48 protein-coding genes, 1 pseudogene and 1 riboswitch (1 of these 50 only partly in view) are annotated in these 57,438 nt (G+C 73.0%); of the genes and pseudogenes, 12 read left to right on the top strand and 37 right to left on the bottom strand.

The features are described from left to right. Nucleotides 1-531 precede the first annotated feature (531 nt). Both FGW31_RS03420 and FGW31_RS34890 read right to left on the bottom strand, forming a co-directional pair. The gene (locus FGW31_RS03420) at nt 532-1,443 is read right to left on the bottom strand and encodes a hypothetical protein (protein WP_182674439.1); all 912 of its coding nucleotides are present in this window, start codon (nt 1,441-1,443) and stop codon (nt 532-534) included. After that, nucleotides 1,443-1,874 carry a hypothetical protein gene (locus FGW31_RS34890; protein WP_182674441.1) on the bottom strand — a complete coding sequence of 144 codons (432 nt, stop codon included), beginning with the start codon at nt 1,872-1,874 and terminating at the stop codon, nt 1,443-1,445. Before FGW31_RS34890 ends, FGW31_RS03420 begins: the two co-directional genes overlap by 1 nt. A gap of 187 nt (nt 1,875-2,061) precedes the next feature. Between FGW31_RS34890 and FGW31_RS03425 the strand changes: the two genes are divergently transcribed. The 4 genes from FGW31_RS03425 (at nt 2,062) to FGW31_RS35230 (ending at nt 9,672) form a co-directional block, all read left to right on the top strand. After that, on the top strand, nt 2,062-6,294 hold the full coding sequence (locus tag FGW31_RS03425) for a CHAT domain-containing protein (protein ID WP_142191820.1): 4,233 nt from the start codon (nt 2,062-2,064) through the stop codon (nt 6,292-6,294). 104 nt (nt 6,295-6,398) lie between these two features. After that, complete coding sequence (locus FGW31_RS03430) at nt 6,399-7,079, top strand: vWA domain-containing protein (RefSeq protein WP_142191821.1); 681 nt, start codon at nt 6,399-6,401, stop codon at nt 7,077-7,079. Further along, nucleotides 7,079-8,110 carry a protein phosphatase 2C domain-containing protein gene (locus FGW31_RS03435; RefSeq protein WP_142191822.1) on the top strand — a complete coding sequence of 344 codons (1,032 nt, stop codon included), beginning with the start codon at nt 7,079-7,081 and terminating at the stop codon, nt 8,108-8,110. The genes FGW31_RS03430 and FGW31_RS03435 overlap by 1 nt, the downstream gene beginning before the upstream one ends. Next, nucleotides 8,107-9,672 carry a DUF4189 domain-containing protein gene (locus FGW31_RS35230; protein ID WP_220450353.1) on the top strand — a complete coding sequence of 522 codons (1,566 nt, stop codon included), beginning with the start codon at nt 8,107-8,109 and terminating at the stop codon, nt 9,670-9,672. The genes FGW31_RS03435 and FGW31_RS35230 overlap by 4 nt, the downstream gene beginning before the upstream one ends. A 415-nt stretch (nt 9,673-10,087) precedes the next feature. On the opposite strand, the gene FGW31_RS03445 is transcribed toward FGW31_RS35230, so the two are convergent. Beyond that, nucleotides 10,088-11,062: an NAD(P)H-dependent flavin oxidoreductase gene (locus FGW31_RS03445; protein WP_233452368.1), complete on the bottom strand. Its 975-nt coding sequence runs from the start codon at nt 11,060-11,062 to the stop codon at nt 10,088-10,090. 264 nt (nt 11,063-11,326) lie between these two features. Here FGW31_RS03445 and FGW31_RS03450 point away from each other — a divergent pair, with 264 nt between their 5' ends. Further along, on the top strand, nt 11,327-12,046 hold the full coding sequence (locus FGW31_RS03450) for an alpha/beta fold hydrolase (RefSeq protein WP_233452370.1): 720 nt from the start codon (nt 11,327-11,329) through the stop codon (nt 12,044-12,046). 345 nt (nt 12,047-12,391) lie between these two features. Here FGW31_RS03450 and FGW31_RS03455 read toward each other — a convergent pair whose 3' ends face one another. The 5 genes from FGW31_RS03455 to FGW31_RS03475 all read right to left on the bottom strand — a co-directional run bounded on the left by FGW31_RS03455 (nt 12,392) and on the right by FGW31_RS03475 (nt 18,595). Next, nucleotides 12,392-13,588 carry an MBL fold metallo-hydrolase gene (locus tag FGW31_RS03455; protein ID WP_142191824.1) on the bottom strand — a complete coding sequence of 399 codons (1,197 nt, stop codon included), beginning with the start codon at nt 13,586-13,588 and terminating at the stop codon, nt 12,392-12,394. 66 nt (nt 13,589-13,654) lie between these two features. Next, the gene (locus tag FGW31_RS03460; protein ID WP_142191825.1) at nt 13,655-14,101 is read right to left on the bottom strand and encodes a GNAT family N-acetyltransferase; all 447 of its coding nucleotides are present in this window, start codon (nt 14,099-14,101) and stop codon (nt 13,655-13,657) included. 25 nt (nt 14,102-14,126) lie between these two features. Then, nucleotides 14,127-14,912, bottom strand: coding sequence for an SGNH/GDSL hydrolase family protein (locus tag FGW31_RS03465; protein ID WP_142191977.1), 786 nt, complete (start codon nt 14,910-14,912; stop codon nt 14,127-14,129). 203 nt (nt 14,913-15,115) lie between these two features. Next, on the bottom strand, nt 15,116-16,045 hold the full coding sequence (locus FGW31_RS03470) for a M23 family metallopeptidase (RefSeq protein ID WP_142191826.1): 930 nt from the start codon (nt 16,043-16,045) through the stop codon (nt 15,116-15,118). Between the two features lie 2 nt (nt 16,046-16,047). Beyond that, nucleotides 16,048-16,211, bottom strand: a riboswitch (cyclic di-AMP (ydaO/yuaA leader). A 284-nt stretch (nt 16,212-16,495) separates the two neighbouring features. Beyond that, nucleotides 16,496-18,595, bottom strand: a complete 2,100-nt coding sequence (locus FGW31_RS03475) for an alpha-galactosidase (RefSeq protein ID WP_142191827.1) — start codon at nt 18,593-18,595, stop codon at nt 16,496-16,498. 171 nt (nt 18,596-18,766) lie between these two features. On the opposite strand from FGW31_RS03475, the gene FGW31_RS03480 reads away from it, so the two are divergent. Next, a complete protein-coding gene (locus FGW31_RS03480) occupies nt 18,767-19,564 on the top strand; it encodes a tyrosine-protein phosphatase (protein WP_142191828.1) in 798 nt (265 codons plus the stop codon). Nucleotides 19,565-19,575: 11 nt separating this feature from the next. On the opposite strand, the gene FGW31_RS03485 is transcribed toward FGW31_RS03480, so the two are convergent. From FGW31_RS03485 to FGW31_RS03575, 20 genes and pseudogenes are all read right to left on the bottom strand, one after another. Then, nucleotides 19,576-19,704 carry a DUF6126 family protein gene (locus FGW31_RS03485; RefSeq protein ID WP_142191829.1) on the bottom strand — a complete coding sequence of 43 codons (129 nt, stop codon included), beginning with the start codon at nt 19,702-19,704 and terminating at the stop codon, nt 19,576-19,578. Beyond that, entirely contained in the window at nt 19,701-20,324 is a 624-nt protein-coding gene (locus FGW31_RS03490; protein ID WP_142191830.1) for a helix-turn-helix domain-containing protein, read from the bottom strand. The genes FGW31_RS03485 and FGW31_RS03490 overlap by 4 nt, the downstream gene beginning before the upstream one ends. Nucleotides 20,325-20,445: 121 nt before the next feature. Beyond that, entirely contained in the window at nt 20,446-21,861 is a 1,416-nt protein-coding gene (locus FGW31_RS03495) for an aspartate aminotransferase family protein (protein ID WP_142191831.1), read from the bottom strand. Continuing rightward, on the bottom strand, nt 21,858-23,771 hold the full coding sequence (dxs, locus tag FGW31_RS03500; protein WP_142191832.1) for a 1-deoxy-D-xylulose-5-phosphate synthase: 1,914 nt from the start codon (nt 23,769-23,771) through the stop codon (nt 21,858-21,860). The genes FGW31_RS03495 and dxs overlap by 4 nt, the downstream gene beginning before the upstream one ends. 29 nt (nt 23,772-23,800) lie before the next feature. Then, the gene (gene ispG / locus FGW31_RS03505; protein WP_142191833.1) at nt 23,801-24,958 is read right to left on the bottom strand and encodes a flavodoxin-dependent (E)-4-hydroxy-3-methylbut-2-enyl-diphosphate synthase; all 1,158 of its coding nucleotides are present in this window, start codon (nt 24,956-24,958) and stop codon (nt 23,801-23,803) included. A gap of 4 nt (nt 24,959-24,962) precedes the next feature. Then, complete coding sequence (gene hpnH, locus FGW31_RS03510) at nt 24,963-25,985, bottom strand: adenosyl-hopene transferase HpnH (RefSeq protein WP_142191834.1); 1,023 nt, start codon at nt 25,983-25,985, stop codon at nt 24,963-24,965. Nucleotides 25,986-25,990: 5 nt separating this feature from the next. Further along, a complete protein-coding gene (locus FGW31_RS03515) occupies nt 25,991-26,632 on the bottom strand; it encodes a 5'-methylthioadenosine/S-adenosylhomocysteine nucleosidase family protein (RefSeq protein WP_142191835.1) in 642 nt (213 codons plus the stop codon). Continuing rightward, a complete protein-coding gene (gene shc, locus FGW31_RS03520) occupies nt 26,632-28,692 on the bottom strand; it encodes a squalene--hopene cyclase (RefSeq protein WP_142191836.1) in 2,061 nt (686 codons plus the stop codon). Before shc ends, FGW31_RS03515 begins: the two co-directional genes overlap by 1 nt. 117 nt (nt 28,693-28,809) lie before the next feature. After that, nucleotides 28,810-29,874: a polyprenyl synthetase family protein gene (locus tag FGW31_RS03525; protein ID WP_161173802.1), complete on the bottom strand. Its 1,065-nt coding sequence runs from the start codon at nt 29,872-29,874 to the stop codon at nt 28,810-28,812. A gap of 64 nt (nt 29,875-29,938) precedes the next feature. Continuing rightward, a pseudogene (hpnE, locus tag FGW31_RS03530) lies at nt 29,939-31,489 on the bottom strand (hydroxysqualene dehydroxylase HpnE); the annotation flags it as partial. After that, on the bottom strand, nt 31,453-31,578 hold the full coding sequence (locus FGW31_RS36165; protein ID WP_370005834.1) for a DUF6380 family protein: 126 nt from the start codon (nt 31,576-31,578) through the stop codon (nt 31,453-31,455). The pseudogene hpnE and the gene FGW31_RS36165, both read right to left, overlap by 37 nt. Further along, nucleotides 31,578-32,528 (bottom strand): presqualene diphosphate synthase HpnD, encoded by a 951-nt coding sequence (hpnD, locus tag FGW31_RS03535; RefSeq protein WP_142191839.1) that lies wholly within the window; start codon nt 32,526-32,528, stop codon nt 31,578-31,580. Before hpnD ends, FGW31_RS36165 begins: the two co-directional genes overlap by 1 nt. Beyond that, complete coding sequence (hpnC, locus tag FGW31_RS03540) at nt 32,525-33,436, bottom strand: squalene synthase HpnC (protein ID WP_142191840.1); 912 nt, start codon at nt 33,434-33,436, stop codon at nt 32,525-32,527. The genes hpnD and hpnC overlap by 4 nt, the downstream gene beginning before the upstream one ends. A gap of 382 nt (nt 33,437-33,818) precedes the next feature. After that, entirely contained in the window at nt 33,819-34,598 is a 780-nt protein-coding gene (locus FGW31_RS03545) for an ABC transporter ATP-binding protein (RefSeq protein WP_142191841.1), read from the bottom strand. Next, nucleotides 34,591-35,526 carry an ABC transporter permease gene (locus FGW31_RS03550; RefSeq protein ID WP_142191842.1) on the bottom strand — a complete coding sequence of 312 codons (936 nt, stop codon included), beginning with the start codon at nt 35,524-35,526 and terminating at the stop codon, nt 34,591-34,593. Before FGW31_RS03550 ends, FGW31_RS03545 begins: the two co-directional genes overlap by 8 nt. 98 nt (nt 35,527-35,624) lie before the next feature. Beyond that, nucleotides 35,625-36,497, bottom strand: a complete 873-nt coding sequence (locus FGW31_RS03555) for a glycosyltransferase family 2 protein (RefSeq protein ID WP_142191978.1) — start codon at nt 36,495-36,497, stop codon at nt 35,625-35,627. Between the two features lie 8 nt (nt 36,498-36,505). Continuing rightward, nucleotides 36,506-37,249 (bottom strand): CDP-alcohol phosphatidyltransferase family protein, encoded by a 744-nt coding sequence (locus FGW31_RS03560; RefSeq protein ID WP_142191843.1) that lies wholly within the window; start codon nt 37,247-37,249, stop codon nt 36,506-36,508. A 13-nt stretch (nt 37,250-37,262) separates the two neighbouring features. Then, nucleotides 37,263-38,324 carry an iron-containing alcohol dehydrogenase family protein gene (locus FGW31_RS03565; RefSeq protein WP_142191844.1) on the bottom strand — a complete coding sequence of 354 codons (1,062 nt, stop codon included), beginning with the start codon at nt 38,322-38,324 and terminating at the stop codon, nt 37,263-37,265. Continuing rightward, on the bottom strand, nt 38,312-39,064 hold the full coding sequence (locus tag FGW31_RS03570) for a phosphocholine cytidylyltransferase family protein (protein WP_142191845.1): 753 nt from the start codon (nt 39,062-39,064) through the stop codon (nt 38,312-38,314). The genes FGW31_RS03565 and FGW31_RS03570 overlap by 13 nt, the downstream gene beginning before the upstream one ends. Next, nucleotides 39,061-40,899 (bottom strand): DUF5941 domain-containing protein, encoded by a 1,839-nt coding sequence (locus FGW31_RS03575; RefSeq protein WP_142191846.1) that lies wholly within the window; start codon nt 40,897-40,899, stop codon nt 39,061-39,063. Before FGW31_RS03575 ends, FGW31_RS03570 begins: the two co-directional genes overlap by 4 nt. A 380-nt stretch (nt 40,900-41,279) precedes the next feature. Between FGW31_RS03575 and FGW31_RS03580 the strand changes: the two genes are divergently transcribed. Further along, a complete protein-coding gene (locus tag FGW31_RS03580; RefSeq protein ID WP_142191847.1) occupies nt 41,280-42,218 on the top strand; it encodes a cation diffusion facilitator family transporter in 939 nt (312 codons plus the stop codon). Between the two features lie 341 nt (nt 42,219-42,559). Beyond that, nucleotides 42,560-43,153, top strand: coding sequence for an isopentenyl-diphosphate Delta-isomerase (idi, locus tag FGW31_RS03585; protein ID WP_142191848.1), 594 nt, complete (start codon nt 42,560-42,562; stop codon nt 43,151-43,153). A gap of 42 nt (nt 43,154-43,195) precedes the next feature. Here the strand turns inward: idi and FGW31_RS03590 are convergent, their stop codons facing one another. Further along, the gene (locus FGW31_RS03590) at nt 43,196-43,666 is read right to left on the bottom strand and encodes an ATP-binding protein (RefSeq protein ID WP_142191849.1); all 471 of its coding nucleotides are present in this window, start codon (nt 43,664-43,666) and stop codon (nt 43,196-43,198) included. A 138-nt stretch (nt 43,667-43,804) separates the two neighbouring features. Continuing rightward, a complete protein-coding gene (locus tag FGW31_RS03595; RefSeq protein WP_142191850.1) occupies nt 43,805-44,479 on the bottom strand; it encodes an HdeD family acid-resistance protein in 675 nt (224 codons plus the stop codon). A gap of 111 nt (nt 44,480-44,590) precedes the next feature. On the opposite strand from FGW31_RS03595, the gene FGW31_RS03600 reads away from it, so the two are divergent. After that, entirely contained in the window at nt 44,591-45,346 is a 756-nt protein-coding gene (locus FGW31_RS03600) for an enoyl-CoA hydratase/isomerase family protein (protein ID WP_142191851.1), read from the top strand. Here FGW31_RS03600 and FGW31_RS03605 read toward each other — a convergent pair. Together FGW31_RS03605 and FGW31_RS03610 are read right to left on the bottom strand one after the other, a co-directional pair. After that, nucleotides 45,333-45,968, bottom strand: a complete 636-nt coding sequence (locus FGW31_RS03605; RefSeq protein ID WP_142191852.1) for a DJ-1/PfpI family protein — start codon at nt 45,966-45,968, stop codon at nt 45,333-45,335. The genes FGW31_RS03600 and FGW31_RS03605 overlap by 14 nt on opposite strands. Before the next feature lie 10 nt (nt 45,969-45,978). After that, nucleotides 45,979-46,947, bottom strand: a complete 969-nt coding sequence (locus FGW31_RS03610) for a GlxA family transcriptional regulator (RefSeq protein WP_142191853.1) — start codon at nt 46,945-46,947, stop codon at nt 45,979-45,981. A 416-nt stretch (nt 46,948-47,363) separates the two neighbouring features. Between FGW31_RS03610 and FGW31_RS35910 the strand changes: the two genes are divergently transcribed. Then, entirely contained in the window at nt 47,364-47,495 is a 132-nt protein-coding gene (locus FGW31_RS35910; RefSeq protein WP_267905330.1) for an LPFR motif small protein, read from the top strand. Nucleotides 47,496-47,600: 105 nt separating this feature from the next. Beyond that, the gene (locus FGW31_RS03615) at nt 47,601-49,946 is read left to right on the top strand and encodes a Tex family protein (RefSeq protein WP_142191854.1); all 2,346 of its coding nucleotides are present in this window, start codon (nt 47,601-47,603) and stop codon (nt 49,944-49,946) included. Nucleotides 49,947-50,120: 174 nt separating this feature from the next. Here the strand turns inward: FGW31_RS03615 and FGW31_RS03620 are convergent, their stop codons facing one another. Both FGW31_RS03620 and FGW31_RS03625 read right to left on the bottom strand, forming a co-directional pair. Further along, nucleotides 50,121-51,764, bottom strand: coding sequence for an ABC-F family ATP-binding cassette domain-containing protein (locus FGW31_RS03620; RefSeq protein WP_142191855.1), 1,644 nt, complete (start codon nt 51,762-51,764; stop codon nt 50,121-50,123). A 72-nt stretch (nt 51,765-51,836) separates the two neighbouring features. After that, the gene (locus FGW31_RS03625) at nt 51,837-52,859 is read right to left on the bottom strand and encodes an oxidoreductase (RefSeq protein WP_142191856.1); all 1,023 of its coding nucleotides are present in this window, start codon (nt 52,857-52,859) and stop codon (nt 51,837-51,839) included. A 66-nt stretch (nt 52,860-52,925) separates the two neighbouring features. Here FGW31_RS03625 and FGW31_RS03630 point away from each other — a divergent pair, with 66 nt between their 5' ends. Next, the gene (locus FGW31_RS03630; RefSeq protein ID WP_142191857.1) at nt 52,926-53,879 is read left to right on the top strand and encodes an FAD-dependent oxidoreductase; all 954 of its coding nucleotides are present in this window, start codon (nt 52,926-52,928) and stop codon (nt 53,877-53,879) included. A 50-nt stretch (nt 53,880-53,929) separates the two neighbouring features. Here FGW31_RS03630 and FGW31_RS03635 read toward each other — a convergent pair whose 3' ends face one another. The 3 genes from FGW31_RS03635 to FGW31_RS03645 form a co-directional block, all read right to left on the bottom strand. Continuing rightward, a complete protein-coding gene (locus tag FGW31_RS03635) occupies nt 53,930-55,651 on the bottom strand; it encodes a BCCT family transporter (RefSeq protein WP_142191858.1) in 1,722 nt (573 codons plus the stop codon). An 80-nt stretch (nt 55,652-55,731) separates the two neighbouring features. Further along, nucleotides 55,732-57,003 (bottom strand): M14 family metallopeptidase, encoded by a 1,272-nt coding sequence (locus FGW31_RS03640; protein ID WP_142191859.1) that lies wholly within the window; start codon nt 57,001-57,003, stop codon nt 55,732-55,734. Beyond that, nucleotides 57,000-57,438 carry the end of a Xaa-Pro dipeptidyl-peptidase gene (locus FGW31_RS03645; protein WP_142191860.1) on the bottom strand. It continues 1,520 nt past the right edge of the window, so 439 of the gene's 1,959 nt are visible here — the last part of the coding sequence; the start codon falls outside the window, past its right edge — the gene reads right to left on this strand; its stop codon occupies nt 57,000-57,002. Before FGW31_RS03645 ends, FGW31_RS03640 begins: the two co-directional genes overlap by 4 nt.

Raw genomic sequence — 57,438 nt, forward strand, 5'->3', positions numbered from 1 at the left:
CCGGGCGCCGGGGTGGTGTGCCCCGTCCGCTCCCTCGTCCGCCTTGTGGCTGCACCTGCCGGTCCCCGCTCCCTGATCCCGTCCTCGTCGACGCGGCCCATGGCGCATCACGCCGTGCGGCGTGAGCCGCCGCGTCACCCGTCCGACACTCACCGTAGTCGCCACCGCATCACGTGCGGTGGGCAGTTGACAAACTCGTGCGGAGAGCATCCCGCTCTGGTAGGAGGCTTCGTACGACAGGCCGATAACCCGCCCGAGCGGCGGATCGAGATCGAGCAGAGAGCGATCGCGGCTGGTCAGAAGTGGTCAACCGAGAAGAGGCCGGTCGGGGCGGGCGCGCGGCCTTCCTGGCGCCCTCGTCTGCACCCCGTGCACCCGAGAGCGTTCCTAGTGAGGAGCGGGGACGCGTGGAGGCCGTCGCGACCTGCCATCGCCACGGCCAGAACATCACTCAACGTAGTCGTCGTGGGGAGTGATGCGGCTCCGGCCGCTCACGCTGCACCGAGCGCCGTGCGCCGTGCGAACCGTGGATCACCGTCCCGCGGCAGGGTGTTCCGGTCCAGCGAGGTGGTGCGCGACCGCGCGGCCCAGTTCGCTGGCCGAGACGTCCTCGCCGCCCCGTACTCCCAGTCGTTCCGCCAGGTCCGTCAGATGCAGGTCGACCGCCGTCTCCACGAGGGTGGCCAGCAGGCTCGCGGCGTCGCGGGCGCGGCCGACGGCCGTGGCGAGGACGGCGGCTCCGGCCAGCGCACCGGGCCACCACAGCACCGCAAGCGCCAGGTACAGCAGCGCCCAGCCGGCCAGGCGCGCGGCGGCGTCGTACGCCTGGCGGGCAGCGGTGACGTCGGCGCGCAGTGTCTCGGGCAGCAGGGCCCACAGCCGTGGCCAGGTCGGCTCCAGGTCGAGCGCGTAACGGCGGTGCACCCGGACCGCGACGCCGTGGAAGACGTCCCCGATCCGGGTGGGGCGCTCGGGCTCGTGCGGCTTCCGCCGTCGGGCCGTGTGCCGGGCGTACGCGAGCAGCAGCCGCCCGCCCCGGCGCCGGTGAGCGACGGCCCGTGCGATGGCGCGCCGGGCCCGCTCGACGCGGCGCCGCCGGACGCGCAGGCGCCACCGCACCATCCAGGACAGCGGCGGCCCGGCACCGGCGGCGCCCCACAGCCGTTGGAACGCGCCGCCGAGCGCGCCGGCCGTCAGGCCCGCGGCGCCTGCCGCCAGCAGGGCGGCGGCGACGGCCAGCAGAACGGCGGAGGCACTCCGGCCGACCCGGTCCCGGGCGATCTCGTCGAGCCACGTGGACAGCCGGCCGACGTCGAACGGATGCTCGTGCCCGAGCCGAACGGCGATGACCAGCGTCGCGATCCACAGCAGGCCGGCCAGGACGACCGTCTGCAACCAGCGTTCCGCGATCCGGGTGCCGATCCCGGTGAGCAGCGCGGACATCAGCGCGGCGGAAAGGCGTGCAGAGGCTCGTCGCCCGCCGCGCACGCGGGCGGGCCCGCCTCCTCCTCGGGGAACACCACCCGGCCGCAGCGACCCCACGGGCAGACCCAGGCGTCCACCGTGCCTGCCCCGCTGGCCGCCGCACCGTCCGTCGTCAGCGCGAACCCGGGAGGCAGCCGTCCGTTTCCGGGCCGGCCGTCGACCGGACCGCGTACGTCCAGGGGGGCCAGGCCATGACGGGCGCAGGCTTCCTCGATGGCGTCCAGCAGTTCTCCCAACCGCGCCGCGGAGGTGTCGGGGGCGGCGGACAGGAGGTCGAGGAGTTCCTCCAACTGCGGCCCCGCACCGGCGGCGGCGATCTCCGTCGTCATCGCCCGGTGCCGGGTGAGCTGGTCGCACAGCAGGCCCAGCCGGTCCCGTACGCCGTTCACGGTCCACCACCTCCGGAATTGTGCCGACGGGCAGTCAACTTCCGTCCTGTGCACGAGGATTGTCAAGGTACAGCCCACACCCAGCGGTACGCGGACAGAGGGGGATGCGATGCCCGACCGGGAGGAACTGCTCGCGGATCTCCGGCGCCGCGTCGGACGGGCTCGTGACACGGGGGACGACCGTGCGGTGCGTGCACCTGACGCCGCGAGAGCCGCCGCGGCCCTCGCCCCGGTCGTCGGGCCGGCCCTCGACCTCGACACCGCCGCCGTCCTCGGCTGGTACCACTGGCTGCGCTTCCGGCCCGACGACGAGGACGGCCCGGAGGACCTCGTGCAGGCGGTGCGCTTCCTGGCCCCGGTGCACGCCGTGGACCCCCGTGCGGTGCCCGTGGAGCTGGCCGCCGTGTACGCGGGCGACGAGCGCGACGGCACGGACGCCGAGTCGGCCTTGGAGTTCGGTCTCCTCCTGGCCCTCGCCCACGAGCGGGACAGCTCGCCCCCGCTGCTGCGCCGCGCCGTCCATCTCTTCCGTATCGCGGTCGCGGGCCCGTTGCCGGACCCCCTCGACCGGGCGATGGCGCTGAACAACCTCGGGCACGGTCTGCGGATGACCTACGAGACGAAGGGAGACCCGGCGGCCCTGGACGAGGCCGTCACGGTCGCCCGCGAGGCGGCACAGGTCACCGCGCATCCCGAGCACGCGATGTTCCTGAGCAACCTCGGACTCGCACTGTTGCGCCTGTTCACCCGCGACGGCGACCCGGCGGCACTGCAGGAAGCGGTCACCGTCTGCCGCCGAGCCGTCGTCGCCACCCGTCCCGGCCACCCCCAACTGGTGCGGTACCGCATGCATCTGGGCCTGCTGCGCGGCAGATGGGCCGAGTTGTACGACGACGCCGCCGCGGGCGCCGAGGCGATCTCGCTGTTCCGGCTCGCCGTGTCCGCGACACCCGCCCGTGACCCGGCCCGCAGCGCGCGTCTCCTGGCGTTCGCCACCGCGTTGGGCACGCAGTACGAGCGCACGGGCGACAGCGTGCACCTCGATGAGGCCGTCGCCGTCGGGCGGCAGGCCGTCGCCGTGACACCCGACGGGCATCCCCAGCGCTGCGATGCCTTACGGACCCTCGCCTGGTGCCTCACGGCGTCGGCCGTCCGGGAGCAGGACGCGACTCTGCTGCGGGAGGCGGTCGCCGCCGCGCGGGCCGGAGTGGCCGCCGCCGACCCGTCGCGCCGCGCCGAGTGCCTGAACCGGCTCGGCTGGTGCCTGCGGTCGCTGGCGGAGGCCGTGCCCGACGGGACCGACGCGAGCGAAGCGACCGCCGCCGCGGCGCAGGCCGTTGACGTCGCCCGTGAGGCCGTCGCCGCCGACCCGGACCGGGCGGACTTCCTGAACGGACTGAGCCATGCCCTGCTCGTCCTGTTCCAATACACCGGCGACGTGGGGACCTTGACCGAGGCGGCCGAGGTCGGCCGGGCCGCCGTCGCCGCCGCACCCCAGGGCGGCCCGGAACACGCCGGCCGTATGGGCAACCTGGTGTTCACCCTGTTCCGCCTGCACGACGCCGTCGGCGGGGACGACGTCCTGTGGGAAGCCGTCGCTCTCGGACGTCGGGCCGTCGCGGCGCTGCCCGAAGGGCACCGGAACCGGCCCCCGGCCCTGTCGCATCTGGGAACGATCCTGGTCCGGGCGTACGAGCACACCGGACGGACGGCCCTCGCGGAGGAGGCCGTCGGCTTCCACCGGCTGGCCGTCGCCGAGTCCGCCGACAGCTCCACCACGTACAAGTGGCTGATGAACCTGGGCATGGCACTTGCTTCGCTGGCGCACGGCACAGGCTCGCATGAAGCTGCCGAGGAAGCCGTCACCGTCCTGCGGAAGGCACTGGAGGGCCTTTCGGGCACCCACCCGGAGCGGGCCACGGCACTGAACAACCTCGCACAGGCCCTGTTCGGCCTGCACCCCTACGCCGACGATCCCTCCGTGGTGCTGCGTGACGCCGTCCGCACCGCGCGCGCCGCCGTCGCCGGTACGCCCGCCCGTCATCCGCACCGCGCCCTGCACCTGAACAGCCTCGGACTCGTCCTGCAGACCCTGGCCTGGCAGACGGCCGACTCCGCACCCGTGCAGGCGGCGGTCGCGGCCGGCCGGGAGGCGTGCGCCGCGGCTCCCCGACGCCACCCGCACCGGGCGATGTACCTGGGCAACCTCTGCGCCGCACTGCAGATGTCCTACGCCCGTACCGGGAAGGAGGAGGACATCGCGGAGGCGGTCGAGCGCTGCCGCGAGGGACTGGCCACGCTGCCCCGGGACCACCCGTACCGCGTCCGGCTGCTGCACAAGCTCGCCGAGGCGCTGGTGACGCGGGCCGTCTGGGACGACGATCCCGCCCTGTCGGAGGAGACGACCGCGGCCTGCCGGGATGCCGTCGCCGCCTCCGGTGACGACGAGTTGCCGTCCCTCCTGGGCCTGAGCCTGCTGGTCAGGGTGCTCCTGCTCACCGCCCTGCGGAACGACGACGACGCCCCGCTCCGCGAGGCCGTCACCCACACCCGTGAGATCGTCGAGCGCGTCGGCCCGGGCCAGCCGGCCCCCTCCGGCGCCCTCAACCAGCACGCCGCCGCGCTCTATCTGCTGTACGACCGGACCGGCGAGTACGGCCTGCTCGAGGAGGCGCTCGCCGCCGCGCGCACGGTGGGTGCGGACGAGTCCGCCGAGCCGGAACTGCGGATCCTCGCCCACCGTCTGCTGGCCGCACTGTCCGACTCCGTTGAGGCGCTGGCCTCGGCGGAGACGATCGTCACCCTGCTGCCGCAACTCGGCCGGGGCGCCCTGGACGCCGGCGACCGGGGACAGGTGCTCGGCGGTCTCGGTGCGATGGCGCCGGTGGTGGCCGGGGCCGCCATGTCGGCCGGGCGCCCCGGGCAGGCCGTGGAACTGCTGGAGCAGTCCCGAGGCGTGCTGACCGCCGAGTCCGTCGCCGCCGTCGGCGCCGACCTCGACCGGCTCCGGGCGGCCGCCCCCGAACTGGCCACGGCGTTCGTGAACGTGAGGAAGCGGATCGAGGCTCTCGACCGGCCCGCCCTCGCGGCCGAGGACTCACCGGTGACGCCCGAATCCCGGGCCGTCATCCGGCTGGAGACACAGACGGCGTGGCAGGCCCTGCTGCACCGGATCCGTGCGCTGGACGGCTTCGCGGGTTTCCTCATGCCCCCGCGGGCCGCCGTCCTCACGACGACGGCCGCCGAGGGCCCGGTGGTCTACGTCTACGCCACGCCGATGCGGTGCGACGCGCTGGTGCTGACCGGAGACCCCGATGACCCGGTGTCGGTGGTGCCCCTGCACGATCTGCGCGAATCCGAGGTCGTACGGCGGGTCAAGGCACTGGGTACCGCCGTCGACCGGTCCGTCGACCCGTCCCTGGATCCCACGGGGCGCCGCGCCGCCCAGTCCGAGGTGCTGGATGTCCTCGCCTGGCTCTGGGACACCGTCGCCGAACCGGTGCTCACCGCCCTGGGACACACCGCGCCACCGGCCCCCGGCGAACCCTGGCCACGGCTGTGGTGGTGCCCCGTCGGCAACCTGGCCCACCTGCCGCTGCACGCCGCCGGACACCACCGCGACCTCCTCGCGACCGACGGCTCACCGCACCGGCAGGCTCCGCGGACCGTGCTGGACCGGGTCGTCTCCTCCTACACCGCCACCGTCCGCGGCCTGGCCCGCGCCCGCGCGGCCCACCACGCGGACGGTGCCCCGGCTCCCGCCCGCGCCGCCGGTCACGACGACAGCGCTCCTGCCGCCGGCCGTGCCGCTCGCCACCGCAACCGGCCCGATGTCCGCACCGCCGTCGTCACCGTCCCCGACGCTCCGGGTGTCGGCGTCCTTCCCGGCGCCGCGACCGAGGCCGAACTGCTCGCCGAGCTGATTCCCGAGGCCACTGTGCTGGCCGACCCGACCCGCGCCGCCGTGCTCGCCGCGCTCCCGGACCACCCGGTCGTGCACTTCGCCTGCCACCACAAGCCCGCCCGGATCGACCCCTGGCAGGGGAAGTTGCTGCTCCACGACCACCAGCGGGACCCGCTGACCGTCTCCGACGTCTCCGCCCTGCGCCTGAACGGCGGGCTCGCCTACCTGTCCGCCTGCTCCACCACGCTGACCCGGCTCACCGACGAGGCGCTGCACCTCACGGGCGCGTTCCAGCTCGCCGGGTACCCGCACGTCGTGGGCACGCTGTGGCCCGTGGGCGACCGGCCCGCCCTGCACCTCGCCGCCGACTTCTACGGCCGTCTCACCCGGGGCGGCCGGAGTGCGCCCGACCTCACGCACACGGCCACGGCCCTGCATCACGCCGTACGCGCCCTGCGGGCCAAGTACCCCGTGACGCCCACCGCTTGGGCCGCACACACCCACACCGGCGCGTGATGGAGATTGTGCGAAGAAGTCAGACACTTCGCATGAATCATGTCCACGTACGGTGACATACAGGGGTACGAACGTGACCGAATGCGAAACGGGGGCGAATCCGCATGGCGGAACCACGGGGTGTACTGCTGCCTGCGTACGTACTGGCCGACGAGTCGGGGTCGATGGCTCCGTACCAGGAGGACCTGTCCGGCGGACTGGTCTCGCTCTGCGAGGGGCTGCGGGCGGAGCCGATGGTCTCCGCGAAGCTGCGGCTGACCGTGCTGGGATTCTCCGACGACGTACGCGTGCGCATGGAAATGGCCGACATGCGTTCCGCGACGAGACTGCCCGAGGTGGGGATCCGCGGCCTGACCGACTACCGGGCGGTCTTCGACGACCTGCTGCAGCGCATCCCCCACGACGTACGGCGGTTGCGCGCCGAGGGCTACAAGGTGCACCGTCCGGTGGTCTTCTTCCTCAGCGACGGGCAGCCCACCGACGGCGGTGCCTGGCGCCGTCCGCACGGCACGCTCACCGACAAGGCGCAGACACCCACCGCCCCGAACATCGTGGCGTGCGGCATCGGCGACGCGGATGCCTCCACCATGGTCGAGGTGGCGACGCGCAAGGAGTTCGCGTTCGTCGCCAAGTCCGGCACGGACATCGGACAGGCCGTCGCCGAGTTCTTCCACGCGCTCACCGCCAGCCTGGTCGCCTCGGGCCGTTCGCTGAACGCGGGCGACCCGCAGCTGGTGGTGAACCGTCCGGACCAGTTCACCATGGCGATCGACGAGGTCGGCTGATGCCGCTCCCCGGCCGTCACGTTCCCGGCGCGGGCCCGGGTGACGGCCTCGGCGGCTTCCCGTCCGGCGGTTTCGCCCCTGCCGGCCCCGGTCCCGGCATCCCCGCCCGGCCCACCGTTCCGCCCATCGTCCCGGCGGCCCCGCCGTGGCAGCGCCTCACCGTGGGCGAGCCCGGCCCCGAGTTCGAGGCGAGACCGCCGGTCGGGCCGTTCGCGTACGACTGTCCCGACACCGAGTGCGACGGCTGGTCGACTCCGCAGCTCACCGTGCGTTTCGCCTCCGTCCGGGGCGCCAAGCACCGCTACTACCGTCAGCCCCGCCAGGACGCCGCACGGGCCGCCGTGCACGAACCCACCGGCAGCACGGTGTTCGCCGTCGCCGACGGGGTGTCCAGCGCCTCGCACGCGGAACTGGGCGCCGCCGAGGCCTGCCGGGCGGCCGTACGGCGCATGCTGAGCCTGCTGTCCCGGCAGCCCGGCCCGCTCGACCTGCGCGAGGTCGCCCAGCACGCCGCCGCACGGCTGTGTGAGCTGGCCCGGCGGGACACGGGCGGTCGGGAGCCCGGACCGGGCGAGGTGGCGGACCGGTACGCAACGACGCTCGTCTTCGGTGTGGCGTACCCCGACTCCACGGGATGCGCGGTGGACATCGGCCGGATCGGCGACTCCGGGGCATGGTTGCTCGACCTCGCGGGCGGCACGTACCGGGCGCTGTTCGAGACGAAGACCGGCTCGGACAGCACCGTGGTGTCGAACGAGGTGCATCCGCTCCCCGAGGTGCCGGACCCGCTGCCGTACGCGGGGGTCCGCCCGGTGCCCGGTCAGGCCGTGCTGATCGGCACCGACGGCTTCGGCGACCCGCTCGGTGACGGCGACGGACCGGTCGGCGCGCTGTTCGCCCGGAACCTCGGCGCGGCCGAGCCGCCGTCGCCGCCGTGGCTCGCGCACCTCCTGGACTTCTCCAAGGAGACCTTCGACGACGACCGGACGCTCCTGGCGCTCTGGCCCCGCAGCGGGGCGGCGGCACCGTGACCACCGGCCGGCCACCCGTCGTCGACCACAGGACGCTCGTGCTGGGCCGTCGGCTCGGGCAGGGCGGGCAGGGCACCGTCCACCAGGTGACCAACCGGAGGGTCAGCACCTCACAGGGCGGCGGCTGGGACGCCGTCTACAAGGAGTACGCGCCGACCGTGCTCCCCCAACTGGACGTGCCCGTACTGGAACAGCTGGTGGCACTGCCGCTCGGGCTCACCGCCGCGCAGGGACGGTGGCTGTGCGAGCGAGCGGCCTGGCCCGCCGCCGTGGTCCGTCGGCAGGGCATCACCTGCGGGTTCCTGATGCGGGCCGTACCCGAACGCTTCATGTTCGAACTGCGCGGCCTGCAGGGGAACACCGGGACGACGCGGCGTCCGGCGAACGTGGAGTACCTGCTCAACGACGACGCCTACGTCGCCGGCATCGGACTGGTCATCAGCGAACGGGACAGGCTGCTGCTCCTGTCGGACCTCGCCGGCACCCTCGACCGGCTCCACGGCATGGACGTCGCCGTCGGCGATCTGTCTCCCAAGAACCTCCTCTTCACCACCGATCCGCGCCCCGGCTGTTTCCTCATCGACTGCGACGCCGTGCGGCTGCGCGGCGCCACCGCGCTTCCCCAGGCGGAGACGCCCGACTGGGAACTCCCCGCGGGCGAGCAGAAGGCGACCCGCGCAGGCGACGCGTACAAGTTCGCACTGCTCGCGGTACGGCTGCTCGCGCGTGACCAGACCACCACCGACCCCGCCGTTCTGGCCTCGCTCAGCCCGGAGCTGGGCCGACTGGCCCGCGCGGGCCTCGGCCGGGACCCGGCCGCCAGACCGACACCGGCGCAGTGGGCCGCACAGCTCAACACCGCGAGCAGGAAGGCGTCCACCAGACCCGCCGCGGGCCACGCGGGGCGCCGGCGGACCCGCACCGGCGCCCCGCCACCGCCCGGCGCCACCGGAACACCTCCCGCTCCCCGTCCGGTCACGAACAAGGGCGCCGGTGTGGCCGCCGCGGTCGTCCTGGGACTGGTGGGCCTGTTCGCCCTGGAGGCCGCGCAGGACGACGCCGGTTCGGGCTCCAGCACCTCCGTGGGCGCCAGTCCCACCGCTCCTTCTTACGCGGACCCGCCGGACTACGACCCGCCGGAGAGCGAACCCGACCCGCCGGACTACGAGCCGCCGGAGGAGGAACCCGACCCGCCCGACCCGCGCCCGACCGAGGCGCCGGAACCGCCGCCCGAGCCCCCGCCGCCGCCTCCTCCACCACCGCCTCCGCCTCCGCCTCCGAAGAACTACGGGGCGATAGCGGTGAACCGGTCCGGGGGTTACGGCAGAGCGTGGGACTACGACTCGCGGGCCGAGGCGAGGGCGGCAGCGCTGAACAGCTGCAACCGCAGCGACTGCAAGGTCCTGGCGAGTTTCGTCAACAGCTGCGGCGCCGTCGCCTACAACCCGGGCACCGGCAGTTACCACGGCGGCAGCGGCGCCACCGAGGGCGAGGCCACACGGAACGCCGTGGCCCGCGCCGGCGGCGGCCGGTGGATCACCTGGGTGTGCACCACGCGGTAGCCCTCGGACGCACTGCGCCGATCAGCCGGCAGGCCTCGCCCCGACGGCATCCGCCGCCCCACGTCAGCGTGGTCGGCACGGGCGTCCGCCTCCTCGCCCGCGCACTTCTTCCTCGCCGACGCGGTGGCGTGCCCGTGCCCGAGGAGGCGCGGGGCGCGGTCGTCAGCGGCCCGGCGGCGGCCGAGGGTCCGCGCCGGGTCACCTCGCCGCTCTCCCCGGCCGGCCGGGGGCGGGTTCGAGACGCACTGAGCGCGGAAGTCCCCCGGGCGGCGGACGGCTCCGTCGCGCTCACGGCCCGCACGCGGCGCAGGACCGGCCGAGCTGTCCGGCGGTGCCCGTGACGTCGTGACGTCGCGTTTTGCGACAGCGGGGCTCGGGTCGGCATCCCGCTGCGGGACGCCGGTGCCGACCGTTCCTACCCGGTTTCATCGGCGCCGTTCGTCGCCGACGCAAGGTCGGCCAGAGCGCGCAGCGTCGCCTCCGCCTCGGTGATCAACCGGTGGACGAGTTCGGCGGCCGGGGCGACGTCGTGGACGAGGCCGACGGTCTGGCCCGTCAACGGGATCAGTTCGTGCGCCGTGCCGTCGCGCATCGACGTCATCACTGCGGTGCGCAACGCTTCGGCCCGGGCGGCGGCCGCTTCGGCGTCGGCGTTACCCTCCTCGACGAACCGGGTGCGCAGCGACCGGGGGACGGTGCTGTACCCACCCTCGGTGGGCGGGGGCAGGATGTGCTCGACGAACGCCACTTTGACGGTGTCCTCGCTGGCGGCGGAGACGATGGCGGCCTTCCAGTCGTCGCTGACCCCGCATTCGACCGAGGCCAGGAATCGGGTGCCGATGTTCACGCCCTGCGCCCCCAGGGTCAGTGCCGCGGCGATGCCCCGTCCGTCGGCGACGCCGCCGGAGGCGAGTACCGGCAGCGGACGGACGGCGTCGACGACCTGCGGCACCAGCGCCATCGTGCTGACATCGCCGCAGAACCCGCCGGATTCCGTGCCCTGCGCGCTGATCACGTCGACGCCTGCCTCGGCCGCGCGCACCGCCTGCTCAACGGTCGTCACCTGCTGCAGGAAGACCGCGCCGGCGTCGTGGACGCGGGTCACCAGATCGTCCGGCGCGCCGAGCGCGAAGGAGAACACCTTTGGCGCCTCGGCGATCACCGCGTCGAAGAGTTCGGGGTCGAACGGCCGCCGGGTCATGTTCAGCGCGAACGGCCGGTCGGTGAGATCGCGCAGTCGACGCACGTCGTCGCGGACCTGCGCCGGCGTGCGCAGGGTGGTGGGGACACTGCCCAGCGCCCCAGCGTTGCTGACGGCCGCGGCAAGCCGCATGCCCTGCTGCCAGGGCCCTCCGAGCGGCCCTTGCACGATCGGCACCTCGATGCCCAATACTCCGCACACCGGTGTCCGAAGCATTGCGCCTCCATCCCGCATCCCCGAGACGGCGTTGTCCGGATGTCAAGCCTAGGCGCGATGCTTCCCGGCCACCTGTCGAACCGTGCGGACGGACACCACTCGGTCCCACGGTCACGTTCCGGATCATGCGGGGTCCTGGTCACGGCTCCTGGACCGCGCCGAGGACGTGCGTGAACACACCTGCGCGTGGTTCCGTGCACGGGTGCGTGTCCTGGACCGTCCCTCTACGATGCGGATATGCCGGACTTGGAACTGGCGTCACGGCGGCTCGGCAGCGGGCCGCCCCTGGTGGTCGTCCTCCAACTCGACCGGGACGGCTGGGCACCCGTCCTGGAGCGCCTCGCCCGCGAGCACGAGGTGGTGGCCGTCGACCTCCCTGGCTTCGGCGACAGTCCCTCCCTCCCCGAAGGGACCACGCCCACCGTCGAGGCGCTGGCCACCGCCGTCGCCGAATGGCTCCCCGGTGCCGGCCTCAACCGCCCGCCCGTCGCGGGAAACTCCCTCGGCGGAGCCGTCGCCCTGGAACTGACCCGCAGCGGCGCGGTCGGCAGCGCCGTCACACTGTCCCCCATCGGGCTGTGGACCCGCCCCGAGGCCGCCTACGCTCTCGTTTCGCTCCGCGTCGCCCACACGATGGCACGGGCCTGCGCCGAACGCCCCGACTGGATCGCCGGACACCCGATCGGGCGCACCGTGGCCTTCTGGCAGCTCGCCGCCCGGCCCTGGCGGATCCCGAAGGCAGCGGCCGCCGGCGCGCTGCGCAATCTGGCCCGCTCTCCCGGCTTCGAGCCGACGCAGCGCGCGGTGCGCGCCTACCGGCTGCGGGCCTTCGCCCCTGAGGTTCCCGTCCCGGTCACGGTCGGGTGGGGCACACGGGACCTGATGACCCCACCCCACCAGGCACTCAGGGCAGCACGACTGCTTCCCGGCGCGCGGCACGTCTCGCTCAAGGGCTGAGGGCACTCACCGATGTCCGACGACCCCGAACAAGTCGCCCGGGTGGTACTCGACAGCGTCAGGGGTTGACCCGGCCGAGGGCGCCGGACCGCGACGGGCAGTGGCATCCGGGGAGAGCCGTCCAAGGCGGCCGTTTCGGCGGCCTCCCCGGGCTCCGCAACCGTCGGGCTTCCGTCGCTGTCCGCCCCGCCGCGGGAAGCGCACGGCCTCAGCGGCGCCGTTCCGGGGATTCCGCTCCGTGCCCCGGCCGAGCGTCTCGTCGGCCGGCGCGAAGCCGGCCGTCTGCTCGCCGTCCGCCGCGTGGTCCTCAAGCATGCGGGCGTGCGGACGCCCACAGGACCGACGTCACCGCTCGCCCGCGAGGTCAAGATCGGCCCTGCTCGCCTCGACTGCACCCTCAGCACCCCGGGGACGCCGCCACGGGTGCGCGATCGGACCGGACACGGCCCGCCACCACGCCTCCACCGGCAGCTTCCCGGCGGGCTCGAACGGCTCGCCCGGCCGCGGGAACGCCACCGCCTGGCCGGCCTCCTCGGCCGCGTCCTTCATCCACTCCCCCGGCTCCGCCCACGCGTGCGGCGCCAGGTTGAACGTTCCCCAGTGGATGGGCAGCAGCACACCGGCCGCCGGGTCACCGCCCTGCAGATCGAGGTGGGCCCGGACGCCCTCCTCCGGCGTCATGTGGATGTCGGGCCAGAAGTCCGAGTACGCGCCGACCTGGATCATCGTGGCGTCGAACGGGCCGTGGTCGGCGCCGATGTCCCGGAAGCCGTCGAAGTAGCCGGTGTCGCCGCTGTGGTAGATCCGGTGCTCGTCACCGGCGACCACCCAGGAGGCCCAGAGGGTGTGCTGGGTGTTGCGCAGGCCCCGTCCGCAGAAGTGGCGGGCCGGGGTGGCGGTCAGGGTGAGACCGCCGACCTTGGTCGTCTCGTGCCAGTCCAGCTCGCGCAGCCGGCCGGCTGACACGCCCCAGTGCTCCAGGTGTGCGCCCACGCCCAGCGGGACGGCGAACAGGGTGTCGGTGCCGGCCAGCGCCTTGATCGTGGGCAGGTCCAGGTGGTCGTAGTGGTCGTGGGAGATCACGACGACGTCGACCGGTCCGAGGGCGGCCAGCGGCAGCGGCGCGGGGTGCAGGCGCCGGGGCCCGGCGAACGGGAACGGCGAGCAGCGCTCGCCCCACACCGGGTCGAACAGGACCCGGTGGCCGTCGATCTCGGCGAGCACGCTGGAGTGGCCCATCCAGGTCAGGCGCAGCCCGTCGGCGGGCGGGCGGGAGATGTCGGCGAGGGTGGTGGGGTACACCGGGACGGCGCCCTTGGGGGCGCGGCGGGAGCGGCTGTCCTTGTCGAGGTAGATCTTCGCCAGGTCCCGCGTCGAGCCCGAGGGCCGGATCCGCGCGTCGCCTCCGGGGTTCTGGAAGACGCCGTTCTTGAAGTGCGGGGAGCGGCGGATGCGCGCCATGCGCTCACCACTGGGGTCCGCGCCGAAGGCCACGGGCCGCAGCGCGCGGAGTCCGGGGCTCTGGAGACGGGGTCCGGGCACGGTACCTCCAAGTGGAGTGGGTCAGGCATTCCATTATGTGCGGCGGGTCCGACAGTGCGGAGCGGGTCACGGGCGGGCCGGCTCGCGCACCATGAACACGTCCACCGGGTCCTCGGTCTCGGCGGTGAAGCCGTGCCGCTCGTACAGCCGCCGGGCCGGGCTGCCGCGCAGGACGTTCAGCCGTACGACGGCACCGGCGCGGTCGCACCGGCGGAGCAGTGCGCGCAGCACGCCGGAGCCGATGCCGCCGCCCTGGTGCTCCGGCGCCAGGTAGAAGTGCTCCAGCCAGTGGCAGTCACCGGCCGGCCGGAGCGCCACGCAGCCGGCGAACGCTCCGGCCACCTCGATGACCCGGGTGTGGGCCGGCTCGAACCCGTCCCGCAGCCGTTGCCGTACGCGTCGCGCGTCGTAGCGACCGAGCCGTTCCAGATCCGCTCGCAGCACCACCGCACGCAGGTCGGCCACCGGCTCGACGTCCGCCGCGGTGGCCGGCCGCACACCCCAGTCCCCCATGATCGTCACGCTACCGTGCGAGGGCTCACGCCACCGACGCGATCCGGACCTTGATGTCGTCCGGCGACAGCGTGCCCTTGGCGGTCACGTGGTCGCCCGAGGACTCCCCGCGCAGTCGGCGGCCGATCCACGGCACCAGGTACTGGCGGGCCCAGTGGACGTCGTCGCGGCGGACCTCGAACGTGCCGCGCGGCGGCAGGGGCGGCCAGGGCTGTTCGGGGTCGGCGGGGACCTCGAGGCCGAGCGCCAGGCCCGCGCGGAGCGCCACCCGGGTGTGTCCCTCGGGCGACAGGTGGAGCCGGTCGGCGTCCCAGGCCCTGCGGTCCTGGACGCTGCGCAGGGACCACAGGTCGAGCACCGGGCAGCCGTACCGGTCGGCGACGGCCCGCACATGTCCGTTGTAGGTGGCGATCTTGCCGCGCAGATGCTTGAGCAGGGGCACGCCCCGGGTGTCGAATCCGGTGGTCACCAGGACGGTCCCGGACACGGCGGTGAGCGCGGCGACCGCCCGCTCGAAGCGCTCGGCCACCTCGTCCGGGTCGCTGCCGGGGCGCAGGATGTCGTTGCCGCCCGCGCAGAACGAGACCAGGTCGGGGGCGAGTTCGACGGCCCTGGGCAGTTGCTCCGCCACGATCTGGTCCAGCAGCCTGCCGCGCACCGCGAGATTGGTGTACTGGAAGTCGCCTTCGGGCCGGAGGTCGGCGAGAAGCACGGCGAGCCGGTCGGCCCAGCCGACGAACGCCCCGTCGGGGCCGGGGTCGCCGACGCCCTCGGTGAAGCTGTCCCCCACCGCCACGTACGACCCGATCACTGTTCTGCTGTCACTCTTCGAATCGTCTGCCACAGCCATGCATGATTCACCCTCGAATGTGACCTACGCGACCGTAGGCAGGGGTTGACGTGCGGTGAGATAAGACACTCTCAAAATGTTGGCCAATTCCGGAATACGGCGAAGGCCGGACCCGCGGGTACGGGTCCGGCCTTCGGCGGTGTGTCGCCGGGTCGCCTGGAGCGTCAGAGGCTGACGCCCTTGGAGCGGAGGTAGGAGACCGGGTCCACGTCCGAGCCGTAGTCCGGCGTGGTGCGGATCTCGAAGTGCAGGTGCGGGCCGGTCGAGTTGCCGGTCGAGCCGGAGAGGCCGACCTGCTGGCCGCCGGTCACGGTCTGGCCGGCCGAGACGGACAGCGAGGACAGGTGGGCGTACTGGGCGTAGTGGCCGTCGGCGAGCTCGATGACGACCTGGTTGCCGTACGCGCCGGCCCAGCCCGCGGAGACGACCGTGCCGGAGCCGACGGCCTTCAGGGAGGTGCCGGTCGGGACGCTGAAGTCGACACCGGTGTGGTAGCCGCTGGACCACATGCTGCCGGCCACCTTGTAGCCGGTGCCGACGCCGCCGCCGGGCACCGGGGAGCTGTAGCCGGAGGTGGGGGCGGTGCCGGTCTGCGCGGAGTCGTCGGAGGAGGACTGCTCCGCGGACTGCTCGGTGGACTGCTCGGAGGTCTTCTCCACCGGCTTCTCGGCGGGCTTCTCGGCCTTCGGCTCGGCGGCGGACTTCTTCGGCGCGCTCGGGGCGGCCTTGCCGTCGATGGAGAGCTTCAGACCGGGGTGGATGAGCGAGGGGTCGTCACCGACGGCCTCGCGGTTGTCCGCGTAGAGCTGCTTCCAGCCGCCGTCGACGTCCTCGGTCTCGGCGATCTTCGCGAGGTAGTCGCCGGCCTTCACGGTGTACGTGCGGGCGGCGTCGCTCTTGTCGGTGGTGGCCTTCTGGCCGGCCGCGGAAAGGGACTGGACGGCCTTTTCGGGAGCCGACTGCGGCGTGGCGGCGTGCGCGCCGGTGGCGCCGAGGAACGGCAGGGCGAGAGCGGCGCCACCGGTTCCGGCGACGGCGATGGAGCGGGTGAAACGCTGGGCCTTGGTACGGCGGTGCTTACCCTTCGCGGGCATGACTGTTTCCTCTCCGGCGCCTGCGAGGTGAGCTGTCGGGTTCGGACTGGAGATGCCCGGCCGCGCTTTCGCGCGGCTTAACCCCAAGCCGTTCCGGAGACCGGAACAGGCAGTCGTACCTGTGGGTCCCCCGCTCCTGCCGTACACGGGTCAGTGTGTGCGGGCTCCGGGCGGCGGCAGGATTAGGCGTCCGTCCGGATCGGTGGCGAACGTAAGCGACCCGGACGCGCGGGGACAAGCGCGAGCTTCACGGCGAACGCGCTTTTCCGTGATCCACGGACCGAAAAGGGGTCACCGAGCGTCGATCCGCATGCCGACGCCGCCGCGAATTCCCTTGTCCCGACCGGGAATTACGTGAGCATGACGGCGACGCATTGTCACGGATATGACGATGCTCACGCACCCCTTCCTCATCTCCCTTTCTTTTAGGGCACGTTATACCGAAGACGCCTAATCGGACAGAACGGCCTTATCGTCCGATCGCAGGCGCCGCAGCCGGAAGACCGCCGCATCCAGGTCACCTCGCAGGCCGGTGGGCAGTCCGTGGTGCAGCAGCACGGCACCGCGATGCACTTCGCCCGATTCGCGGCATTCGTACGATGCGGTCGGGTCGAGGCCGCGCAGCCGCAGCGCGGGCACCGGCTCCCCGTGGTGCTGCGCCTGGAGGCAGGCGAGGACGACCGTCTCGTCGCCGAGGACGTACTGCACCGCGCTCAGCCCGCCATCCGGCGGACGCAGCCGGTACAGGTCGCCGCGCTGCACCACGGGCCGGATCTCCTTGTAGAGCGCCACCCACTCCCGCGCCTCGGCCAGCTCCTCCCCGGTCCACCGCGTCAGGTCGCCGCCGACGCCGAGGACCCCGGCCATGGCGCTGACGAACCGGAACCGCAGCGAGCTGACCCGCCCGTTGAGCATCGTGTTCGGGCTGTCGGTGACCCACGCGGCCATGACGCGGGCCGGGTGGATCTGGCTGAAGCCGTGCTGGACGGCGAGCCGGTCCAGCGGGTCGGTGTTGTCGGAGGTCCACACCTGGTCGGTGCGGGAGAGGATGCCCAGGTCGATCCGGCCGCCGCCGCCCGAGCAGGACTCGAAGGCGACGTGCGGGTGGGCCGCCCGCAGACGGTCCAGCAGGCCGTACAGGCCGTGCACGTGGTCGGTCCACAGCCGCTGCGGGTACAGGTCGCCGGGCCAGCCCGCGTCGGTGAAGCAGCGGTTGAAGTCCCACTTCACGTAGTCGACCGGTGCGGCGGACAGCAGCCCGTGGAGCTGCTCCCACAGGTACTCCCGCACGTCGTCCCGCGCGAGGTTGAGGACGAGCTGGTTGCGGAACTCCGTGCGCCGGCGGCCCGGCTGGAACTGCACCCAGTCGGGGTGGGCGCGGTACAGGTCGCTGTCCGGGTTGACCATCTCCGGCTCGACCCAGATGCCGAACTGCATGCCCAGTGCGTGCACGTGGTCGGCGAGCGGCTTCAGGCCGCCGGGGAAGCGGTCGGGGTTGGGCGTCCAGTCGCCGAGCCCGGCCCGGTCGCTGGTGCGCGCACCGAACCAGCCGTCGTCGACCACGAACAGTTCGACCCCCATCGCGGCGGCCCGTTCGGCGAGCTCGCGCTGCTGTTCCTGCGCGATGTCGAAACCCGTGGCCTCCCAGGAGTTGAACAGCACGGGCCGGTCGCGGTCCGCGCCCGGGACGACGTACGTGCGCTGGTAGGCGTGCCAGGCACGGCTGGCGCCACCGAAGCCGCCGTCGCTCCACAGGCCCGCGAAGACGGGCGTGACATGGGTCTCGTCCGTGTCCAGCATCAGCAGACCGGAGTCGTCGTGTCCCGAGCCGCCGGTGATCTGCACGCGGGCGTCCGGCAGTTGGGCCACGCAGATGCGCCAGGAACCCGACCAGCCGAGGGCGCAGCCGTACACCTCGCCGTGTTCCTCGGTCGCGTCGGTGTCGAGCGCGACCCACGGCAGGTGCTGGTGTCCGGTGTGGCCGCGGCGGCTGCCGATGACCTTCTCGCCGTAGGTGAGCGGGGAGCGGGTCAGCCGCGACTCGGCGGCCCAGCGGCCGTGCAGCTGGCTCAGCCGCCACTGCTCCCGGTCGGGCAGGGTCCAGGTGGCGGAGTCGGCGCGCAGCAGCTCGACCGCCGGCCCTCGGTTGTGCAGGGTCACCCAGCGCTCGATCACGTCCCCGCGCATCCGGTAGTGCAGGGTCACGGTGAGCGCGCCGTCGCGGAAGCGGAGGCGGAGTGTGCCGTCGTCCGCCTCGTGGCCGTCGAAAACCCACTCCGTGCCCCGTCGCGCGCCGGCGCGCACGGACAGGGCGGGCCGGGTGAAGCGGGGGCCGCCCTCGACCGGGTACTCCTCGCGCCCGTCGAGACGGGACTCGAAGGGCCAGTCGTCCGGCAGCGGGCGGCGGGCGAGGGCCTCCGCGTCGGCGAGCGCGATCCGCGGGCCCCAGTGCAGGTGCACCAGCTCGTCCCGGTCCGTCACATGGACCGCGTAACTGCTGGCCGGCCCCGTGAGGAGCCACGTACGACCGTCCTGCGAGACCTGCGCCACCGGACCTCCCACACAATCGAACAGATGCGATCGGACCCCAACATCATCGGGGTCGTGCGGGCGGGCGGGCAATGCCTGTGGACAACTCATTGCCCCAGGCAGTCATGTCGTATCGTCGAGTGGTGCCCGTCGGCGAGCCGCGCCGCCGGCGCCGAGTGGGAGGAGCCGTTCGTGACGCAGCAGATCCCGTCGACGGAACCCGAGCTGACCGGAGTGCGGAACTTCCGCGACGTGGGCGGACTGCCGACCGTGGACGGCCGACGGGTGCGGTACGGGGTGCTGTTCCGCAGCGGTCACCTCGCCCACGCGACGCAGGAGGACGCCGCCTTCCTGTCCTCGCTCGGGCTGCACACCGTCTTCGACTTCCGCAACGCGGCCGACCAGAAGCTGGAGGGGCCGGACGTCGAGCTGCCGGGCGTGCGCAACGTCAACCTGCCGCTCAGCGACCCGGCGGACGGCGCCGAGTTCTGGAGGATGGTCCGCGACGGCGATCTGGAACAGCTGCGCTCGATCCTCGCGGACGGCAAGGCCGCCGATCGGATGATCAGCTCCTACCGGCTGACGATCACGACGCGCACCGCCGAGCACTCCCAGGTGCTGCACGCGCTCGCCGAGGACAGCGTCCCCGCGCTGATGCACTGCGCGGCGGGCAAGGACCGCGCGGGCCTGTCGGTGGCGGTGACGCTGCTGGCGCTGGGTGTCGAACGGGACGCGATCTTCGACGACTACCTGAAGTCCAACGCCAAACACCGCCGGTACAAGGTCCACCGCAACGGCAGCTCCGCCTCGGCCTACTCCCCCGAGGTCATGGAGCTGCTCAGCCCGCTGTTCGACGCGCGCGAGGAGTACCTGGCGGCCGCCTTCGAGACCGTCGAGGAGACCTGGGGCGGTGTGGAGCCGTACCTGGAGCAGGCGCTGGGGCTCACCCCGGAGGTCCGGGAGCGGCTGCGCGAGCGCCTGCTCGACTGAGGCGGGCCGGGCTACTTCTTCGCGCCCACCTCGAACAGGAAGTAGACGAAGGCGGCGAAGACGTGCCCCACCGCGATGTAGACGAACAGCCGCACCCACAGGGCCCGGGGGAACTTCTCTTCCATGTCCTTGCCGGTCATGACGCATCTCCGTGGGTCGGACCCAGGCACAGCGCGGCCGTGGGACTCTGCAGCAGGGTGTGGACGAACAGCAGCTCGACCCCGTCGGGGTCCTGGGCGGCGATGCGGTGCGGGGTCAGCGAGTCGAAGTGCGCGCTGTCGCCCGGGCCGAGACGGTGCAGGGTGTCCCCGAGGCGGAGCCGCAGCCGGCCCTTGAGGACGTAGAGCCACTCCTCGCCGGGGTGGACGCGCACGATGTCGCCCTGGGAGCCGTGCGGCACGTGCACCCGCAGGGCCTGCATGCCGCGCCCGGCGGCGCCGGCCTGCCAGTAGGTCCAGCCGCCCGCGGCGGTGGGCTCCATGTCGGCGGCGCGCACCACGGCGTCGCGGTCGGCGGCCGTCTCACCGAGCAGTTCGGCGACCGTCGTACCGTAGATGCGGGCGAGGGAGAGCAGCATCGGCAGTGAGGGCTGACGCTGTCCGGTCTCCAGCCGGGAGAGGTGGGCGGGGGACAGACCCGCGTCGCGGGCCGCGGCCTCGAGTGTCAGGGAGGCCCGTCGCCGCAGGGCGCGCAGTTGCGGCGCCACCGCGGGGAGCGCGCCGGCCGGCTCGGCCGACGGCTCGGTCTCGGAGGAGCTCATGCCTCCATTCAGCAGGAGGTTTGCCTCATTGGCAATTTTCTTGCCTCAGAGGCAAACCGCGCTCGGAAGAGGCGACCGGAACCACCGCCGGATCCTCCCGGCAGCGGCCCGCGGCCGCGGCTCAGCGGTGGGCGACCGCCTGCTTCACCAGTGTCTTCCCGAACTCCCACATCAGCCCGCCGTCGTGCGCGTCGTCCATCACCGCGGTGAAGGCGTCCACGAACCGGTCGACGTCCTCCTCGCCGATGATCAGCGGCGGGATCAGTTTGATCACCTCCAGGTGGTCGCCGGAGACCTGGGTGAGGATGCGGTGCCGCTGCAGCAGCGGTACGACGACCATCTGCGCGAAGAGTCCCTTGCGGGCGGCCTGGAGCACGGCCCAGCGGCTCCGCAGCTTCAGCGACCGGGGCCGGCCGAACTCGATGCCGATCATCAGGCCCCGGCCGCGGACGTCGGCGAGCAGCTCGTACCTCTCGGTCAGCGCGGCCAGCCGGGTCCTGAGCAACTCGCCGGTGGCCCGGACGTTCGCCACGACCTGCTCGTTCTCCATGACCGAGAGCACGGCCAGGCCCGCCGCCATGGCCTGGGCGTTGCCCCCGAAGCTGGCCGAGTGGACCAGCACCCGGTCCATGGACGAGTACACCTTCCGGAAGATCCAGTCCTTGCCGAGCGTGGCCCCCACCGGAACGTAACCGCCGGAGAGCGCCTTGGCCACGCACACCAGGTCCGGTTCGACCCCCGCCTCGTACTGGTGGGCGTAGAAGTCGCCGGTCCTGCCCAGGCCGGTCTGCACCTCGTCGGCGATGAGCAGCGCCTTGTGCCGGTGCAGCAGTTCCTGCGCGGCACGCAGATAGCCGGGGGGCGCCTCGTGCACGCCCTTGCCCTGGATCGGCTCGACGATCAGCGCGGCGACGTCGCCCCTGCGCAGCTCCCGTTCCAGCGCGTCGAGATCGCCGAGCGGTACGGCCGTGTCGGGCAGCAGCGGGGCGAAGCCGTCCCGGAAGCCGGACTCGCCGTTGACGGACAGGGAGCCGGTGGTCAGGCCGTGGAAGGCGTGCTCGCAGTACAGCACGCGCGGTCGGCCGGTCGCGTACCGGGCGAACTTCAGCGCGCCCTCGACCGCCTCGGTGCCGCTGTTGGCGAAGAACACCCGGTCCAGGTACGGGCTGTGGACGAGCAGCTTCTCGGCCAGCAGTCCGGGCAGCGGCGGGCAGTCGAAGCGGGTGAGGTCGGCGAGCGAGGCGTCCAGGACGTCGTGCAGCGCCTTGCGGACCACCGGGTGGTGGCGGCCCAGGCCCATCACGCCGAACCCGGCGAGCATGTCCAGGTAGTCGTTGCCGTCGGCGTCCCAGAAGTGGGCGCCCTCGGCGCGCTGGTACACCTTGTCGAAGCCGATGGTGTGCAGCATGCGCGGGAGCTGGTGGTTGAGGTGCCTGGTGTGCAGCTCGTAGCGCTCGGCTCCGCGTGCGGCCAGCAGCGCGCCGAGGTCGAACTGCCCGGTGCCCGAGGCCTTCGGGGCGGACTCCGCAGTGGTCATGCCTGGCGCTCCTGTGGGTCCTGGGGCTGGTGCGCGGGCTCCTCCCGGCGGGCGAGGCTCGCGCTGATCCGTCCGGCGATCTCGACCGGGGTCAGTCCGATGTCGGCGAGCACCTCGCCGCGTTTGGCGTGCGCGAGGAACTGCTCCGGGATGCCGAACCGGCGTACGGGCACGTCGACCTCGGCGTCGCCCAGTGCCAGCGCCACCGCCGAACCGACTCCGGCGGCACGGCTGTTGTCCTCGACGACGGCCACCAGCCGGTGTCCGGCGGCCAGACGCGGCAGGACCGGGTCGACGGGCTTGACCCAGCGGGGGTCGACCACGGTGCAGCCGATGCCACGCGCCTCGAGCAGTTCGGCGGCCCGCAGGCAGACCGGCGCCATCACGCCGACGGCCACCAGGAGCACCTCGGGTGTGTCCGCCCGGTGCAGCACGTCCGTGCCGCCGATCCGTTCCAGCGCCGGGATCGCGGGGCCCACGGCCTCCTTCGGGAACCTGATCAGGGTGGGCGCGTCGTCGACGGCCACGGCCTCGCGCAGCTGGGCGCGCAGCTGGTCGGCGTCACGGGGCGCGGCGATGCGCAGGCCGGGGACGACCTGGAGGACGGACAGGTCCCACATGCCGTTGTGCGAGGGCCCGTCGACGCCGGTGACACCTGCCCGGTCCAGGACGAAGGTCGCTCCGCAGCGGTGCAGTGCCACGTCCATCAGCAGCTGGTCGAAGGCGCGGTTGAGGAAGGTGGCGTAGACGGCGACGACCGGGTGCAGTCCGCCGGTCGCCAGGCCCGCGGCGGAGACGGCCGCGTGCTGCTCGGCGATGCCGACGTCCCACACCCGGTCGGGGAACCGCTCGGCGAAGGCGCCCAGGCCCACCGGATGCAGCATGGCCGCGGTGATGGCCACCACGTCCTCGCGTTCCTCGCCGATCCGGACGATCTCCTCGCCGAACACGGACGTCCACGACGGTCCGCCGGACGGGGCGAGGGGCGCGCAGGTGAGCGGGTCCATCACGCCGACGGTGTGGAAGTGGTCCTCCTCGTGGGCCAGGGCGGGTTCGTAGCCGCGGCCCTTCTCGGTGAGGCAGTGGACGAGGACCGGGCCGTGGAAGCGTTTGGCGCGGCGCAGCGCGGACTCGACGGCCTTGATGTCGTGGCCGTCGATGGGGCCGACGTACTTCAGTCCCAGGTCCTCGAAGAGTCCCTGCGGGGCGAAGGCGTCCTTGAAGCCCTTCTTCGCGCCGTGCAGCGCCTCGTAGACGGTGGAGCCGACCACGGGGACGCGCTGGAGTACGTCCTTGCCCCAGGCCAGCATCCGTTCGTAGCCGTCGGTGGTGCGCAGGGCCGCGAGGTGGTTGGCGAGGCCGCCGATGGTGGGGGCGTAGGAGCGCTCGTTGTCGTTGACCACGACGATCAGCGGCCGGTCCTTGGCGGCGGCGATGTTGTTCAGCGCCTCCCAGGCCATGCCCCCGGTGAGCGCGCCGTCGCCGATCACCGCGACGACGTGGCCCGTCTCCCCCCGCACCTGGCGTGCCTTGGCGAGCCCGTCGGCCCAGCCGAGCGCGGTGGAGGCGTGGCTGTTCTCGATGACGTCGTGCTCGGACTCCTCGCGCGAGGGGTAGCCGGACAGGCCGCCCTTGCCGCGCAGCTTGGAGAAGTCCTGACGCCCGGTCAGCAGCTTGTGCACATAGCTCTGGTGGCCGGTGTCCCACAGGATGCGGTCGGCCGGCGACTCGAAGACCCGGTGCAGGGCGACGGTGAGCTCCACCACCCCCAGGTTGGGTCCGAGGTGGCCGCCGGTCCTGGCCACCGCGTGCACCAGGAACTCCCTGATCTCCTGGGACAGTTCGCCGAGTTCCGCCTCGGACAGCGCCTTCAGGTCTCGTGGTTGCCGGATGCTCTCCAGAATCGTCACGCTCGGGCCCCCTTCGGATTCCGCGGTGTTCAGCTCACGGTGACGGCCGGCTCCCCCGACGCGACGCCGTCCTTCTCCATCTGCGCGGCGATCTTCATCGCCTCCTCGATGAGCGTCTCCACGATCTTCGACTCGGGCACGGTCTTGATGACCTCGCCCTTGACGAAGATCTGCCCCTTGCCGTTGCCGGAGGCGACGCCCAGGTCCGCTTCCCGCGCCTCGCCGGGACCGTTGACGACGCAGCCCATGACGGCGACGCGGAGCGGCACCTCCATGCCGTCGAGCCCGGCGGTGACCTCCTCGGCAAGCTTGTACACGTCGACCTGGGCGCGGCCGCAGGACGGACAGGAGACGATCTCCAGCCGCCGCTGCCTGAGCCCCAGCGACTGGAGGATCTGGATGCCGACCTTGACCTCCTCGACCGGCGGGGCCGACAGCGACACCCGGATCGTGTCGCCGATGCCCTGGGAGAGCAGCGCGCCGAAGGCGACCGCCGACTTGATGGTGCCCTGGAAGGCCGGCCCGGCCTCGGTCACACCGAGGTGGAGCGGGTAGTCGCACTGCTCGGCGAGCCGGCGGTACGCCTCGATCATCACGACCGGGTCGTTGTGCTTGACGGAGATCTTGATGTCGTGGAAGCCGTGCTCCTCGAAGAGGGACGCCTCCCACAGCGCGGACTCGACCAGCGCCTCGGGCGTGGCCCTGCCGTACTTCTGCAGCAGCCGGCGGTCCAGGGAGCCGGCGTTCACGCCGATGCGGATCGGGGTGCCGTGGTCGCCCGCCGCCTTGGCGATCTCCTTGACCTGGTCGTCGAACTTCTTGATGTTGCCGGGGTTCACGCGGACCGCGGCGCAGCCGGCCTCGATGGCCGCGAAGACGTACTTCGGCTGGAAGTGGATGTCGGCGATCACCGGGATCTGCGACTTGCGGGCGATCGTCGCCAGCGCGTCCGCGTCGTCCTGCGTCGGGCAGGCCACCCGCACGATCTCGCAGCCGGAGGCGGTCAGTTCGGCGATCTGCTGGAGCGTCGCGCCGATGTCGCAGGTGCGGGTCGTCGTCATCGACTGCACGGACACCGGCGCGCCGCCGCCGACCGGTACCGGGCCGACCTGGATCCGCCGCGAGGCGCGCCGCGCGGCGACCGGCGGCGGCGGCACCTCGGGCAGGCCGAGCGAGACAGCGGTCATGGCCTCATCCCCCGTTCCCGGAGACCGTCTCGCGCAGCGCGCGCAGCGACTCCCTCAGCGATCCCATGGTGGCGAGGACGGCGGTGGGCTCGTATCCGCAGTGCGCCATGCAGTTGGCGCAGCGCGGGTCCTTGCCGCGCCCGTACCGGTCCCAGTCGGTCTTCTCGATCAGCTCCCGGTACGTCGGCACGTAGCCGTCGCTCATCAGGTAGCAGGGCCGCTGCCAGCCGAAGAGCGAGTAGTTCGGGATCGCCCACGCGGTGCACGGGAAGTCGACCTTGCCTTCGAGGAAGTCCAGGAAGAGCGGCGAGTGGTTGAGGCGCCAGCGGCGCCGGTTGCCGCCCGCGAAGGCCTTCCTGAACAGTTCCCGGGTCTGCTCCACGCCGAGGAAGTGCTCCTGGTCGGGAGCCTTCTCGTAGGCGTAGGCGGGCGAGATCATCATCTCGTCGACCTGGAGGTCGTCGTTGAGGTAGTTGAGCACCTCGACGACGGTCGCCGGGGTGTCGGTGTTGAAGAAGGTCGAGTTGGTGGTGACCCGGAAGCCGCGCCGCTTGGCCTCCTTGATGGCCGCCACGGCCTCGTCGAACACGCCCTCCTTCGCCACCGACTCGTCGTGCCGCTCGCGCAGCCCGTCGATGTGCACGGCGAACGCGAAGTAGGGCGAGGGGGTGAAGTCGTCCATCTTCTTGCGCAGCAGCAGGGCGTTGGTGCACAGGAAGACGTACTTCCGTTTGGCCACCAACTGGCGGACGATCTCGTCAATCTGAGGGTGCATCAGCGGTTCGCCGCCGGCGATGGACACCATCGGCGCCCCGGACTCCAGCACCGCGCCCACGGCCTGGGCGACCGGCATCCGCTGCTTGAGGACCCCGGCCGGGTGCTGGATCTTGCCGCACCCCTCGCACTTGAGGTTGCACGCGAAGAGCGGTTCCAACTCGACGATCAGCGGGAACTTGTCCCGCCTGCGGAGCTTCTGTTCGGCCAAGTATGTAGCGACCTTGACGGACTGACGCAGCGGCATGGCCATCTGGCTCACCTCCTGGGGAGCGGCAAGGAACGGTGCCATTCATGAAAGGCCGGGAGTACGGAACGAAGGACACGGAAAGCCGATATTCCACCGCGCAGGGTGCCGATCCGGACGAGTTCGTGTTCCGGGGCGTCCACGACCACCCGTACGGCCGCAACCGGCCGCTCGCCCGCGCGGACCGCGCTCAGGAGTGTGGCCGCCGACTCCATGTCGACCGCGATCGCGCCGGTCGCGAGCAGATCCGACCGTTCGTGACCGCGGACGACGTGATCGGAGCCGGTGAGCGGCCCGGTGTGCACGGTGCGTCCGGGCACCGCGCGCACCAGCTCCTTCACCAGCAGGTCGGTGCCGGCGCAGCGGACGCTGCCGCGCGCGTCCCGGGTCTCCTCGGCGACGACCAGGTCGCCGGGGTGCATCCCCGGGGCGAGTCCCGCGCAGAAGCCCGTGGCCAGCACGGCCGCGTCACGCAGGGCCGGCCCGGCCAGCGCCCGCGTGACGGCGCGCCCGGCCGCGGCCGGTCCCATGCCCGTGCGCAGCACTCTGACCGGCCCGGCCGGGGCGCCGCGTTCCCGGCCGCGCAGGGCGAACCGCTCGATGCCGAGGGCGCAAGCGATCAGCAGCGCGGCGGGCGCGGGCCGGCCGCCCATCAGCTGCCCTTCGCCTCGGCGAGCGGCAGGTCCACGCCCGCGGCCGTCGGCTCGGCGCGGGCGCTCGCCGCGGCGGGCCGTGCGGCGAAGGGCTCCCCGTGGACGTACCGGCCGAGCGCGGTGAGCGGGAAGACCTGCCGGTAGAGGTGGTAGTTGATGGAGAAGTCCCAGGGGAAGCCGGTGCCGGTGAAGTACGGCTCGTCCCAGGAGCCGTCCTCGCGCTGGGTGGCCGCCAGCCACTCGACGCCGCGCTCGACGGCCCTGGACTCCCTCTCCCCCGCCGCCAGCAGCGCCATCAGCGCCCACGCGGTCTGCGAGGCGGTGGAGGTCCCGCGGCCGGCCCATTCCCGGGCGTGGCGGTAGGAGCGCAGGTCCTCGCCCCAGCCGCCGTCGTCGTTCTGCACCGACTCCAGCCAGGCGACGGCCCGGCGGATCGCCGGGTGCGAGCCGGGCAGGCCGGCGGCGGTCAGGGCGGGCACCACGGAGCCGGTGCCGTACAGGTAGTTCACGCCCCAGCGTCCGAACCAGGAGCCGTCGGGCTCCTGCTCGGCGAGCAGCCACTGGACGGCGCGCCGGGTGCGCGGGTCGTGGGCGAGCCCTTCCACGGCGAGCATCTCCACGACGTGCGCGGTGACGTCGGCCGACGGCGGGTCGATGACCTCGCCGAAGTCGCAGAACGGCAGCCGGTTGGGGAACGGGCTGGTGTTGTCGACGTCGAAGGCGCCCCAGGCGCCGTTCCTCGACTGCATGCCGAGGTTCCAGCGCACGCCGCGCCCGATGGCGTTGTCCAGCCGTTCGGGGTCGTGGTGCTTGACCCGGCGCAGCGCGAGGACCACCTCGGCGGTGTCGTCGATGTCGGGATAGTTGTCGTTGTGGAACTCGAACGCCCAGCCGCCCGGCGGCAGTTGGGGCCGGCGCACGGACCAGTCGCCGGGCCGTACGATCTGCTCGCCCAGCATCCAGTCGGCGGCCTTGACCAGTTGCGGATGGTCGGCGGGCAGTCCGGCGTCGGCCAGCGCGATGGTGGCGAGGCAGGTGTCCCACACCGGGGACTGGCAGGCCTCCACCATCCGGGCGCCGTCCTCGCGCCACACGGCGAACCGGTCCAGGGACTCCAGGCCGGCGCGCATCACGGGATGGTTCAGGTCGTAGCCGAGCAGGTGCAGCGCGATGATCGAGTAGACGGCGGGCGGCTGGATGCCGCCCCAGCAGCCGTCGTTCTCCTGCCGCTCGATGATCCACCGGGCGGCGGTGTGCATGGCCGCCGCGCGCAGCCGGCGCGGGACCGCCCGGCGCAGGGCGTGCAGTGTCCTGTCCAGCCGCTGGAAGGCGCCGTCCCAGCTCAGGGGCGGGGCGAGCGGGCGGGGAGGGTTGGGGTGGCGGGGGTCGGTGTGCAGTTCGTCCAGCGGGAACGGGGCGGGGCGCACCGGCCGTTTCGCGGAGACGATCGTCAGCGGGACGATGGTCTGCCGGGCCCAGCAGCCGAAGTCGTAGATGTTGAGCGGCACCCAGGACGGGAACCAGATCAGCTCGGGCGGCAGTTCCGGCAGGTCCTCCCACCGCCACCAGCCGAACAGGGCGAGCCAGATCCGGGTGAAGACCCGGGAGGCGGCGATGCCGCCCTGCTCGCGGACCCAGGCGGAGGCCTTCGCCATGTGCGGGGCGTCGGGCGGGTCGCCGGCCAGGCGCAGCGCGACGTACGCCTCGATGGTGGTGGAGAGTTCCCCGGGGCCGCCGTGGAAGGTGGCCCAGGTGCCGTCCTCGCGCTGCTCGCCCCGGATGAACAGGGCGGCGGCGCGGGTGGTGTCCTCGTCGCGGATGCCGAGGAACTGGCGCAGCAGCAGGTCCTCGGCGTCCATCGTGACGTTGGTCTCGAGGTCGCCCTTCCACCAGCCCTGGTCGTCCTGCCGGGACAGCAGGAAGTCGGTGGCGCGCCGCACGGCGCGGGCGGCGATGTCGGGAACCCCGGCCGCCTCGGGGATGTCGGTGTCGTTTTCGCTGGCCGCGGTCACGCGGGGCGGCAGGGCAGCCCCGGTGCTTCCGTCGGTCGTCGCTGTCATGGCTTCCCCTTCGTGCAGTCCTGCGAGTGGTGTCTGCTGTGGGTCCGCCGTCGGCCGGTGCTGTTCTCCCCGCAACACCGGCCGGCGACTACGCGAGGGCTATTCGACCGATAGTGATCATCTCTTTCGTACGACGACGAAGTCCGCGAGCGCCGTGAACTGCTCCCGTACCTGGTCGGGCATGTCGACGGCGTCGAGGGCTTCGATGGCGATGGTGTGCTGGCGGCGCGCCTCTTCGGCGGTCCACTCGCGGCCGCCCGCCTCCTCGATGAGGGCGGCGCGGGCCGCGAACTCCTCCTCGGAGAAGTTCTCGAAGTCGCTGCTCTTGGCGTCGGCGGCGAGGATCTCGCCGAGCCGCTCGGAGGCGTCGCCGCCCGCCGCGAGCGCGGCCACGACCGGGAGGGACTTCTTGCGCTGCCGCAGGTCGCTCCAGGTCTGCTTGCCGGTGGCCTCCGGGTCGCCCCAGATGCCGAGGAGGTCGTCGACGGCCTGGAAGGCCAGGCCGAGGTGGTAGCCGTACGTCTCCAGCGCGTCGGCGGTGCGGTCGTCCGCGCCGCCGAGGACGGCGCCGATGGAGCTGGCGCAGGCGAGCAGGGCGCCGGTCTTGTTGCCCTCCATCTCCAGGCACTCCTCGACGCTGACGCGGTCGCGGTGCTCGTAGGAGATGTCCTGGGCCTGACCGTCGATGAGCGCGCGGCTGGCCCTGGTCAGCCGGCGGGTGGCGCGGCCGGCCTCGACGGTGCCGAGTTCCAGCAGCACCTCGTTGGCCAGGGCGAACAGGGCGTCGCCGACCAGGATGGCCTGGGCGGGGCCGTGCACCTTCCAGACGGTGTCGCGGTGCCGGCGCTGCTCGTCGCCGTCCATCAGGTCGTCGTGCAGCAGCGAGAAGTTGTGCACGAGTTCGACGGCGACCGCGCCGGGGACGCCGGTCTGCGGCGCCGCCCCGGTGACCTCGGCGGACAGTACGGCGAGGGCGGGGCGCACGGCCTTGCCGCCGTCGCCGTCCGCGGGCCTGCCCTGGGCGTCGATCCAGCCGAAGTGGTAGGCCGCGACCGTGTCCATGGGTGGTGCGAGGCGGTCGACGGCCGCCCGCAGTACCGGCGAGGCCAGGGTCCGGCCGCGCTCCAGGAGCGCGGACACGTCCACCGCGGTCCTTCGAGCGGCCTGCGAGGCCGGGGGCACAGTGGGCACAGTCTCTCCTCTTGTTGCTCTACCGGGCGTGCGGGAACCCGCCGCGCCGCGCTCGTCAGCCTTCACCGGGCCCACCTCGCAGTGCGGCGCCGGTCCCCTCCGGCCTCCGGCCGAGGGTCAGGGGGCCGGTCCCCGGAACGTCGGACCGGGCCGCCACCTCGAGGGCGAAGAGGTGGCGCGGGCGGGGCCGGCCGAGGGCGCCCAGCGCGGCGTCCGCCGCGCCGACGCCGCTGCGGACCGCGCCCTCCATGGTCGCGGGCCAGCCGGTGGCGGTCCACGCGCCGGCCAGGTACAGGCCGGGTGCCTTGGTGCGGGCGCCGGGCCTGAGCCGGCCGACGCCGGGGGCGGGGGCGAACGTGGCGGTGCGCTCCCGGGTGACGAAGAAGTCCTCGACCCGGGCGCCGCGGGTGCGCGGCAGCAGCCGCCGCAGTTCGGGCAGGTACCGCTCGCGCAGCGCGGCGACCGGCGCGTCGATGTCGTCGTGGGCGACCGACTGGGACAGCGCCAGGTACTGGCCCCGGCGCAGCCCGGACGCCTCGGTGCGGTCGAAGACCCACTGCACGGGCGTGCCGAGGGCGGCGAGGAAGGGCCGCGTCAGGACCGGCCGGTCGTAGACGACGTGGACGTTGAGGATCGGGGCGGTGCCGATGCCGAGCAGCCGTTCGGGGGCGTCGAGCGCGCCCGCGGGCAGCAGGTCGTACGCCTCGCGCTGCGGTACGGCGAGGACGACGGCGTCGGCCTCGATCGTCCCGTCGGGCATCCGGACGCTCCACCGTCCGTCGCCGTGCGCCGAGACGGCAGTGACCCGGGTACGGACCTCGGTGCGCACGCCCGCGGAGTCGAGCGCCTTGCGGGCGAGCCCGTCGTGCAGGTCGCCGAGCGGCACCCGGGCCCAGCCGATGTCGGCCGCCGAGGGGTCGGACAGCAGACCGGTCTTGAACACCATCGCGGCGAGCGCCAGGGACGCGTCGCCCGCGACCGCGTTGAGGGTGGCGACGCCGACCAGGTCCCACAGCGCCTCGACGGCGCGCGGTGACTGGCCGTGGGCGGTCAGCCAGCTGCCGAAGTCCTGGTCGTCCAGGGCCGGGTCGTCGAGGTCGAGACCGTTGAGCGCGAGCGCGGCCCGGCCCACCCGCGCCCGGTCGGCGAGCGAGAGGTGCGGGTACGTGGCGAGACTGCGGCCCAGGTGCAGGGGTACCGGCAGCGCGTCGCGGCGCAGTCGGCCGAGCCGCCGTCCCTCGGGACGCCTGACGTCGACCACCGGCACGTCGAGGCGGTCCTGCACCGGTGCCAGGGCCGCTCCTCCGATCCGGTCGAGGAACCAGCGGTAGGCGGTGCAGCAGCGCAGGTAGACGTGCTGGCCGTTGTCGACGGTGAGGTCGCCGCGCCGGAAGGAGAAGGCGAGCCCGCCCAGGCGCGGCCGGCCTTCCAGGAGGGTGACGCCGACCCCCGCGTCGGCGAGTGCCAGCGCGGCGGTGACACCGGCGAGGCCGCCGCCGACGACGACGGCGCGCCGTCCCGCCGGAACGGGTTCGTCCGTGAGCGGCTCCTCGGAGCGCGTGCCGTGGCTCATACGCCCTCCCCCACCCGGTCGCCCCGCCGCGTGAACCGTGCGGGGCCGGCCGTCTCTGTGGGGGACGCGGCGGCGCGGCGGAGGGTTGCCCGCCGTGTCCGGTCCGGGAGCGACGTGGCCATCAGACGCGCCTCCTGACGGTCCTTCGGCTCACGTTCCGGGTGTCCAGGCCGGACAGTCCGCGGACGGCGACGTACGCCTTCTCGCGTCCGGGCAGGGAGACCCGGCCGCGCAGCACGGCCTCGGGCTCGCGTTCGATGCGGTCCAGGAGCCGGCGGTAGATGCCGGCCATGGCGGCGACGCAGGCGCCGCTGCGCCGGTCGAGCATGGGCAGCAGCCGGTAGCCCTCGGCGAAAAGGGCGCGGGCCCTGCGCACTTCGAAGTGCACGAGGCCCGCGAAGTCGGAGCCCTCGGGTGGCGTCGGCGCGCCGAACCCGCCCGAGCAGCCGAACTTGGCGAGGTCGTTGGCGGGCAGGTAGGTGCGCCCGCCCTCGGCGTCCTCGCGGACGTCGCGGAGGATGTTGGTGAGCTGGAGGGCGAGGCCCAGCGTGTCGGCGTACTCGGAGGCGCGCTCGGCGCCGCGCGCGCCCGGGGCGGTGCCGAACACGCCGAGCGAGAGCCGGCCGATGGCGCCCGCGACGCAGCGGCAGTACACCTTGAGGTCGTCCCAGGTCTCGTACGTCTCGCCGCGTACGTCCATCTGGACGCCGTCGATGAGTTCGTCCAGGCCGCCGAGCGGGATCGGGAAGTGCGCGGCGGCGTGGGCGAGGGCGACCGCGACGGGGTCGGTGTCGTCCTCGTCGACCGCTCCGTCACGGACCCGGGTGAGCAGCGCCCGGGTGTCCTCGAGCCGGGCCACCTTGACGTCGTCGGGCAGCGCGCCGTCGCCGATGTCGTCGACCCGCCGGGAGAACGCGTAGAGCGCCGACATGGCGCGCCGCTTGGGCGTGGGCAGCAGCCGGATGCCGTAGGCGAAGTTGCGCGCCTGCTGTCCGGTCACGGCCTCGCAGTAGCTGTAGGCGGCGAGTACCGGTGCGGACGCGGCTGGTTGCGACTCCACGGTCCGGATCACCCCTTTCCTCGCAGAGTCACGCCCGCCTCGCGCAGCAACTGGACCTTGCCGGGCTTGGGCGGGCCGGAGAGTACGTCGTATTCGGCGGCGGTGATCGCGTGGACGGCCGCCCTGCCTCCCGCCACGAATCCGGCGAGCAGCAGCCGGAGCCTGCCGTGGACGCTGCGCACCAGCGGGATGCCTTCGTCCAGCAGGTCCAGGGCGCGGCGGGCCTGGTACGCGACGAGTGCGCGCACCGATGCGCCGGCGCTCGCGGCGGCCAGGTCCGCCTCCTGGACGTGGAAGAGCTTCATGTCCGCGGCGGGCAGGTAGACGCGGTCGCGGCCGAGGTCCTCGGCGACGTCCTGGAGGTGCTCGACGATCTGCAGGGCCGTGCAGACGGCGTCGGAGCGGCGGATCCGCTCGGGGGTGGCGGTCCCGGTGACGGCGAGGACGAGCCGGCCGACCGGGTTGGCGGACAGTTCGCAGTAGGCGAGCAGGTCGTCGTAGGTCTCGTAGCGCTTGACGAGCTGGTCCTGGCGGTTGGCGGCGACCAGGCCGAGGAAGGGCTCCGGAGTCAGTGCGCGACGGCGGACCACGGGCTGCAGCCGGCGCAGCAGCGGGTGGCGGGGCCCGGGACCCGCCGGGTCGAACACGCGGCGGAGGTCGGCCTCGAAGGCGTCCAGGAGCACCAGCCGGTCCTCGGCCTCGCCGTCGGCGACCCCGAGGATTCGGGCGTCGGCGCCGCCGGGGGCCAGGTCGCCGTCACCGATGTCGTCGACCAGGCGTGCGAAGCCGTACACGGCCATGAGGTCGTCGCGCCAGGCCCTGGGCAGGAAGAAGGGGGCCACGGGGAAGTTCTCGGCGGCTGCCTTGTCGAGGGTGGCGCGCTCGACGTCGACGGCCCTCGCCGGGCCGGGGGGCGTCACCGGGGGCTGCCCGGGGCGAGGACGGCACGCGCTGCGTTCAGCCGGGGAGTCCTCGTAGCCATTGCCGTCACATCTCCCGTTCTACACTGCTGGCCCAATACACACTATTTCGGACACGCCGCCCAGGTTTCCACCCGTCGGCAACGCTGGATGATGTCGGGCATTATGGCCCTGATTGCCGCCTTTCGGGACCGCTACAGCTTACGTTGTACAACGCCGTGTCCGCCGCCCGGGGGTCTCCCCGCGGAGCGGGACAACGCACCGGCCGGCGTCAGCATTCCGTGGGGCGGCGGCAGTTGACGCTTCTTTGCGGGAGTTGACGCTTCCTTTGCAGACGCCGGGCCCCGCCGGACAGTTCCGGCGAGGCCCTGGTCGCATCGGGCTACTTCCCCGTGAACTTCTCGTACTCCTTGAGCACCTCTTCGGTCGGCCCGTCCATGCGCAGTTCGCCGCGCTCCAGCCACAGCACGCGGTCGCAGGTGTCGCGGATGGACTTGTTGTTGTGGCTGACCAGGAAGACCGTGCCGGCTTCCTTGCGCAGTTCGCGGATGCGGGCCTCGGAGCGCTTCTGGAACTTGCGGTCGCCGGTGGCCAGCGCCTCGTCGATCATCAGCTCGTCGTGGTCCTTGGCGGCGGCGATGGAGAAGCGCAGCCGGGCGGCCATGCCGGAGGAGTAGGTGCGCATCGGCAGGGCGATGAAGTCGCCCTTCTCGTTGATGCCGGAGAAGGCGACGATCTCCTGGTAGCGGGACTTGATCTCCTCGCGGGACATGCCCATGGCGGGCCCGCCGAGGATGATGTTCCGTTCACCCGTCAGGTCGTTCATCAGCGCCGCGTTGACGCCGAGCAGGGAGGGCTGGCCGTCGGTGTAGACCTTGCCCCGCTCGGCGGGCAGGAGTCCGGCGATGGCCCGCAGCAGGGTCGACTTGCCGGAGCCGTTGGAGCCGATCAGCCCGATCGCCTCGCCGCGGTACGCCACGAAGGACACCCCGCGCACGGCGTGCACCGTGCGCACGCCCCGGTCGTCGCCCCGCTTGAGGATGCGGCTGAGCGCCGCCGTGGCACTGCCCTTGCCGGACTTCGCACCGTTGACGCGGTAGACGATGTGCAGGTCGTCGGCGATGACGGTGGGGATGCGCGCGCTCTTCGTCTCGTCAGCCACGGCCGTACCTCTCCTCAGCCTTCCAGAAGTAGACGAAGCCGGCCGCGCCGGCCAGCAGGGCCCAGCCGAGGGCGACCGCCCACACGTGCGGGGGCAGGTAGGAGGAGCCGTAGCCGTCGATCATCGCGAAGCGGACCAGGTCCATGTAGACCGCGGCCGGGTTCCACTGCAGGACGTCCGCCAGCCAGGTCGGCACGTCCTTGTCGGCCAGCATCGCCGGGATGCTGAACATCACGCCGGAGGCGTACATCCAGGTGCGCAGCACGAACGGCATCAGCTGCGCCAGGTCCGGCGTCTTGGCGCCCATCCGCGCGAAGATCAGCGCCAGCCCGGTGTTGAAGACGAACTGCAGCAGCAGCGCCGGCACCACCAGCAGCCACGACAGCGCGGGGAAGCTGCCGAACGCCATCACCACGACGACCAGCACCAGCATCGAGAACAGCAGCTGCTGGAGCTGCTGGAGCGCGAAGGAGACCGGCAGCGAGGCCCGCGGGAAGTGCAGCGCCCGCACCAGGCCGAGGTTGCCCGAGATGGCGCGCACACCGGCCAGCACCGAACTCTGCGTGAAGGTGAACACGAACACGCCCGTGACCAGGAACGGCACGTAGACGTCGCTCGGGATGCCGCGGTCGGCGCCGAGCAGCAGGCCGAAGATGAAGAAGTACACGGCCGCGTTGAGCAGCGGCGTCGCCACCTGCCACAGCTGGCCGAGCTTGGCCTGGCTGTACTGGGCGGTCAGCTTCGCCTGCGAGAAGGCGAGGATGAAGTGCCGCCGCCCCCAGAGCTGACGGACGTACTCGACGAGGGACGGCCGTGCGCCGCTGACGGACAGCCCGTACTTGGCGGCGAGCCGTTCCGCCGTGAGGCCCTCGTCGGGCGGCACGGCCGCGCTGACCGCGACCGTGCCGTCGTGCCTTGTCTCACTCACTAGTGGAAAACTTTCGTCCTCGAGATGCTCGGCCCCGCGCGGGCCTGGCATGAGCCGGGGAGCCTGGGCAGGCCCCGATGTTCCCGGATACGAGCTTGTCAGATCACCGGGGGCCGGCCCAGTCGGGTCAGCCGCCACACCGTACGCCACCTCATGGGCCGGCGGGGTCCGCAGGGGGTGGCCCAGCCCTCCCGGAATCCGCCGAACCATGCCTTCAGCGCCGGCCGCGAGGGGCGGCGCAGCAGGGTGAGGAGCATCCAGGCGCCCAGGTAGACCGGGACGAGGAGCGCGGGGAGGTTGCGGCGCGCCAGCCAGACGCGGTTGCGGGCCACCATGCGGTGGTAGACCGCGTGCCGGGACGGTGCGGTCGTCGGGTGGTACAGCACCATGTCGGACCGGTAGTCGATCATCCAGCCGGCGTCGAGGGCGCGCCAGGCCAGATCGGTCTCCTCGTGGGCGTAGAAGAACTCGTCCGGCAACCCGCCGACCTCGGCGAACACCTTGGTGCGCACGGCGTTGGCGCCACCGAGGAAGGTGGTCACGCGCGAGGAGCGCATCGGGTCGGAGGCGCGCAGCCGGGGCACGTGGCGGCGCTGGGTGACCCCGGTGTCCGGGTCGGCGATGCGGAAGCTGATGATGCCCAGCGCGGGGTCGGCGGCGAAGGCCTGGCGGCACAGCTCGGCGGTGTCGTGACCGGCGAGCAGGCCGTCGTCGTCGAGGAACAGCAGGATGTCGACGTCCCGGCCGCCGGGGCCGAAGGCCTCGATGCCGACGTTGCGGCCGCCGGGGATGCCGAGGTTCTCCGGCAGTTCGACGGTGCGCACGCCCTCGGGGACCTCGGGCACGGGCGATCCGTTGCCGACGACGACGACCTCGACCGGGTCGCCGTCCTGCTTGGCGACCGAGTCGAGGAGTGCGCGCAGTTCGTCGGGGCGGTTGCCCATGGTGATGATCACCGCGCCGACCTTCATGCCGCCGCTCATTTCAGCCTGCTGGAGACGAGGACCGACACCAGGTGCAGCAGGGTCTGCAGCAGCGCGATGCCGGCCAGCACGGCGGTGCCGAGGCGGGTGAAGAACAGGTCGCCGCGGGTGGCGTCCAGGATCGCGAGGAGGAGGATCAGCAGGGACGCCTCGATGCCGAGGATCAGCCGGTGGAACTTGAGCGCGGCGGCGGCCCTGCGGGCCAGCGCCATGCCGGAGGACCGCGGCTCGGCGGCGGCCTCCTTGACGGGCGGCAGCCCGCCCTGGTGGCGGGCCACGCCGACCAGGTCGGTCTCCGCCTTGATCAGGATCGCGCCGAGCGCGGCCAGGGTGCCGAGGAACGCCCACAGCCAGTCGATGCGTCCGGTGCCCCACAGGTCGGCGGCGCGCAGGCCCAGTCCGACCAGGACGGCCGCGTCGCAGAGGTAGGCGCCGACCCGGTCCAGGTAGACCCCGCTGAGCGAGTACTGCTTCCGCCAGCGCGCGATCTCTCCGTCGACGCAGTCCAGCAGCAGGTACATCTGGACCATGACGACGCCGAGGACGGCCCCGGTGATCCCCGGCACCAGCAGGGCCGGGGCCGCGAGGACACCGAAGACGGTCATCAGGTACGTGAGCTGGTTGGGCGTCACCCTGGTGTTCACCAGGTAGCGGTCCACCCGCAGGGACACCTCGCGCATGTAGAGGCGCCCCATCCAGTGCTCACCGCTGCGCCGGTCCTTGACCCCCTCGGGGTGCACGACCGGACGGAGTTCAGCTACCGATGGCCTTGACATAGTCGGCGTAGTTGTCCTTGATCTGGTCGGTCTTGAGGTCGAGGTGCTCGAGGATGGTGTAGCGGCCGGGGCGGGTCTCCGGGGCGAACTCGACGGCCCGGACGAACTCGTCCACCGTGAACCCGATCTCCTCCGGCAGCACCGGCAGTCCGTGCCGGCGCAGCACCTCGGCCATGTCCGCGGCCTCCTCGTGCGCCCCGCGCAGGAACATCGCGAAGGCGGCACCGAGTCCGCACTGCTCGCCGTGGGCGGCGGCCCGCTTGGGGTAGAGCAGGTCGAAGGCGTGGTTGATCTCGTGGCAGGCGCCGGAGGACGGGCGGGAGTCGCCCGACACGGACATGGAGATGCCGGTGAGGACCAGCGCCTCGGCGAGCACCTGGAGGAAGCCGTCGTCGCCGACCCCGCCGGGGTGGCGCAGCACCGCCTCGCCGGCCTGCCGGGCCATGGCGGCGGCGAGGCCGTCGATCTTCTCGCCGTTGACGCGGTGGGCCAGCTCCCAGTCCGCCACGGCGGAGATGTTGGAGATGACGTCGCCGATGCCCGAGCGCACGTAGCGGACCGGGGCCTCGCGGATGACGTCGAGGTCGATGACGACGGCGATCGGGTTCGGCACGCCGTAGGAGCCGCGGCCCGCGTCGTTGTCGAGGGTCGCGACCGGCGAGCACAGGCCGTCGTGCGCCAGATTGGTGGCGACGGCGACCAGGGGCAGGCCGACGCGCGCCGAGGCGAACTTGGCGCAGTCGATGATCTTCCCGCCGCCGAGGCCCACGACCGCGTCGTAGTGGCCGGACCGCATGTCGCTCGCCAGCCGGACGGCGTCGTCGATGGTGCCGCCGCCGACCTCGTACCAGGTGGCGCCGGGCAGTGAGGGCGCGATCCGCTCGCGCAGCCGGGCGCCCGAGCCGCCGCTGACGGCGATGGCGAGGCGGCCCGACTGGGAGATCCGCTCGTCGGCGAGGACGGTGGCGAGGTCGTCGAGGGCACCCGGGCGGATGTCGACGACGACCGGGGACGGAATGAGCCGGGTCAGTACTGGCACGCGATCTCCCGTCCGCGGGCGAGGTCGTCGTGGTTGTCGATCTCGACCCACGGGACGTCACCGATCGGCGCCACATCGATCCGGAAGCCCCGGTTCACCAGCTCCTGGTAACCGTCCTCGTAGTACAGCTGCGGATCCCGCTCGAACGTCGCCCGCAGCGCGTCCGCCAGCTCCTGCGCCGCATCGCCCTCGATCAGCGTCACACCGATGTACTCACCGGTCGCCTCCGCCGGATCCATCAGCTTGGTGATCCGCCGCATCCCCTTCTCGGGATCCACGACGACCTTCATCTCCTCGTCGGCCAGCCGCTTTACCGTGTCCAGCGCCAGAATGATCTTCTTGTCGCCGCCCCGCGCCGCCAGCAGCGTCTTCTCCACGGAGACCGGGTGCACGGTGTCACCGTTGGCCAGGATCACCCCGTCCTTCAGCGCGTCCCGGCCGCACCACAGGGAGTAGGCGTTGTTCCACTCCTCGGCCTTGTCGTTGTCGATCAGCGTCAGCTTCAGGCCGTACTTCTGCTCCAGCGCCGCCCTGCGCTCGTACACGGCCTCCTTGCGGTACCCGACGATGACCGCGACCTCGGTCAGACCGACCTCCGCGAAGTTGCCGAGCGTCAGGTCCAGGACCGTCGGCTCGTCCTCCGCGCCCGCGGGGCCCACCGGCACCAGCGCCTTGGGGAGCGTATCGGTGTAGGGGCGCAGGCGCCGTCCGGCGCCGGCCGCGAGCACGAGGCCGATCATGCGGGTTCTCCTTCGTCGTGTACGGCGGGCGCGCCACCCTGGTGGGCGGCCACCCAGAAGCGGATGCTCTCGGCGAGCACCAGCAGGGCCACGGCCACGGCGAGGACCGTGAGCGCGACCGTGAACTGCGAGGCGGTGAGCAGGGCCGCCGCGACGGCGACCACCAGGACGCGGCCCTCGTGCCCCCCGATCGCCCGCACCAGCCAGTGCGGGGGCGCGCCCGCGTTGCCGCGGATGCGGTAGACCGTGTCGTAGTGATGGTAGGCGACCGCGGCCACCAGCCCGTAAGCGGCGGGCAGTGCCCCGTTCACCTTCGCGTCGGCGGCCAGCGCCAGGACGGTGCCGTACTCGGCGACGCGGAAGAAGGGGGGGACGAGCCAGTCGAGGGCGCCCTTGAGGGGGCGGGCGACGGCGAGCGCGGAGGCCAGGACGTGAACGCAGGCGGCGGCGACGGTCCAGGGGCCGCCGAAGCCGGTGAGCGCGGCCGTGGTGACGACGGCGAGCGTGCCGAGCAGGGCGACCGCGGGGGCCGCGATGCCGGGCAGCCGGCGGGCGGCGTTCTTCAGCGGGCCGGCGAGGCCTTCGGCGAGGGGGCCGGAGTCGGCGAGGTCCGCGAGCGCGCGGGCCGCCCGGTCGGTGCGGCGGGCCTTGCGGTTCAGCGAGCGCAGGACGCGGCCCGCGGTGGTGTACGTCGCCGCGAAGGCGCAGCCGGCGAGCAGCGCGTAGAAGGTGATCCGGGGGGTCGTCACGGCGGTGAGTACGGCGATCATCGCCCAGCGTTCACCGATCGGCAGGACGATCATGCGGCGCACCCAGACCGTCCAGCCGACGCTGTCGAGCCGGTCGGAGAGGGCGGCGGTGGGGCTGGTGTTGACGGTGGCGTCCGTGTCCCCGGCGTTGGCCTCGTTGAAGGAGAAGTCCACGACGTGCCGGCCGGTCTGCAGGATCATCGCGGCGAGGGCGAGGGCCCACACGTCGTCGCCGCCGCGGGCCGCGCCGAGGGCGAGGCCCGCGTAGTAGGCGTATTCCTTGGCGCGGTCGAAGGTGGCGTCGAGCCAGGCGCCGAGGGTCGAGTACTGCAGGGAGTAGCGGGCGAGCTGGCCGTCGGTGCAGTCCAGCACGAAGGAGGCGATGAGCAGCACGCCGGCGGCGACGAAGCCGCCGCAGGTGCCGGTGGCGGCGCAGCCGGCCGCTATGAGCGCGGTGAGCAGGGAGGCGGTGGTGACCTGGTTCGGGGTCAGGCCGCGGCGGGCGCACCAGCGGGCGATGTAGCGGGAGTACGGGCTGATGAAGTGGGTGGTGAAGAAGCCGTCGCGGGCCTTGACGGCGGACTTCAGGCGCACCGCCTCGTCGTCGACGGCGGCGACGGCCTGCCGGGCCTCGTTGCGGGCCTGGGGGTCGCTGGGGACGGTGGCGACGAGGCTGCCGAGTTCGGGACGGTGCACGTCGGCGCCGTCGGCGTCGAGTGCGGTGACGACGCGGTCGGCGAGGCTGTCCACGAGCGTGGTGCCGCCGGCCGGTGCCTCGCCGGCCGCGGAGTTCTCGCGGGCCATCGCACGGGTCAGTGCCTGACGGCCGGCCTGCTGGGCGGTGACGGCGCCGGGGATCGCGGAGAGCGGGAAGCGGGGGTCGGTGAGGCCGAGGCGCAGCGCGTGCGCATGGCCGACGAAGCGGGGGTCGACCACGGCGACGCGCTCTCCCGCGGGCACTGCGGCCAGCAGGGTCTCGGCCTCGGCGTCACCGGACGCGATCCGGACGTCGAAGCCGAGGGAGCGCAGATCGCCCTCGAGCGACGAACCGGGGACCGGCTGTCCGGTGAGGATGGCGGTCGACAACCGAAATCACTCCCTGGGTACCGACGCGTCCACGCCGGTCGTGTGCATGGTGGGGTGCCCGTGCCGGGACCTCCGGGCAGCATGTCGGCAGAGGCTATCGGATACCGGGAAGCCCGTGTTCACCGCCTGTTCGACGGCTGGATCGGCGTGGTTCGCCCACGGCTCTGCCGCGATCATCATCGGGGATGCGGGGCCCGGCCCACAAACCCGCGTCGGCGGACCGTCGTCCCGGTGCGGGACCGGGACCGTCCGGACCATGCTGACCTGCGGAACGTTTGCGCAGGTCAGCGCACATGACAACGGTGTTCAGTGCCGCGTTGCCGGATACCCCCCACCCGTAGTTGACTGTGATCCGGGACGGTCACGGAAGGGCGGCTGGCATGGGGGCTGGGCACGATCACGGGCATGCGCACGGCGCGCCCGCCGGCGGTACGGCGAGCGCGGCGTACCGCGGCAGGCTGCGGGTGGCGCTGGCGATCACGCTCGGGGTCATGGTGGTCGAGCTCGTCGGCGGGGTGCTGGCCGACTCGCTCGCCCTGGTGGCGGACGCCGCCCACATGGCGACGGACGCACTGGGTCTCGGCATGGCCCTGCTCGCCATCCACGTCGCGGGCCGTCCGCCGAGCGAGCGCCGCACCTTCGGGCTGGCCCGCGCGGAGATCCTCGCCGCCCTCGCCAACTGCCTGCTGCTGCTCGGCGTCGGCGGCTACGTGCTGTACGAGGCGGTCCAGCGGTTCGTCACGCCGGCCGACACCGAGGGCGGTCTGACGATGGTGTTCGGTGCGATCGGTCTGGTCGCGAACATGGTGTCGTTGTCGCTGCTGATGCGCGGGCAGAAGGAGAGCCTCAATGTGCGCGGCGCGTTCCTCGAGGTGGCGGCGGACGCGCTGGGCTCGGTCGCGGTGATCGTGTCGGCGCTGGTGGTCCTCGCCACCGGCTGGACGGCCGCCGACCCGGTGGCCTCGCTGCTGATCGCGCTGATGATCGTGCCCCGGACGTGGAAGCTGCTGCGCGAGACCCTGGACGTCCTGCTGGAGGCGGCGCCCAAGGGCGTGGACATGGCGCAGGTGCGGGCGCACATCCTGGCCACGGACGGGGTGGAGGACGTCCACGACCTGCACGCCTGGACGATCACCTCGGGCATGCCGGTGCTCTCCGCGCACGTGGTCGTCAGCTCCGAGGTCCTCAACGCCATAGGGCACGAGAAGATGCTGCACGAGTTGCAGGCCTGCCTGGGCGACCACTTCGACGTGGAGCACTGCACCTTCCAGCTGGAGCCCGGCGGACACGCCGAGCACGAGGCGCACCTCTGCCACTGAGCCGGCCGTTCCGGTGTGCGCGCACCGGAACGGACCGGGACGGTCTGCGCATACAGGGCGGCCGGCGTGCACCGGGGCTGCTCCGGCGCGCTTCTGCGGCCCCGCGCGCCGCGGAACGCGGCTTCCCGCCCCCGGATCCGTGCCGCCCGCGCCCACGACGGTCGCCGAGGACGGTTTTCCGTCGGCCGCCGGGGCACGATCCCTCCGATCCGCATGCGCCGCCGGGCCGGTGCGGGTCGCCGCGCGCACCGCCCGTGGGACATGCGGGCGGCGCGCGGAGTGCCGGGTGTGCCGGATTCGTGCGGCAGACTTGGGGCGCGAAGACCGAGTGAAGGATGGGTATGCCGATCACACCTGCCACTACGACGCACCGCCCGTCGAACGGCACCGCCGAGCCGATCTTGCTGGAACTGGTCGACGAGGACGGCGTGACGATCGGCACCGCGGAGAAGCTCGCCGCCCACCAGCCACCCGGGCGGCTGCACCGGGCGTTCTCGGTCTTCCTGTTCGACGAGCGCGGGCGGCTGCTGCTCCAGCAGCGGGCCCTGGGCAAGTACCACTCCCCCGGTGTGTGGTCCAACACCTGCTGCGGTCACCCGTATCCCGGCGAGGCGCCGTTCGCGGCGGCGGCCCGGCGGACGTTCGAGGAGCTGGGTGTGTCGCCGTCGCTGCTCGCCGAGGCCGGCACGGTCCGCTACAACCATCCGGACCCGGCGTCGGGCCTGGTGGAGCAGGAGTACAACCACCTCTTCGTCGGCATGGTGCAGTCGCCGGTGCGGCCCGATCCGCAGGAGGTGGCGTCCACCGCGTTCGTGACTCCGGACGAGCTGGCGGAGCGGCATGCGCGGGACATCTTCTCGGCCTGGTTCATGACCGTCCTGGACGCGGCCCGCCCGGCGGTCCGCGAGCTGACGGGACCGTCGGCCGGCTGGTGAGGTGCCGGTTTCCCGGGGCAGGCGCGAGGCTCGGGACGGACGCTAAGGCAGCCGTGTGGGTTTGAGCGGCAGGGCGGCCCAGATGACCTTGCCGCCGCTCGCGGTGTGCTCGACCTCGCAGGCCCCGCCCGCCTCGCGGGTGATCTCGCGCACGAGGAGCAGTCCGCGGCCGCCGGTGCGGCCGTGGTCGGTCTCCAGGGCGGTGGGCCGGTAGGGGTGGTTGTCCTCCACAGACACCCGGACCCATTCGGCGCCGACGGCGACCTCGACCGCGAGCACCGGGGACAGCAGCGCCGCGTGCCGCACGGCGTTGGTGACCAGCTCCGAGACGATCAGGAGCAGCCCCTGCACCACGTCGTCCGCGACCGGGACCCCCTGCCGTACCAGGAGGTCGCGCACGGCGTGTCGGGCCTGCGGGACCGAGGCGTCGACGGCCGGGGCGGTGAACCGCCAGACACCTTCGTACGGCAGCGGATCGTCACCTTCACGACCCTCACGCTCGATTGTCACCACACGTCGAGTGTTGGCACCGAGCGGCTCCGACTACGACGCTGAACAGAAGTCAGCGGGTATCGAGCGATTCCGACCGTTGACGCACCGAACGACCCCATTCGGGACCGCTTCGGTCCGTCTGTGTGCCGTCTCGGCGAACTATTCGGGTTGTACGGGTTTGACGCCGGACTCGTCGCGCCCGCCCGGCCCCTCCCGCTCGGTCCGCGGTTCCGCCTCGTCGGCGAGCCGGTCGGAGACCATTCCGACGATCCTGCGCCCTCCGTAGCCGGTGGCGATCAGCCCGAGTCCGTCGAAGAGCAGGGCGAGGGAGAAGAACGTACCGATGGTGTACTGGCTGCTGCTCGGCCAGGAGGCCAGGACGAGGATGCCGAGGAGCAGCCCGAACGCGCCCTGCACCAGGGTCCAGCCGAACTGCGGTCCGCGCACCACCAGACTGCCCACCAGGCGGAACACCCCGCCGGTGAGGAAGAGCAGCGCGGCGAACATGGTCAGCGCCTCGGCCGCCGTGTCCGGGGTCCTGAGGACGACCGCACCGGCGGCGATGTTCAGGGCGGCGACGACCACCCCGAGCCAGAAGAAGTTGCTGTCCCGGGCCTGGACCGCGTGCAGCAGCCCGACCGCTCCGCCGATCAGCAGCAGCCAGCCGAACAGCAGCATGGAGGTGAGGGTGGCGAGGCCCGTGTAGACGAGGCCGACCAGACCGGCGAGGACCAGCACCACCCCGAGCGCGGCGAGCCGGCCGAAGCCGCGGTTCAGTCTCGCCGCCTCGGCCCTCGGCCCGGTGCCCTGCGCGCCCTTCGCGGTCCTGGCCATGGCAGCCTCCTCGGTTCCGTTGCCTCTCCCAGGGGCGTGTACCCGCGCGTGCCGGCTCCGTGCAGGCTCCTGCCGGTCGGCGCGCCGGACCCGGCGGATAGCATCCGGCGCATGGAGCCGCAGCTGCTGCACAGCGTCACCGACTCGGTCGCCACGGTCGTCATCCGCCACCCGGCGAAGCGCAACGCGATGACGGCCGCGATGTGGGCCGCCCTGCCCCCGTTGCTCGACGAGCTGGCCGCCGACCCGCTGGTGCGGGTGCTGGTGCTCACCGGCGAGGGCGGCACCTTCTGCGCCGGCGCCGACATCTCCACGCTCCGGGGGTCACCGGTGGAGGCGCAGCGGCTGGCCGTGGCGGCGGAGGAGGCGCTCGCCGCCTTTCCCAAACCGGCCCTGGCGGCGGTCCGCGGGCACTGCGTGGGCGGCGGGGCCCAGCTGGCGGCCGCCTGCGATCTGCGGTTCGCCGAGGAGGGGGCGCGGTTCGGGGTGACGCCGGCCAAGCTCGGGATCGTCTATCCGGCGTCCGCCACCCGGCGGCTGGTGTCGCTGGTCGGCCCGGCCACCGCCAAGTACCTGCTGTTCTCGGGTGAGTTGATCGACGCGGAGCGGGCCCTGCGCACCGGCCTGGTGGACGAGGTGCTGCCCGTGGGCGAACTGGACGGGAGGGTCGCCGAGTTCGCCCGGATCCTGGCGTCCCGTTCGCAGCTGACGCAGGCCGCGGCGAAGGAGTTCGCCAACGGCCGCACCGGCCGGGAGGCGCACTGGGACGAACGGGCGCGGCACAGCGGCGACACCGCCGAGGGCGTCGCCGCGTTCCTGGAGCGCCGCGGCCCGCGCTTCACCTGGAGCGTGTCTACGTCAGGATGAAACGGCTCTTCGACCGGAACTCCTCGACCAGGTGCGCAGGCGCCTTCTGCGGGGAGCCGGCGTCGTAGGGCGGCTGCGGGTCGTACTCGGTGAGCAGCTGGACGGCCTGCGCGTGTTCGTCGCCGGCGATCCGGCCGAGCAGGGTGAGCCCCATGTCGATGCCGGAGGAGACACCGGCCGCGGTGACGTACTTGCCGTCGGTCACCACCCGCTCCCCGGTCGGTTCGGCGCCGTACCGCCGCAGGTGGTCGAGGGCCAGCCAGTGGGAGGTGGCCCGGCGTCCCCGCAGGAGTCCGGCCGCGGCGAGCAGCAGGGATCCGGTGCACACGGACGTGGTCCAGGTACTGGCGGCGTCCGCGCCGCGCAGCCAGTCCAGCAGGGTCGCGTTGTCCATCTGGGGTGTCTGTCCGGGGCCGCCGGGGACGACGACGATGTCCGGGTGCGGCACCTCGGCCAGCGTCTTGTCGGCGGTGATCGCGAGCGTGCCGGTGTCGGTGCGCACGGGACCGGTCCGTTCGGCGACGAAGACCGTCTCCGCGTCCGGCAGCCGGCCCAGGGTCTCGTAGGGGCCCACGGCGTCCAGGGCGGTGAAGCGGTCGAAGAGGACGATGGCGATCTGCATCGGGAGCCTTTCAGGTGCGGGCGGGTGAGGGGGCGGGGCGGAAACGGCGGCGGTACTCGGCCGGTGACGTGCCGAGGGTGCGGACGAAGGCGCGCCGCATCGCCTCGGGTGTGCCGTAGCCGCTGGCGCGGGAGATCTCCTCGACGCCGTCGCCGGTGTCCTCCAGCAGGCGCCGGGCGTGTTCGAGGCGGACGCGGTCGACGTAGCGGCCCGGGGTGGTGCCGGTCTCGGCGTGGAAGGCGCGGGCGAAGTGGCGCGGCGAGAGGGACGCGCGGGCCGCGAGCGCCTCGACGGACAGGTCGGCGCCGGGGTGTTCGGTGATCCACTGCTGGACCTCGCGCAGCGGCTCGCGCCGCGCGGTCTGGGCGGCCAGTTGGGCGCTGAACTGGGCCTGGTTGCCGGGCCGGCGCAGGAACACCACCAGGTGCCGGGCGACGGTGAGGGCGGTCTGCCGGCCGAGGTCCTCCTCGACCAGGGCGAGCGCCAGGTCGATGCCGGAGGTGACGCCCGCGGACGTGGCGACGTGGCCGTCACGGACGAAGATGGGATCGGGGTCGACGTCGACGGCCGGGTGGTCGCGGGCCAGGGTGTCGCAGTAGGCCCAGTGCGTGGTGGCGCGGCGTCCGTCGAGCAGTCCGGCGTCCGCGAGCAGCACGGCGCCGGTGCAGACGGAGACCAGCCGCTCGGCGCGCGGTCCGTGTCCGCGCAGCCAGTCGGTCAGCCGCGGATCGGGCCGGCGGGTTCCCTGCCCGCCGGGCACCAGCAGCGTGTGCGGCTCCGGCGCGTCGGCCAGGGCCCCGTCCGGTACGACGGTCAGGCCGCTGCTGGTGCGGACGGGGGCGCCGTCCACCGAGGCGGTGCACAGCCGGTAGCTCCCCGGGGTGTGCTTCTCGGCGCCCGCGAAGACCTCCACGGGGCCGGTGACATCGAGGCTCTGCACGTCGTCGAAGAGGACGACGAGAACGGTTCGCTGCGCCATGCGGTCGATTCTTCGCCGGGCCCGTGGCGGCCGCAACGACGTGTTCCCCACCTTTCCTGCCACGGCCGACGGACGCGGTACGGCGGACGGCAGGCCGACGGACGCCACGGCGCCGACGGACGCGGTACGGCGGACGGCAGGCCGACGGACCCGGTACGGGCGGACGCCGCGGTGCCGGCGGACGCGGTACGGCGGACGGCAGGCCGACGGACCCGGTACGGGCGGACGCCGCGGTGCCGGCGGACGCGGTACGGCGGACGCCGAGGTGCCGACGGACGCCACCGCCGACAGCCCCGATGCGCCTGCGCACGGCACCGGGCGGAGGGTTCCGCCGGACGACATGCATGTTGAAGCGTTGACGAGGTACACGGAGCCCAACCCGGCCGCGCGGTCGGGGGAAACGAAAGGGGAGACACGTGTTCCGTGCCATCGCAGACGTACTGCGCCAGATCGGCGGCGCCATCGCCACCGTGGTCACGCTGCCGTTCCGGGCGCTCGCCCGGCTGTTCGGCGGGGCCTCGTCCAGCACGCGCGGCCACCGCGCCTGACGCCGCCCGGGCGGTGTCCGGGCGAGTCGCCGCCCTGATCCCCGATTGTCGGCGTCACCTGCCACAATTGCCGCGCAACCTCAGTGGAGAAGGCGGTACGGGATCGTGACGACACCCCTCACAGGGTCCATCGAAAGCAGGATCGCCGGGGAGCTCGGCGTACGGGAGCGGCAGGTCAAGGCCGCCGTCGAACTGCTGGACGGCGGTTCGACGGTGCCCTTCATCGCCCGCTACCGCAAGGAAGCGACCGAGATGCTCGACGACGCGCAGCTGCGCACGATCGAGGAGCGGCTGCGCTACCTGCGGGAGCTGGAGGACCGTCGTGCGGCGATCCTCGAGTCGGTGCGCGAGCAGGGCAAGCTCACCGACGAGCTCGAGGCGCGGATCCGCGGCGCGGAGACCAAGGCGCGCCTGGAGGACATCTATCTGCCGTACAAGCCCAAGCGGCGCACCAAGGCGCAGATCGCCCGGGAGGCGGGTCTCGAGCCGCTGGCGGAGGGGCTGCTCGGTGACCCGGGTGTCGAGCCCCTCGCGGCGGCCGCCGCGTTCGTGGACGCGGGCAAGGGCGTCGCCGATCCGCAGGCGGCCCTGGACGGCGCCCGCGCCATCCTCACCGAGCGGTTCTCGGAGGACGCCGACCTGATCGGCGAGCTGCGCGAGCGCATGTGGGTGCGCGGGCGACTGGCCGCGAAGGTGCGCGAGGGCAAGGAGGAGGCCGGCGCGAAGTTCGCCGACTACTTCGACTTCGCCGAGCCGTTCACCGAGCTGCCCTCGCACCGGGTCCTGGCGATGCTGCGCGGCGAGAAGGAGGAGGTCCTCGACCTCGTTCTGGAGCCGGAGGAGCCGGTGGACGGCCCGTCGTCGTACGAGGGGATCGTCGCGCACCGGTTCGGGATCGCCGACCGGGGCCGCCCCGGCGACAAGTGGCTGCTGAACACGGTCCGCTGGGCGTGGCGCACGCGCATCCTGGTGCACCTCGGCCTCGATCTGCGGCTGCGGCTGCGCACGGCCGCCGAGGACGAGGCGGTGCGGGTCTTCGCGGCGAACCTGCGCGACCTGCTGCTCGCCGCCCCGGCCGGCACGCGCGCCACGCTGGGGCTCGACCCCGGTTTCCGTACGGGCGTGAAGGTCGCCGTGGTCGACGCGACCGGCAAGGTCGTCGCCACGGACGTGATCCATCCGCACGTCCCGGCCAACCGGTGGGACGAGGCGATCGCCAAGCTGGCGCGGCTGGCGAAGGAGCACGCGGTCGAGCTGATCGCCATCGGCAACGGCACGGCGTCCCGCGAGACCGACAGGCTCGCCGGTGAACTCATCGCCAGGCACCCCGAGTTGAAGCTGACGAAGGTGATGGTCTCGGAGGCGGGCGCCTCCGTGTACTCGGCCTCCGCGTTCGCCTCGCAGGAACTGCCGGACATGGACGTGTCGCTGCGCGGCGCGGTCTCGATCGCGCGCCGGCTGCAGGACCCGCTGGCCGAGCTGGTCAAGATCGACCCGAAGTCGATCGGAGTCGGCCAGTACCAGCACGACCTGTCCGAGGTGAAGCTGTCGCGTTCGCTGGACGCGGTGGTGGAGGACTGTGTGAACGGCGTGGGCGTGGACGTCAACACGGCGTCGGCGCCACTGCTCGCGCGGGTCTCCGGCATCACCTCCGGGCTCGCCGAGAACATCGTGGCGCACCGTGACGCCAACGGGCCGTTCCGCTCGCGCGGCGAGCTGAAGAAAGTGGCGCGGCTCGGCCCGAAGGCGTACGAGCAGTGCGCGGGCTTCCTGCGGATCCGCGGCGGCGACGACCCGCTGGACGCGTCCAGCGTGCACCCGGAGGCCTACCCGGTCGTGCGGCGCATGGTGAAGTCCTCCGGCCAGGAGGTCGCCTCGCTGATCGGCAACACGGCGGTGCTGCGGTCGCTCAGGCCGCAGGACTTCGTGGACGAGACGTTCGGTCTGCCCACGGTCGGCGACATCCTCAAGGAACTGGAGAAGCCCGGGCGCGATCCGCGGCCCGCGTTCAGGACGGCCGTGTTCAAGGAGGGCGTGGAGAAGATCTCCGACCTGGCGTCCGGGATGGTGCTGGAGGGCGTCGTCACGAACGTCGCCGCCTTCGGGGCGTTCGTGGACGTCGGTGTGCACCAGGACGGCCTGGTGCACGTCTCCGCGATGTCGAAGACCTTCGTGAAGGACCCGCGGGACGTGGTGAAGCCCGGGGACATCGTGAAGGTGAAGGTGCTGGACGTCGACATCCCGCGCAAGCGGATCTCGCTGACGCTGCGGCTGGACGACGAGGCCGCGCCCCAGGGCGAGCAGCGGGCACAGCGCGGACAGCGCCAGGGCGGCAGGCCGCCGAAGCAGCGGCAGCAGGGGCGCTCCGGCGGTCAGGGCCGGTCCTCGGCCGCGCCCGCTCCGGCCAACGGGGCGATGGCCGAGGCGCTGCGGCGGGCCGGACTGGCGTAACCGCCGCCGTCACGGCCGGGCAGGTGAGCGGGCCGTCGCCCGCTCACCCGCCCGGCACTCCGGGCGATGTCCGCACCGGCCTGTTCCTCTTCCTGACGTACCACCTGCAGGTCGTGAAGGGCTACGCGCCGGTGGAGACCGGCTTCGTCGCGCCCGGGGTCCGTCGGACGGGCCTCAGGTGCGTTCCAGGACCTTGCCGTCGGTGACCTCCAGGCGCCGGGTCACCCGCACCGCGTCGAGCATGCGGCGGTCGTGGGTGACCAGCAGGAGAGTGCCCTCGTAGGCGTCCAGGGCCGATTCGAGCTGCTCGATGGCCGGCAGGTCGAGGTGGTTGGTCGGCTCGTCCAGCACCAAGAGGTTGACGCCCCGGCCCTGGAGGAGGGCGAGGGCGGCGCGGGTGCGTTCGCCCGGCGAGAGGGTGGCCGCGGGACGCATGACGTGGTCGGCCTTGAGTCCGAACTTGGCCAGCAAGGTACGGATGTCGGCCGGCTCCAGGTCGGGGACGGCCGGGCGGAACGCGTCGAGCAGGGCCTCCGGGCCGTGGAACAGCGCGCGGGCCTGGTCGACCTCGCCGAGCAGCACGCCCGAGCCGAGCGCGCCGTGCCCGGCGTCGAGCGGGATCCGGCCCAGCAGCGCGCCCAGCAGGGTGGACTTGCCCGCGCCGTTCGCGCCCGTCACGGCCACCCGGTCCGCCCAGTCGACCTGGAGGGAGACCGGGCCGAGCACGAAGTCGCCGCGCCGCACCTCGGCGTCCCGCAGCGTCGCGACCACCGCGCCGGAGCGCGGTGCCGCCGCGATCTCCATGCGCAGCTCCCACTCCTTGCGCGGCTCCTCAACGACGTCGAGGCGTTCGATCATGCGCTGTGTCTGGCGTGCCTTGGCGGCCTGCTTCTCGCTGGCCTCGCTGCGGAACTTGCGGCCGATCTTGTCGTTGTCGTTGCCGGCCTTGCGGCGGGCGTTCTTCACGCCCTTGTCCATCCAGGCGCGCTGCGTCCGGGCGCGCTCGTGGAGGGCGGCCTTCTTGTCGGCGTACTCCTCGTACTCGTCGCGGGCGTGCCTGCGGGCCACCTCCCGCTCCTCCAGGTAGGCCGTGTAGCCGCCGCCGTAGAGGTTGATCTGCTGCTGGGCGACGTCGAGTTCGAGGACCTTGGTGACGGTGCGGGTGAGGAACTCGCGGTCGTGGCTGACGACGACGGTCCCGGCGCGCAGTCCGCCCACGAAGCGTTCGAGCCGCTCCAGGCCGTCCAGGTCGAGGTCGTTGGTCGGTTCGTCGAGCAGGAAGACGTCGTAGCGGGACAGCAGGAGGGAGGCCAGTCCGGCGCGGGCCGCCTGGCCGCCGGACAGCGCGGTCATCGGCTGGTCCAGGTCGACGGCGAGGCCGAGGGAGTCGGCGGTCTCCTCGGCTCGCTCGTCCAGGTCCGCGCCGCCGAGGGACAGCCAGCGCTCCAGGCTCGTGGCGTACGCGTCGTCGGCGCCCGGCGCCCCGTCGACCAGGGCCTGCGTCGCCTCGTCCATGGCCCGCTGGGCGTCGGCGACGCCGGTGCGGCGGGCCAGGAACGCGCGGACGGTTTCGCCGGGCCTGCGCTCCGGCTCCTGCGGGAGGTGCCCGACGGTCGCGGTGGGCGGGGAGAGCCGCAGCTCGCCCTCCTCCGGCGCGGTGAGGCCGGCGAGCAGCCGCAGCAGCGTGGACTTCCCGGCGCCGTTGGCGCCGACCAGGCCGATCACGTCGCCGGGGGCGACGACGAGGTCGAGTCCGGTGAACAGGGAGCGGTCGCCGTGGCCGGCGGCGAGGTTCTTGGCGACGAGGGTGGCAGTCATCAGACCGCAGATCCTAGCGGCCGGGCCCCGGCGCACGCGTGCCGGTTTCCCGCGCCGCGGGGCCCTCGTCCGTCAGCGGCCCACGGCTGTCACCAGCACGGACCCGCCGGTGCGCGCCACGAGGAACGACCGGCCCTTCGTGGCCCCGACGTCCAGCGGGACCAGGTGGCGGCCGGGTTCCAGTACGGCGTCGAAGAGGTCCTGGACGTGGGTGCGGGAGAGGCGGTCGATCCGGTGGGCGGTGAGCCGCACCCGGCAGGACGAGGTGACCACCACCTCCGCACGGTCGCCGGCGGCGGTCAGGGCCGTCAGGCGGCGCCGTCCGGGTGCGCTCCGGTCCAGGGCCTGTTCGGTCTGGGCGACCAGGAGCGGGACGATCGGGGCGAGGCCGTCGACGTACGGCACGTCGACCCCGGCGGCGGTGAAGGCGCGGCGCACGGCGTCGCGTTCGCCCGCGCCGACCGACCGGCCGAAGACCACGGCGCCGTACGCCCGCAGTTCGTCGGCGGGGACGCCCTCGGTGTCCTGGGCGATGTCGGCGCCGATGCCGATGGTGCGCAGGGCGGCGGCGAGCCTGGCGAGCAGGGCGACGCGGGCGCCGATCAGCAGGACGCGGCGGCGGGCGCCCGTGGAGGGGCCGTTCAGCAGGGCGTCGAGCGCGGCGCGGTACTCGGCGCCGCGGAAGCGGAACGGGCCCATTCCGTGGTAGCCGTTGAGTTCCAGGTCGGCGTGGACGTCGGTCTGCCAGGCGAAGTTCCGCCAGATGTAGTCCTCGCCGTCGCGTTCGATGACCGCCGTCACCGCGCCGCAGGCGAGGTCCTCGCACTCGGGACAGCCGTAGAGGACGTACCGGCCGGCGGGCAGTGGTGCCTCGGTCTCCAGCAGCAGGCCGCGGACCTGGGCGGTGAAGAGGGTGGGCGGGACGTCGGAGGCGAGCGGGGAGACCGCGTCCAGGTCGGAGAGGCGGAAGAGCAGCGGGCGTCCGTCGACGACGAAGTCCACGAAGTCCCGGTGGACCTGGACGTCGCCGCCGGCCAGGAGCCCGCCGGCCCGCGTCGCCGGGGCCAGGCCGAAGGACGTGTACTCGGCAGACATGCCGTGAGTATTCCCCCGTGGAACGCGTCTGAGCGCGGCATGACATATTCCGCTACGGTCGCCCCCGTGGAGACCGAACTGGACTGCGACGCCCTGGTGATCGGCGGTGGAGTCGTCGGGCTGACGACGGCGGTGGTGCTCGCCGAGCGCGGGGTACGGGTGCGGCTGTGGACGCGTGACCCGGCCGAGCGGACCACCTCGGCGGTCGCGGGAGCGCTGTGGTGGCCGTACCGGATCGAGCCGGTGGCGTCGGCGCGGGCGTGGGCGCTGCGGTCGCTCGAGGTGTACGAGGAGCTGGCGGCGCGTCCGGAGACCACCGGGGTGCGGATGGCCGAGGGGGTGCTGGGCGAGACGGCGTTGGAGGACGTCGGCGCGTGGGCCGCCACCCGGCTGCCGGGTCTGCGCCCGAGCACGGCCGCCGAGCACCCGGCCGGGCCGGGGGTGTGGGCGCGGCTGCCGCTCATCGACATGCCGGCCCATCTGCCGTGGCTGCGCTCCAGGTTGGAGGCCGCGGGCGGAGTGGTCGAGACGCGTACGGTGGCGGATCTGGCGCAGGTCCGGGCCCCGGTCGTGGTCAACTGCACGGGTCTGGGCGCGCGGGAGCTGGTGCCGGATCCGTCGGTGCGGCCGGTGCGGGGGCAGCTGGTGGTCGTGGAGAACCCCGGGATCCGCACGTGGACGGTCTCCACGGGGGCCGACGGCGCGATGGCGTACTTCTTTCCGCAGCCGGGGCGGCTGGTGCTGGGCGGCACGGCGGACGAGGACGCCTGGTCGCTGGAGCCGGACCCGGCGGTGGCGGAGGCGATCGTGCGGCGGTGCGCGGCGCTCCGGCCGGAGATCGCCGGCGCGCGGGTCCTGGAGCACCGGGTGGGGCTGCGGCCCGCGCGGGACGCGGTCCGGCTGGAACGCGCCGCGCTGCCCGGCGGCCGCGTCCTGGTGCACCACTACGGTCACGGCGGCGCCGGTGTCACGGTCGCCTGGGGCTGCGCGGAGGAGGCGGCGCGGCTGGCCGTGGGCTGACCGCGGCGCGGGCGGGAGCGGGCCGGCGGGCCCGGTCCCGCCCGTGCGCCTCAGTGCTTGCCGATGGGGTCGCCCTCCACGTCCGGGCCGCGGCCGGGTCCGATGCGGAGTTCGAACTCGCCGTCGTACTTCTTGTGGCCTTCGATGACCGCCAGTTCGACCGCCTCGCTGCCCATCTCGCCGCGCACGATGACCGGGTCGCGGCGCAGGTCGCGCATGAGGGCCACGCACATGAGGAGCATCACGACGACGAACGGGGCCGCGGCGAGGATCGTGAGGTTCTGCAGGCCGGTCAGTGCGTCTCCCTGGCCGCTGCCGACGAGCAGCATGATCGCCGCCACCGCGCCGGTGAGCACACCCCAGAAGACCACGACCAGCCGGCCCGGTTCGAGCGCGCCCCGCTGCGAGAGGGTGCCCATGACGATGGACGCCGCGTCCGCGCCGGAGACGAAGAAGATGCCGACGAGGATCATCACCAGCAGGCTCGCGACGGTGGCGACGGGGAACTCCTGGAGCACCGCGAAGAGCTGTCCTTCCGGCGTCGCCTCCTCCCCGAGCCGGCCCTGCTCCTGGAGCTTCATCGCGGAACCGCCGAAGATCGCGAACCAGACGAGGCTGACGGTGCTGGGCACCAGGATGACGCCGCCGATGAACTGGCGGATGGTGCGGCCCCGGCTGATGCGGGCGATGAACATGCCGACGAACGGCGTCCAGGAGATCCACCACGCCCAGTAGAAGACGGTCCAGCTGCCCAGCCAGTCGGCGACGCCATCGCCGCCGCTGGCCTCGGTGCGCCCGGCCAGCTGGGGAAGGTCGCCCAGGTAGGCGAAGACCGAGGTGGGCAGCAGGTCGAGGACGACGATCGTCGGACCGGCCACGAACACGAACAGGGCGAGGATCAGCGCCAGCACCATGTTGGTGTTGGACAGCCACTGGATGCCCTTCTCCACGCCCGAGACCGCGGAGGCGACGAACGCGGCCGTCAGCACCGCGATGATGGTGACCAGCAGCCCGGTGCTCACCTTCTCCATCCAGCCGAGCTCCTGCACACCGGAGCCGATCTGGAGCGCGCCGAGGCCCAGTGAGGCCGCCGAGCCGAAGACGGTGGCGACGATGGCGAGCATGTCGATGACCCGGCCGCCGATGCCGTTGGCGTTCTTCGAGCCGATGAGCGGGGTGAAGACGGCGCTGATCGTCTGCCGGCGGCGCCGGCGGAAGGTGCTGTAGGCGATGGCGAGACCCACCACGGCGTAGATGGCCCACGGGTGGAGCGTCCAGTGGAAGAGGGTCGTCGCCATGGCCGTCTCCATGCGGTCGCCGGAGTCGGCCGGGTCGGTGCCGGGCGGCGGCGTGGTGTAGTGGCCCAGCGGCTCGCTCACGCCGTAGAACATCAGCCCGATGCCCATGCCCGCGCTGAACATCATCGCGACCCATGAGACGGTGCGGAACTCCGGTTCCTCGCCCTCGGAGCCGAGGTGGATCCGGCCGTAGCGGCTGGCCGCGAGCCAGAGGGCGAAGACGACGAAGCCGGAGGCGGCCAGCATGAACGCCCAGCCGCCGTTGTGCATCAGCCCGCTGAGCATGCTGCTGGAGACGTTCTCCAGCGAGTCGGTGGCGACGGCGCCCCACAGCACGAACGCGAGGGTGAGCGCGGCCGTCACGCCGAACACCACCCGGTCGGTGCGTGGACGCCCCCGCCCGGGCAGGCCCGCTTCCGAGCCCGGCAACGGGCCTGCCGTATGGTCCTTGTCGCTGTGCTGGTCCTGCGTCACAGGCGGCACCTTTCGTCGAGCCGTGGGGCGGAGAGCACTCCTCCCGTTAGGCCCCTACCACCTTTGGCGCAAAACTCACCTCATCCGCATGACGTGTCGTGTTCACCTTCCACCAGGTGGTGGGCGGCCCGCTCGTCCAGGAGGAGCGGAACGAGGGCGCGCAGCGGCTGCCGCAGCGGCACGAGCACGCCGTCGCCGTCCGGCCGGAACCGCACGCCGTGCAGCGCCAGCTCGTCCCCGACGTCCGCGTACTGAGCGGCCGTGAGGCGGTAGCCGCACGGCGGGTCGGCGATCACCTCGGAGGGCTCCGGCGGGTCGTTGTCGGCGCCGCCCAGGTGGACCGGTCCGGTGTCGGAGTAGCCGGCGGTCCGGGCCCCGGTGGTGGCCGCCTCGACCTCGCCGCGGCGTTCGGCGGCGAAGCGGAGCAGCCCGTCCAGCGCGGCGAGCTGGGAGTTCACCCTGCGCCGGTTGTTGAGCGGCTCGTCGGCGCGTTCGGCGTCGGTGAGCGGGTCGACGCGGCTCTCGATGAGCAGACCGACGCCGTGTTTGATCCCGGACATGTTGCGCAGGATGCGTTCCTGTCCGTCACCGGCGGTCTGGCGGATCGGCTCACCGGTGACGGGGTCGGTCCAGATGCCGTAGGTGCCGGTCGAGTGGCCGGCCGCCTCGGCGGCCGGGCGCACGTAGTCGCGGGACAGGGTCCGCGCGGCGTCGTGGACGGCCGGGTGGGTGTTGAGGTTGCGCGGCCACAGGTCGAACAGGTCCTTGTCGTAGAACCGTGGGGTGGCGCCGTACTCGTGCAGGTCGTACACGATGTCGGGGCGCCGGTCGCGGACGACGGCGGCGAGGGCCCGTGCCTCGGCGGTGCGCAGGGCGAGGTGGTCGCGGTTGATGTCGACGCCGTCGCCGTTGCCGCGGGTGTCGGCGGCCCGGCCGTCGGGGTTGGCGGTGGGGACGACGAGGACCGTGGTGCGTTCCAGGAAGCGGCGGGTGGGCCGGTCCTCGGCGAGGGCCAGGTCGCGGATCGTGCTCAGGCAGGCCTCGCGGCCGGCGGGCTCGTCGCCGTGCTGGCTGCACACGAGGAGCACCGTGTGGGAGGTGGCCCCGGTGCCGATGCGGACGAGTTGCAGCGGCCGGTCCTGGCGCGTCGTGCCGATGCGGCTGACGGAGGTCCGGCTGCTCGCCCGGTCCACGGCGGCGAGGAAACGCCGTTCCTCCGGCTGGGTGGTCCAGCGGGCGCCGTCGCTGACCTCGAAGCCGGTGCGGGGCGGGGCGTCGGTGGCCCGGGCGGCCGGGGCGGCGACGAGGGAGGCGGCGAGGGTGGCCGCGGCGAGGAAGAGGGCGCGTTTCACCGGGTCTCCTCCCCCGGGACGCGGTGGGCGGTGACCGCCGGGCGGCGTACGCCGTCCAGGGCCGTGTCGCGGGCCTCGGCGTGGGAGCCGGCGGTGGCGCGGGCGAACGCGGCGGTGCCGCCGACGAACGGGATCTGCGCGCTGGTGCGGGCCAGGTCGAGGGTGAGCGTGGGTGTGTCGGCCGGGGGGTCGATCAGGCCCCGGTCGGTGCCGGCGACGATCAGCGCCAGGCGGTGCCCGGCGGGGACCACGTGGTCGGTGGCTCCCAGGTGGAGGGTGAGGGTGTGGCGCTTGCCCGGGGTGAGCGGCTCGCCGTGGCCGGTGCCGGCGTGGTGGCCGAGGTCGGCCCAGCCGCGGCTGACGATCGTGTGGCCGACGTCGGCGGTCTTCGCGCGGGTCTCCTTGAAGCAGGCGCTGTCTCCGGCGGTGCTCGCG

The sequence above is a fragment of the Streptomyces calvus genome (assembly GCF_006782915.1).
In the GTDB taxonomy this organism is placed as follows: domain Bacteria; phylum Actinomycetota; class Actinomycetes; order Streptomycetales; family Streptomycetaceae; genus Streptomyces; species Streptomyces calvus.

Bases quoted from the DNA above. Each gene is read 5' to 3' on its own strand.
- FGW31_RS03570 (WP_142191845.1), bottom strand. From the start codon at position 39,064: ATGATCGGCCTCGTGCTCGCGGCCGGCGCCGGACGGCGCCTGCGCCCC.
- FGW31_RS03625 (WP_142191856.1), bottom strand. From the start codon at position 52,859: ATGTCTGCCGAGTACACGTCCTTCGGCCTGGCCCCGGCGACGCGGGCC.
- FGW31_RS03515 (WP_142191835.1), bottom strand. From the start codon at position 26,632: ATGGGCGGCCGGCCCGCGCCCGCCGCGCTGCTGATCGCTTGCGCCCTC.
- FGW31_RS03605 (WP_142191852.1), bottom strand. From the start codon at position 45,968: ATGCAGATCGCCATCGTCCTCTTCGACCGCTTCACCGCCCTGGACGCC.
- FGW31_RS03555 (WP_142191978.1), bottom strand. From the start codon at position 36,497: ATGAAGGTCGGCGCGGTGATCATCACCATGGGCAACCGCCCCGACGAA.
- FGW31_RS36165 (WP_370005834.1), bottom strand. From the start codon at position 31,578: ATGGCCACGTCGCTCCCGGACCGGACACGGCGGGCAACCCTCCGCCGC.
- shc (WP_142191836.1), bottom strand. From the start codon at position 28,692: ATGACAGCGACGACCGACGGAAGCACCGGGGCTGCCCTGCCGCCCCGC.
- FGW31_RS03490 (WP_142191830.1), bottom strand. From the start codon at position 20,324: ATGAGCTCCTCCGAGACCGAGCCGTCGGCCGAGCCGGCCGGCGCGCTC.
- FGW31_RS03580 (WP_142191847.1), top strand. From the start codon at position 41,280: ATGGGGGCTGGGCACGATCACGGGCATGCGCACGGCGCGCCCGCCGGC.
- FGW31_RS03430 (WP_142191821.1), top strand. From the start codon at position 6,399: ATGGCGGAACCACGGGGTGTACTGCTGCCTGCGTACGTACTGGCCGAC.
- FGW31_RS03595 (WP_142191850.1), bottom strand. From the start codon at position 44,479: ATGGCCAGGACCGCGAAGGGCGCGCAGGGCACCGGGCCGAGGGCCGAG.
- FGW31_RS03620 (WP_142191855.1), bottom strand. From the start codon at position 51,764: ATGACTGCCACCCTCGTCGCCAAGAACCTCGCCGCCGGCCACGGCGAC.
- ispG (WP_142191833.1), bottom strand. From the start codon at position 24,958: ATGACCGCTGTCTCGCTCGGCCTGCCCGAGGTGCCGCCGCCGCCGGTC.
- FGW31_RS03495 (WP_142191831.1), bottom strand. From the start codon at position 21,861: ATGACCACTGCGGAGTCCGCCCCGAAGGCCTCGGGCACCGGGCAGTTC.
- FGW31_RS03450 (WP_233452370.1), top strand. From the start codon at position 11,327: ATGCCGGACTTGGAACTGGCGTCACGGCGGCTCGGCAGCGGGCCGCCC.
- FGW31_RS03420 (WP_182674439.1), bottom strand. From the start codon at position 1,443: ATGTCCGCGCTGCTCACCGGGATCGGCACCCGGATCGCGGAACGCTGG.
- FGW31_RS03600 (WP_142191851.1), top strand. From the start codon at position 44,591: ATGGAGCCGCAGCTGCTGCACAGCGTCACCGACTCGGTCGCCACGGTC.
- FGW31_RS03435 (WP_142191822.1), top strand. From the start codon at position 7,079: ATGCCGCTCCCCGGCCGTCACGTTCCCGGCGCGGGCCCGGGTGACGGC.
- FGW31_RS03470 (WP_142191826.1), bottom strand. From the start codon at position 16,045: ATGCCCGCGAAGGGTAAGCACCGCCGTACCAAGGCCCAGCGTTTCACC.
- FGW31_RS03460 (WP_142191825.1), bottom strand. From the start codon at position 14,101: ATGGGGGACTGGGGTGTGCGGCCGGCCACCGCGGCGGACGTCGAGCCG.
- FGW31_RS03485 (WP_142191829.1), bottom strand. From the start codon at position 19,704: ATGACCGGCAAGGACATGGAAGAGAAGTTCCCCCGGGCCCTGTGGGTG.
- hpnH (WP_142191834.1), bottom strand. From the start codon at position 25,985: ATGGCCATGCCGCTGCGTCAGTCCGTCAAGGTCGCTACATACTTGGCC.
- FGW31_RS03610 (WP_142191853.1), bottom strand. From the start codon at position 46,947: ATGGCGCAGCGAACCGTTCTCGTCGTCCTCTTCGACGACGTGCAGAGC.
- idi (WP_142191848.1), top strand. From the start codon at position 42,560: ATGCCGATCACACCTGCCACTACGACGCACCGCCCGTCGAACGGCACC.